The 57,671-nt window shown below is 48.1% G+C and carries 59 protein-coding genes, 2 pseudogenes and 2 other annotated features (2 of these 63 cut by a window edge); of the genes and pseudogenes, 54 read left to right on the top strand and 7 right to left on the bottom strand.

The annotated features are described in order from the left end of the window. A protein-coding gene (locus HPY31_RS25380; RefSeq protein ID WP_172142936.1) for an alpha/beta family hydrolase crosses the window boundary here: on the bottom strand, nt 1–572 show its 5' portion. The gene continues 106 nt to the left of window position 1, outside the view; 572 of the gene's 678 nt are visible here — the first part of the coding sequence; it begins with the start codon at nt 570–572; its stop codon lies beyond the left edge, outside the window. Between the two features lie 110 nt (nt 573–682). Here HPY31_RS25380 and HPY31_RS25375 point away from each other — a divergent pair, with 110 nt between their 5' ends. The 11 genes from HPY31_RS25375 to HPY31_RS25325 all read left to right on the top strand — a co-directional run bounded on the left by HPY31_RS25375 (nt 683) and on the right by HPY31_RS25325 (nt 12,426). Next, nucleotides 683–1,474, top strand: coding sequence for an alpha/beta fold hydrolase (locus tag HPY31_RS25375; protein ID WP_172142935.1), 792 nt, complete (start codon nt 683–685; stop codon nt 1,472–1,474). A gap of 88 nt (nt 1,475–1,562) precedes the next feature. Beyond that, nucleotides 1,563–3,440, top strand: a complete 1,878-nt coding sequence (locus tag HPY31_RS25370; RefSeq protein WP_172142934.1) for a bifunctional metallophosphatase/5'-nucleotidase — start codon at nt 1,563–1,565, stop codon at nt 3,438–3,440. A 107-nt stretch (nt 3,441–3,547) separates the two neighbouring features. After that, entirely contained in the window at nt 3,548–3,877 is a 330-nt protein-coding gene (locus HPY31_RS25365; RefSeq protein WP_012685531.1) for a PadR family transcriptional regulator, read from the top strand. Beyond that, on the top strand, nt 3,864–4,415 hold the full coding sequence (locus tag HPY31_RS25360; RefSeq protein ID WP_012685532.1) for an HAAS signaling domain-containing protein: 552 nt from the start codon (nt 3,864–3,866) through the stop codon (nt 4,413–4,415). Before HPY31_RS25365 ends, HPY31_RS25360 begins: the two co-directional genes overlap by 14 nt. A gap of 1 nt (nt 4,416) precedes the next feature. Then, a complete protein-coding gene (locus HPY31_RS25355) occupies nt 4,417–5,265 on the top strand; it encodes a DUF4097 family beta strand repeat-containing protein (protein ID WP_172142933.1) in 849 nt (282 codons plus the stop codon). A gap of 138 nt (nt 5,266–5,403) precedes the next feature. Continuing rightward, nucleotides 5,404–6,441: a uroporphyrinogen decarboxylase gene (gene hemE / locus HPY31_RS25350; RefSeq protein ID WP_172142932.1), complete on the top strand. Its 1,038-nt coding sequence runs from the start codon at nt 5,404–5,406 to the stop codon at nt 6,439–6,441. 17 nt (nt 6,442–6,458) lie between these two features. Further along, nucleotides 6,459–7,391 carry a ferrochelatase gene (gene hemH / locus HPY31_RS25345; RefSeq protein WP_172142931.1) on the top strand — a complete coding sequence of 311 codons (933 nt, stop codon included), beginning with the start codon at nt 6,459–6,461 and terminating at the stop codon, nt 7,389–7,391. A 12-nt stretch (nt 7,392–7,403) separates the two neighbouring features. After that, nucleotides 7,404–8,813 carry a protoporphyrinogen oxidase gene (gene hemY / locus HPY31_RS25340; protein WP_172142930.1) on the top strand — a complete coding sequence of 470 codons (1,410 nt, stop codon included), beginning with the start codon at nt 7,404–7,406 and terminating at the stop codon, nt 8,811–8,813. A 94-nt stretch (nt 8,814–8,907) separates the two neighbouring features. After that, nucleotides 8,908–10,431 (top strand): LysM peptidoglycan-binding domain-containing protein, encoded by a 1,524-nt coding sequence (locus HPY31_RS25335; RefSeq protein WP_172142929.1) that lies wholly within the window; start codon nt 8,908–8,910, stop codon nt 10,429–10,431. Nucleotides 10,432–10,445: 14 nt separating this feature from the next. Further along, nucleotides 10,446–11,444 (top strand): phosphotransferase, encoded by a 999-nt coding sequence (locus HPY31_RS25330; protein ID WP_172142928.1) that lies wholly within the window; start codon nt 10,446–10,448, stop codon nt 11,442–11,444. Then, nucleotides 11,431–12,426, top strand: coding sequence for a protein kinase family protein (locus HPY31_RS25325; RefSeq protein WP_016739176.1), 996 nt, complete (start codon nt 11,431–11,433; stop codon nt 12,424–12,426). The genes HPY31_RS25330 and HPY31_RS25325 overlap by 14 nt, the downstream gene beginning before the upstream one ends. A gap of 38 nt (nt 12,427–12,464) precedes the next feature. Here the strand turns inward: HPY31_RS25325 and HPY31_RS25320 are convergent, their stop codons facing one another. Next, complete coding sequence (locus HPY31_RS25320) at nt 12,465–12,647, bottom strand: hypothetical protein (RefSeq protein WP_026133903.1); 183 nt, start codon at nt 12,645–12,647, stop codon at nt 12,465–12,467. Nucleotides 12,648–12,897: 250 nt separating this feature from the next. Between HPY31_RS25320 and HPY31_RS25315 the strand changes: the two genes are divergently transcribed. From HPY31_RS25315 to HPY31_RS25210, 22 genes are all read left to right on the top strand, one after another. Continuing rightward, entirely contained in the window at nt 12,898–14,100 is a 1,203-nt protein-coding gene (locus HPY31_RS25315; RefSeq protein ID WP_172142927.1) for a PP2C family protein-serine/threonine phosphatase, read from the top strand. A 27-nt stretch (nt 14,101–14,127) separates the two neighbouring features. Then, the gene (locus HPY31_RS25310) at nt 14,128–15,366 is read left to right on the top strand and encodes an ATP-binding protein (RefSeq protein ID WP_172142926.1); all 1,239 of its coding nucleotides are present in this window, start codon (nt 14,128–14,130) and stop codon (nt 15,364–15,366) included. 107 nt (nt 15,367–15,473) lie between these two features. Further along, nucleotides 15,474–15,800, top strand: a complete 327-nt coding sequence (locus tag HPY31_RS25305; protein ID WP_016739180.1) for an STAS domain-containing protein — start codon at nt 15,474–15,476, stop codon at nt 15,798–15,800. Between the two features lie 58 nt (nt 15,801–15,858). Further along, nucleotides 15,859–16,100, top strand: a binding site (T-box leader). Between the two features lie 57 nt (nt 16,101–16,157). Beyond that, a complete protein-coding gene (locus HPY31_RS25300; RefSeq protein WP_172142925.1) occupies nt 16,158–18,830 on the top strand; it encodes a valine--tRNA ligase in 2,673 nt (890 codons plus the stop codon). Between the two features lie 43 nt (nt 18,831–18,873). After that, on the top strand, nt 18,874–20,247 hold the full coding sequence (locus HPY31_RS25295; RefSeq protein WP_172142924.1) for a bifunctional folylpolyglutamate synthase/dihydrofolate synthase: 1,374 nt from the start codon (nt 18,874–18,876) through the stop codon (nt 20,245–20,247). Between the two features lies 1 nt (nt 20,248). After that, nucleotides 20,249–21,631, top strand: coding sequence for a UDP-N-acetylmuramate--L-alanine ligase (gene murC, locus HPY31_RS25290; protein WP_172142923.1), 1,383 nt, complete (start codon nt 20,249–20,251; stop codon nt 21,629–21,631). Nucleotides 21,632–22,051: 420 nt separating this feature from the next. Then, a complete protein-coding gene (locus HPY31_RS25285) occupies nt 22,052–23,047 on the top strand; it encodes a ketoacyl-ACP synthase III (protein ID WP_172142922.1) in 996 nt (331 codons plus the stop codon). Between the two features lie 114 nt (nt 23,048–23,161). Next, a complete protein-coding gene (locus tag HPY31_RS25280; RefSeq protein ID WP_172142921.1) occupies nt 23,162–23,596 on the top strand; it encodes a prepilin peptidase in 435 nt (144 codons plus the stop codon). 117 nt (nt 23,597–23,713) lie between these two features. Then, a complete protein-coding gene (locus HPY31_RS25275; RefSeq protein ID WP_172142920.1) occupies nt 23,714–25,018 on the top strand; it encodes a hypothetical protein in 1,305 nt (434 codons plus the stop codon). Nucleotides 25,019–25,177: 159 nt separating this feature from the next. Then, nucleotides 25,178–25,417, top strand: coding sequence for a DUF4321 domain-containing protein (locus HPY31_RS25270; RefSeq protein ID WP_026133904.1), 240 nt, complete (start codon nt 25,178–25,180; stop codon nt 25,415–25,417). An 8-nt stretch (nt 25,418–25,425) separates the two neighbouring features. Continuing rightward, a complete protein-coding gene (locus HPY31_RS25265) occupies nt 25,426–26,013 on the top strand; it encodes a Maf family protein (protein WP_172142919.1) in 588 nt (195 codons plus the stop codon). A 101-nt stretch (nt 26,014–26,114) separates the two neighbouring features. Continuing rightward, nucleotides 26,115–26,813 carry a RadC family protein gene (gene radC, locus HPY31_RS25260; RefSeq protein ID WP_137029879.1) on the top strand — a complete coding sequence of 233 codons (699 nt, stop codon included), beginning with the start codon at nt 26,115–26,117 and terminating at the stop codon, nt 26,811–26,813. Between the two features lie 108 nt (nt 26,814–26,921). Next, nucleotides 26,922–27,965, top strand: a complete 1,044-nt coding sequence (locus HPY31_RS25255; RefSeq protein ID WP_016739188.1) for a rod shape-determining protein — start codon at nt 26,922–26,924, stop codon at nt 27,963–27,965. Between the two features lie 14 nt (nt 27,966–27,979). After that, entirely contained in the window at nt 27,980–28,933 is a 954-nt protein-coding gene (gene mreC, locus HPY31_RS25250) for a rod shape-determining protein MreC (RefSeq protein WP_016739189.1), read from the top strand. Continuing rightward, a complete protein-coding gene (gene mreD / locus HPY31_RS25245; RefSeq protein WP_172142918.1) occupies nt 28,933–29,457 on the top strand; it encodes a rod shape-determining protein MreD in 525 nt (174 codons plus the stop codon). The genes mreC and mreD overlap by 1 nt, the downstream gene beginning before the upstream one ends. Before the next feature lie 21 nt (nt 29,458–29,478). Further along, on the top strand, nt 29,479–31,911 hold the full coding sequence (locus HPY31_RS25240; protein ID WP_172142917.1) for a peptidoglycan D,D-transpeptidase FtsI family protein: 2,433 nt from the start codon (nt 29,479–29,481) through the stop codon (nt 31,909–31,911). Nucleotides 31,912–32,037: 126 nt separating this feature from the next. Next, entirely contained in the window at nt 32,038–32,739 is a 702-nt protein-coding gene (gene minC / locus HPY31_RS25235; protein WP_012685556.1) for a septum site-determining protein MinC, read from the top strand. 20 nt (nt 32,740–32,759) lie between these two features. Beyond that, a complete protein-coding gene (minD, locus tag HPY31_RS25230) occupies nt 32,760–33,554 on the top strand; it encodes a septum site-determining protein MinD (protein ID WP_172142916.1) in 795 nt (264 codons plus the stop codon). A gap of 57 nt (nt 33,555–33,611) precedes the next feature. Beyond that, nucleotides 33,612–34,742 carry a rod shape-determining protein RodA gene (gene rodA / locus HPY31_RS25225; protein WP_172142915.1) on the top strand — a complete coding sequence of 377 codons (1,131 nt, stop codon included), beginning with the start codon at nt 33,612–33,614 and terminating at the stop codon, nt 34,740–34,742. A 309-nt stretch (nt 34,743–35,051) separates the two neighbouring features. Then, nucleotides 35,052–35,252 carry a cold-shock protein gene (locus tag HPY31_RS25220; protein ID WP_005832370.1) on the top strand — a complete coding sequence of 67 codons (201 nt, stop codon included), beginning with the start codon at nt 35,052–35,054 and terminating at the stop codon, nt 35,250–35,252. Nucleotides 35,253–35,408: 156 nt separating this feature from the next. Then, nucleotides 35,409–36,194 carry a M23 family metallopeptidase gene (locus tag HPY31_RS25215; protein ID WP_172142914.1) on the top strand — a complete coding sequence of 262 codons (786 nt, stop codon included), beginning with the start codon at nt 35,409–35,411 and terminating at the stop codon, nt 36,192–36,194. Then, complete coding sequence (locus HPY31_RS25210; protein WP_172142913.1) at nt 36,187–37,023, top strand: M50 family metallopeptidase; 837 nt, start codon at nt 36,187–36,189, stop codon at nt 37,021–37,023. Before HPY31_RS25215 ends, HPY31_RS25210 begins: the two co-directional genes overlap by 8 nt. A gap of 10 nt (nt 37,024–37,033) precedes the next feature. Here the strand turns inward: HPY31_RS25210 and HPY31_RS25205 are convergent. Beyond that, nucleotides 37,034–37,236: pseudogene (locus tag HPY31_RS25205) on the bottom strand (GNAT family N-acetyltransferase); the annotation flags it as partial. 171 nt (nt 37,237–37,407) lie between these two features. Here HPY31_RS25205 and HPY31_RS25200 point away from each other — a divergent pair. The 9 genes from HPY31_RS25200 to HPY31_RS25160 all read left to right on the top strand — a co-directional run bounded on the left by HPY31_RS25200 (nt 37,408) and on the right by HPY31_RS25160 (nt 44,630). Further along, on the top strand, nt 37,408–38,883 hold the full coding sequence (locus tag HPY31_RS25200; RefSeq protein WP_172142912.1) for an Rne/Rng family ribonuclease: 1,476 nt from the start codon (nt 37,408–37,410) through the stop codon (nt 38,881–38,883). Between the two features lie 57 nt (nt 38,884–38,940). After that, nucleotides 38,941–39,019, top strand: a sequence feature (ribosomal protein L21 leader region). A 10-nt stretch (nt 39,020–39,029) separates the two neighbouring features. Further along, a complete protein-coding gene (gene rplU, locus HPY31_RS25195; RefSeq protein WP_016739197.1) occupies nt 39,030–39,341 on the top strand; it encodes a 50S ribosomal protein L21 in 312 nt (103 codons plus the stop codon). A 13-nt stretch (nt 39,342–39,354) separates the two neighbouring features. Beyond that, on the top strand, nt 39,355–39,705 hold the full coding sequence (locus HPY31_RS25190; RefSeq protein ID WP_172142911.1) for a ribosomal-processing cysteine protease Prp: 351 nt from the start codon (nt 39,355–39,357) through the stop codon (nt 39,703–39,705). Between the two features lie 7 nt (nt 39,706–39,712). Continuing rightward, entirely contained in the window at nt 39,713–40,006 is a 294-nt protein-coding gene (gene rpmA / locus HPY31_RS25185) for a 50S ribosomal protein L27 (RefSeq protein ID WP_005832382.1), read from the top strand. 108 nt (nt 40,007–40,114) lie between these two features. Further along, nucleotides 40,115–40,699 (top strand): Spo0B C-terminal domain-containing protein, encoded by a 585-nt coding sequence (locus tag HPY31_RS25180; protein WP_016739199.1) that lies wholly within the window; start codon nt 40,115–40,117, stop codon nt 40,697–40,699. A gap of 13 nt (nt 40,700–40,712) precedes the next feature. Further along, nucleotides 40,713–41,990 carry a GTPase ObgE gene (obgE, locus tag HPY31_RS25175; protein ID WP_172142910.1) on the top strand — a complete coding sequence of 426 codons (1,278 nt, stop codon included), beginning with the start codon at nt 40,713–40,715 and terminating at the stop codon, nt 41,988–41,990. Nucleotides 41,991–41,998: 8 nt separating this feature from the next. Continuing rightward, complete coding sequence (locus HPY31_RS25170; RefSeq protein WP_172142909.1) at nt 41,999–42,664, top strand: PilZ domain-containing protein; 666 nt, start codon at nt 41,999–42,001, stop codon at nt 42,662–42,664. A 289-nt stretch (nt 42,665–42,953) separates the two neighbouring features. Continuing rightward, nucleotides 42,954–43,409: a helical membrane plugin domain-containing protein gene (locus HPY31_RS25165; RefSeq protein WP_012685568.1), complete on the top strand. Its 456-nt coding sequence runs from the start codon at nt 42,954–42,956 to the stop codon at nt 43,407–43,409. A gap of 42 nt (nt 43,410–43,451) precedes the next feature. Beyond that, complete coding sequence (locus HPY31_RS25160) at nt 43,452–44,630, top strand: NAD(P)/FAD-dependent oxidoreductase (RefSeq protein ID WP_172142908.1); 1,179 nt, start codon at nt 43,452–43,454, stop codon at nt 44,628–44,630. A 50-nt stretch (nt 44,631–44,680) separates the two neighbouring features. Here HPY31_RS25160 and HPY31_RS25155 read toward each other — a convergent pair whose 3' ends face one another. After that, the gene (locus HPY31_RS25155) at nt 44,681–44,833 is read right to left on the bottom strand and encodes a hypothetical protein (protein WP_007728640.1); all 153 of its coding nucleotides are present in this window, start codon (nt 44,831–44,833) and stop codon (nt 44,681–44,683) included. A gap of 185 nt (nt 44,834–45,018) precedes the next feature. Here HPY31_RS25155 and HPY31_RS25150 point away from each other — a divergent pair, with 185 nt between their 5' ends. The 6 genes and pseudogenes from HPY31_RS25150 to HPY31_RS29260 form a co-directional block, all read left to right on the top strand. Continuing rightward, complete coding sequence (locus HPY31_RS25150; RefSeq protein WP_012685570.1) at nt 45,019–45,462, top strand: ACT domain-containing protein; 444 nt, start codon at nt 45,019–45,021, stop codon at nt 45,460–45,462. 36 nt (nt 45,463–45,498) lie between these two features. Then, complete coding sequence (locus HPY31_RS25145; protein WP_172142907.1) at nt 45,499–46,800, top strand: homoserine dehydrogenase; 1,302 nt, start codon at nt 45,499–45,501, stop codon at nt 46,798–46,800. Beyond that, nucleotides 46,800–47,882 (top strand): threonine synthase, encoded by a 1,083-nt coding sequence (gene thrC, locus HPY31_RS25140; protein ID WP_172142906.1) that lies wholly within the window; start codon nt 46,800–46,802, stop codon nt 47,880–47,882. The genes HPY31_RS25145 and thrC overlap by 1 nt, the downstream gene beginning before the upstream one ends. Beyond that, complete coding sequence (gene thrB, locus HPY31_RS25135; RefSeq protein ID WP_172142905.1) at nt 47,879–48,808, top strand: homoserine kinase; 930 nt, start codon at nt 47,879–47,881, stop codon at nt 48,806–48,808. The genes thrC and thrB overlap by 4 nt, the downstream gene beginning before the upstream one ends. 22 nt (nt 48,809–48,830) lie before the next feature. Further along, on the top strand, nt 48,831–49,694 hold the full coding sequence (gene pheA / locus HPY31_RS25130; protein WP_172142904.1) for a prephenate dehydratase: 864 nt from the start codon (nt 48,831–48,833) through the stop codon (nt 49,692–49,694). A 79-nt stretch (nt 49,695–49,773) separates the two neighbouring features. After that, nucleotides 49,774–49,896 (top strand): annotated as a pseudogene (locus tag HPY31_RS29260) (LysM peptidoglycan-binding domain-containing protein); the annotation flags it as partial. Between the two features lie 125 nt (nt 49,897–50,021). Here HPY31_RS29260 and HPY31_RS28940 read toward each other — a convergent pair. Beyond that, nucleotides 50,022–50,465 (bottom strand): hypothetical protein, encoded by a 444-nt coding sequence (locus HPY31_RS28940; protein WP_253901947.1) that lies wholly within the window; start codon nt 50,463–50,465, stop codon nt 50,022–50,024. 147 nt (nt 50,466–50,612) lie between these two features. On the opposite strand from HPY31_RS28940, the gene HPY31_RS28935 reads away from it, so the two are divergent. Together HPY31_RS28935 and HPY31_RS25120 are read left to right on the top strand one after the other, a co-directional pair. Then, nucleotides 50,613–51,329: a hypothetical protein gene (locus HPY31_RS28935; RefSeq protein ID WP_253901946.1), complete on the top strand. Its 717-nt coding sequence runs from the start codon at nt 50,613–50,615 to the stop codon at nt 51,327–51,329. Nucleotides 51,330–51,512: 183 nt separating this feature from the next. After that, on the top strand, nt 51,513–52,541 hold the full coding sequence (locus tag HPY31_RS25120) for a phosphotransferase (RefSeq protein ID WP_087349671.1): 1,029 nt from the start codon (nt 51,513–51,515) through the stop codon (nt 52,539–52,541). Nucleotides 52,542–52,596: 55 nt separating this feature from the next. Here HPY31_RS25120 and HPY31_RS25115 read toward each other — a convergent pair whose 3' ends face one another. After that, the gene (locus tag HPY31_RS25115; protein WP_016739210.1) at nt 52,597–54,585 is read right to left on the bottom strand and encodes a bifunctional 2',3'-cyclic-nucleotide 2'-phosphodiesterase/3'-nucleotidase; all 1,989 of its coding nucleotides are present in this window, start codon (nt 54,583–54,585) and stop codon (nt 52,597–52,599) included. Nucleotides 54,586–54,821: 236 nt separating this feature from the next. On the opposite strand from HPY31_RS25115, the gene HPY31_RS25110 reads away from it, so the two are divergent. Further along, the gene (locus HPY31_RS25110) at nt 54,822–55,373 is read left to right on the top strand and encodes a BofC C-terminal domain-containing protein (protein ID WP_253901945.1); all 552 of its coding nucleotides are present in this window, start codon (nt 54,822–54,824) and stop codon (nt 55,371–55,373) included. Nucleotides 55,374–55,458: 85 nt separating this feature from the next. Here HPY31_RS25110 and HPY31_RS25105 read toward each other — a convergent pair whose 3' ends face one another. After that, the gene (locus HPY31_RS25105; RefSeq protein ID WP_172142901.1) at nt 55,459–56,544 is read right to left on the bottom strand and encodes a hypothetical protein; all 1,086 of its coding nucleotides are present in this window, start codon (nt 56,542–56,544) and stop codon (nt 55,459–55,461) included. A gap of 132 nt (nt 56,545–56,676) precedes the next feature. Here HPY31_RS25105 and HPY31_RS25100 point away from each other — a divergent pair, with 132 nt between their 5' ends. The 3 genes from HPY31_RS25100 to ruvA all read left to right on the top strand — a co-directional run. Beyond that, on the top strand, nt 56,677–56,868 hold the full coding sequence (locus HPY31_RS25100; protein ID WP_007724527.1) for a hypothetical protein: 192 nt from the start codon (nt 56,677–56,679) through the stop codon (nt 56,866–56,868). Between the two features lie 165 nt (nt 56,869–57,033). Then, on the top strand, nt 57,034–57,534 hold the full coding sequence (gene ruvC, locus HPY31_RS25095) for a crossover junction endodeoxyribonuclease RuvC (RefSeq protein ID WP_012685580.1): 501 nt from the start codon (nt 57,034–57,036) through the stop codon (nt 57,532–57,534). Continuing rightward, nucleotides 57,531–57,671, top strand: the beginning of a protein-coding gene (gene ruvA, locus HPY31_RS25090; RefSeq protein WP_012685581.1) for a Holliday junction branch migration protein RuvA. The gene runs 477 nt beyond the window's last position; 141 of the gene's 618 nt are visible here — the first part of the coding sequence; the start codon lies at nt 57,531–57,533; the stop codon falls past the right edge of the window. Before ruvC ends, ruvA begins: the two co-directional genes overlap by 4 nt.

Raw genomic sequence — 57,671 nt, 5'->3', positions numbered from 1 at the left:
TTTTGCGGGAGATGGAGCTGGATGTTCGGTTTGGATGTGGCAAGCTGATCAACCACACCCTGGTTGTAGTAATGGTCGGCAGTGCCTGAGACGAGAAATACCTGTTGGGTAAGATTCAGCAATTCCGTATGGAACACATCCTCAGTCAGCAATGGAGTCAACAGGATAGCCGATGAACGGGCAAAACGAGATTCCTTGAGCAATCCGCATGTTATCGGCACCGTACCGAGTGACTTCCCGAGGAAGAAAACTCGTTCATACTCGTGAACATCCAGCGCACGTGAAACAACGGTTTGCATCTCCTCGCTGATCCAAGCACTTCGCTCACCGAATGAGCGATTCCACAAATCCGTATTTTCTCGTCCGTAATTTGCATGTACATGGACCAGATCGATCTGTTTGTTTAAAAAAAGCATGGTAGAATAATACAGATACGGCCTGTCGAACGAATAGCTGGCTCCGGGAAAGAAAAAACAGACGGAGCGAGATGGCGTCTGATTTGCCTGAATGTGCGTGTACGTCATTTCTCTGCCGTCTCTGACGATCACGGAACCTGTTTTTGGGTATACCATCTACTAGCTGCACCTCTTTCATGTTCTTTGGAACAAGGGTTATTTTCCAATCCTAAGGGTCAGTAGCACTTCTTGACAAGAAGTAAACAAACAATAAAGGAGTATGATCGATGAAAAAGGAAGTCCAACTAAGTAACGGCATCAAAATAGCCTATGTAGAAGAAGGAACGGGGGAATCGCTTGTTTTGATCCACGGTTTTTGCGGGAGCTCAGCTTACTGGCATAAGCTCGTGCCGCTCCTGTCTAAAACGTATCGTGTCATTGCAATCGATCTGCGTGGTCATGGAGACAGCTCGGCGCCTGATGAGCCGTATTCGATCGAGCGCTTTGCAGACGATCTGGCTTTGCTTGTAGAGGAGCTTGGTTTAACGAAGATTCATCTGTTTGGACATTCACTCGGTGGCTATGTGACCTTGGCATTTGCAAATCAATACGCGGACAAGCTGGCGAGCTTTGGTTTGGTCCATTCGACGCCTTATCCGGATGACGACGCTGCCAAAGCCAATCGGGATAAAGGCGCAGACAACATCCGCCAAAATGGAATGGAGCCGTTTATCAAAGCCCTCGTACCGAAGCTGTTCGCACCTTCGCATATCGACACGATGAGAGAAGAAGTCCAGCTGGCAAAAGAAATTGGCTTTGCAACGAGCCCGGTTGGAGCCGTCCAAACATTAATCGCTATGCGTGATCGAGTGGATCGCAATCATGTGCTGCAAGAAACGACATTACCTGTACTATTAGTCGCAGGAACAGAGGACCAGATCATTCCTGCTGAAAAAACTTTTACAGTAGATAAAAATAACGTCAAACAAGTGCTGTTGCCTGATGCTGGGCATATGGGCATGGTTGAATCGCCAGAGAAAATGGCGGAAGCCTTCAAGAGCTTTCTAAACAGAAACTAAACAAATATCACACCATCGTCCTAGCAGAATTTGCTATAATGAAAACGTTATCCTATTTATTTATACATAGACGAGAGGGGAAATTATCATGAAAAAGGCACGTCGGATTACGATGACGGCGTTTGCATCTATCGTATTTGCATCGCTGATGTCTTCCTCAGCATTTGCAGCACCCTTGCATCCCGTACAACACGTTGACTGGATGGTGAAAAAGGCAATTGTATCAGCGGGTCAAAATGGCGATCTTGCTTTAGATCGTGCTGTGACTCTCGCAGAAGCTACTGTTGTTTTCTCCAAATTGAAAGAGGCAAAAGTGGGAGCTGCCACTAAAGGTGCTCACTGGTCTACTCCTTACTTCGACTGGGCAAAGAGCAAAGGTGCTCTCTCACAAGACGACTATAAAAACCATGCGCAAGCGGTAACAGCTGCGAAGCTTACACAAATGGCTGACAAACTGGGCTACAAAGTGAAGCTCGACAACAAGGCGACTGTTACGCGCGGTGAATTTTTCCAAGCATTGGGTGATGCGGCTACCACACACGTAACGATTGCCCATACCAACGATACACACGGTCATATTCAAGAAGACAAGAACCAAAAAGAATTCGGCTTTGCTAAAATCGCAACCTTGCTCAAGGAATGGCGTGCAGAGAACGAAAACTTCTTGCTCTTGGACGCTGGTGATACCTTCCAAGGTACCGTTTTCGTGAACCAATTCAAAGGCGAATCTGTTGTTCCGATCCTCAACAGCCTTGACTACAACGTAATGGCTGCCGGTAACCACGAGTTTGACTTCGGTTATGAGCAATTGCTCAAGCTGCGTGACATGCTCGAGCATCCAGTTATCTCTGCTAACGTATTCAAGTCAGATGGAAAAGAACTGCTGCCACCTGTTTTCAAAGCAGAGATTGGCGGGAAGAAATTCGCCTTTGTTGGTTTCGTAGCGGAAGACACACCTGTATTGACTCACCCTGACAACGTAAAAGGGCTGACATTCAAAAACCCAGTGGAAGTGGCAAAAGCACTTGTACCTGAGCTGAAAAAAGAAGCAGATCACGTGATTGTTGTTTCCCATATCGGCGTGAACGTAGACCGTGAAATCGCGAAAAACGTTCCTGGCATTGACCTGATCGTTGGTGGCCACTCCCATACTCCGCTGAAAGAACCTGAACTCGTAAACGGCACGTACATCGTACAAGACTGGGAGTACGGCAAGTCGCTCGGACGCGCTGACCTCTACTACCTCGGAAAAGAACTGGTAGCATTCAGCGGCGGTTTGAAAGAGTACGATGAAGCAGTTGTGGCTGATCCAGATGTAGATAAGATGGTTAAAGAAATCGTGAGCAAGATCGATACGGTCATGAATGTTGTCATTGCGAAATCCGAAGTGCCACTCGATGGTGACCGTGCACTGGTACGTACGAAAGAAACAAACGTTGGTAACCTGATCACAGATATCATGCTGGAGCGCACGAAGTCCATCAAAGGCTATGAGGCAGATGTAGCACTGGCGAACGGCGGTGGAATCCGTACACAGCTGCCAGCAGGCGATATCACGAAAAAAGGTCTGTACACGCTCCTGCCATTCGAGAACAATACACTGGCAGTCGTAGAAGTAACAGGCGAAGAGCTGAAGCAAGCCCTCGAAAACGGCGTGAGCAAGGTAGAAGAGGGTGCAGGACGCTTCCCGCAAGTGAGCGGTATGAGCTTCACGTACAACCCATCCAAGCCAGCTGGCGAGCGCGTAGTAGAAGTAAAAGTTGGCGACAAACCGCTTGACCTGACGAAAACGTATAAATTGGCAACGATCGACTTCCTGGCAGCAGGTGGAGATGGTTACGAATCGTTGAAAAAGCCATTCTTCAACACAGGCTTGTCCATGTACAGCATTGTGGAGGAAGGTCTGGTCAAGCGTAAAACTGTGAATCCAAAAGTAGAAGACCGCATTGTTGAAGTAAAAAAATAAGGTTTGGCCGGACAGGGGTGGAGAAAAACCTCCCTGTCCGTCTTTTATTATGAAGTACCTTGCAATATAGAGTAGCTATTTGGTAAGCTTTTACATGGGTGATGTTGATGAACGTACAGTTTAAAAAAGGGGTTCTGGAGCTGTGTGTTCTCGTCTTGACAGCTAAGCAGGACAGATACGGCTACGAGCTGGTCGCGAGCATCTCGGAAAAATTCCATATCTCTGAAGGAACGGTTTACCCCTTACTTCGCCGATTGACCCAGGAAGGATTTTTTACGACCTATTTGGCGGAATCACAAGAGGGACCCCCACGGAAATATTACCAGCTGACAAATCGTGGACGTCAATACATGAATGACCTTATCTTGGAGTGGCGAATATTTAACCGCGGGGTAAATGAGATCATAGAGGAGGGACTCGGATATGACAAGGCGTGAGTTTATGGATGAGTTAAATGCATTGCTTAGCGCTTTGCCCGATAAAGAACGCTTAGACATCCTTGCCGATTATACAGAGCATTTTCTCTCGGGTATGAATCAAGGGAAGACGGAGCACGAAATTGCGGAAGGATTGGGAAGTCCGAAGCTAGTGGCACGCGAGCTTTTGGCTGGCTACCGAATTGATCAAGCTCAGTCCACCGCATCGGTAGGGAATATGACGAGAGCGATTGTCGCGACGATCAGCTTGGGATTTTTCAATCTCGTCTTTGTTTTGGGGCCATTTCTTGGCCTGATCGGCATACTGATGGGATTGTATGCGATGACTGCGGCGCTGTTGGTCGCGCCAGTCGGAATATTCCTGGATTACGGGATTCCTGCTCCCTCTCAAGAGCGACTTTTCTTGTTGTTCTCCAGCATGGTTTCCGTAGGCTTGGGCGGTATGCTTGCCATCGGCTTGCTGCGATTGACAAAATGGCTGTATCGCCAGTTCTTGCGTTATCTCCAGTTCAACGTGAAGATGATCAGGGGGAAATAAGATGCGAAACTTAGGGAAAAGACTCTTTGGCATAAGTCTTCTTTTATTCATCATCGGTGTATGTGGAATCATCTGGCTCTTTACGAAGCAAGAAAATTTCTCCTTTTCGTTAAAACAAGTGAATGAAGAGCACGTGATCGAACAAGAGGTCAAAGCGATTGAGGTGCTGACGGAAGCGTCTGATGTGGAAATCATGGCAAGTAAGCAACCAAAAGCAAGCGTACGGATGGTCGGGGAAGTATCCGAACAACAACAGGAGCGATTGGAGTTTCGGAGTGTAATCTCACCAGATGGTACGCTGCTCGTAGAACTGCGTGAACGCCCTCACGTCAATATGTTTTATCCTCGCAATGGGAAGGTAAAGCTGGAGCTCTTCCTGCCAGAAAAGGTGTACGAAAAGGTCCAGCTTGAAACGATGACAGGGGATATCAAGAGTGGAATGCTGCGTGCAAAGAACACGAAAATCACCACCGCCAATGGAGATGTGAACGTGTCGGGTTATGAAGGAGAAGCGCTTGACGTCCAGACAGCTACAGGAGATATCAATCTGGCGAATGTTCGCTCGGCCGTTGCCATTGATAGCTCTACTGGCGAGATTGATAAACTGACAATGCCAGAGCTGACCCATGACGTTTCCATTCGAACGGATACGGGGGATATTCGAGTGACAGTAGCCAAGGAGCCTACTGCAGCACAGCTGGAAGTTACGACAGATACAGGTTCCATCGAAACCACCTGGTCGAACCTTACCTATGAAAAAGACGAGGAATACAGAGTGAAGGCATCGATTGGATCAGGTGGACCCAAAATGACTGTACGAAGTTCTACTGGGGACGTTCGCATTCAATAGGAGAAGTTTGGAAACACTGATGGATAGGATTGGAAACGGAAGAAACGAAAAGATTTTGACACAAAAGAGACATTCCTTGTCGAATGACGAATGGTATCATATTGAAGGAAACATAATTGTGCAAAGCGAGGTTTATTCATGACCGCAAAAACTTTTAACGATACGTTTTTGAAAGCATGTCGCGGTGAAGCGACAGAGCATGTTCCGGTTTGGTACATGCGTCAGGCAGGGCGTTATCAGCCAGAATACCGTGCCATCCGCGCGAAGCATAGCTTTTTTGAAATGAATTACATACCGGAAGTTTGTGCGGAAGTGACACGTCTGCCCGTTGAGCAACTGGGTGTTGACGCTGCAATCTTGTTTGCAGACATCATGACGCCACTAAAACCGATTGGCGTAGATGTGAATATCGAATCGGGGATTGGTCCTGTAATCGCAAACCCAATCGAATCCTTGAAGGATGTTGAGCGTCTGCTTGAGCTCGATCCAGAAACACATGTGCCGTACATACTTGAATCCATTAAGATCTTGCGTCAGCAATTATCTGTTCCATTGATCGGTTTCGCGGGTGCACCGTTTACACTGGCTAGCTATTTGATCGAAGGCGGCCCTTCCAAGCACTATCATAAGACCAAAGCATTCATGTATACCGAGCCAGCTGCTTGGCAGGCGCTGATGGAAAAATTGGGTGATATGACGATTACCTACCTCAAAGCGCAAATTAAAGCAGGTGCGCAAGCTGTTCAAGTATTTGATTCATGGGTCGGTGCATTGAATGACGAAGATTACCGCGAGTACATTACACCGGTCATGACCCGTATCTTCAACGCACTAAAAGATACTGGTGTGCCAACGATCTATTTTGGTATCGGCGCTGGTCATCTTTTGATGGATTGGAACCGCTTGCCTGTTGATGTGGTTGGTCTGGACTGGCGTACTTCGATTACAACTGCTCGTGAAATGGGTGTGACGAAGACGCTGCAAGGCAATTTGGACCCAACACTGCTACTGGCCCCGTGGGAGAAACTCGAAGCAAAGGCGAAGGAAATTTTGGATGAAGGCACAAAACAGCCAGGCTTCATTTTCAATCTGGGGCACGGTGTATTCCCGGACGCTAAAGTAGAAACGCTGCAACAGCTCACGAAGTTCATCCATCGTTACAAAAGGGACATCTAATCAGGAGGGGCGCTTACATGTCAAAGCTGAAGATCGGACTCTTGTTAATGGCGTATGGAACGCCACGCAGTCCTGAACAGATTGAACCATACTATACGCACATTCGCCGTGGTCGTAAGCCACCACAAGAACTGCTCGATGATTTAATGGCGCGTTACGAGGCTGTAGATGGATTGAATCGATTTGCAGACATTACGGATGAGCAAGTGCGCGCGCTCGAGCAGGAAATGAACAAACGCTACCCAGACCGTGAATTTGTTGGGTACCTTGGTTTGAAGCATATCGCTCCGTTTGTCGAAGACGCAGTAGAGCAAATGAAACGCGATGGAATTACGGAAGCGATCAGTCTTGTTCTGGCGCCTCATTATTCCAGCTACAGCGTCAAAGAATACAATGGACGAGCACAAGAGCATTCCGCTGCAATTGGCGGACCTGTCATCCACAGCATTGAGAGCTGGTATCTGGAGCCAGGCTTCATCGGATATTGGGCAGATGCTATTCAAGCGACGTTTGCTGCGATGACGGATGAAGAGCGTGGACAAGCAGTCGTGATCTTCTCCGCTCACAGCCTGCCGGAAAAAATCTTGAAGTCAGGTGATCCGTACCCAATGCAACTGGAAGAGACAGCAAAGCTCATTGCCGAGCAAGCAGGGGTCACTTCCTATGCAATCGGATGGCAAAGCGCAGGAAATACACCTGATCCGTGGTTGGGACCAGATGTACAGGATTTGACCAGAGAGCTGTACGAAGCAAAAGGCTACCAAGCATTTGTTTACTGTCCGGTCGGATTTGTTGCGGAGCATTTGGAAGTTCTGTTTGATAATGATGTGGAATGCAAAGCGGTCACAGATGAGCTAGGGGTACATTACTATCGTCCAGCGATGCCTAACGCCAGACCTGCGTTCATTTCCTGTCTGGCTGATGCAGTCGGAAAGAAGCTGGCGAATTAGGGGATCGATCATATGAGCGATAATACCTATCATATTACAATTATAGGCGGCGGCATAACAGGGTTGGCCGCTGCTTTTTACTTACAAAAGGAAATCGAAGCAAAAGGCTTGCCCATCCGTTTTCGACTGCTTGAAGAGCAGGGACGACTTGGTGGGAAAATCAAGACATGGCGTCACGAAGGATTTGTCATTGAACAAGGTCCCGATTCGTTTCTCGAGCGGAAAATAAGCGCGGCTGAGCTGGCTATAGACTTGGGGCTTGGGGATGATCTCGTTCGCAACAGTACAGGCCAAGCTTATATTTGGCATCAGGATCGCCTAAAGGCTATACCAGAAGGAGCGGTCATGGGTGTACCGACAAAGGTCATGCCTTTTGTCACGACCGATCTCATTTCTTGGCCGGGCAAGCTTCGAGCTGCTTTGGATCTCGTTCTTCCTGCCTCAAAAGGAGACGGCGATATCTCTGTGGGTGACTTTTTTCGGCGTAGGCTAGGTAATGAAGTTATTGATAATCTTATAGCGCCCTTATTGTCCGGTGTCTACTCTGGGGATCTCGACAATCTCAGCTTGCTTGCGAGTTTTCCTCAATTCGCTAAAATGGAAGAGCAGCATCGCAGCTTGATTGTAGCGATGAAGCATTCGCGCCCGCAAGCAAAAACGCAGGGAAAGCCAAAAGGCATCTTCCTGACGTTGAAAAACGGCTTGCAGTCTTTAGTTGAGGCAATCGAGAAGAGCTTGCCTGAAGAAGTCATCTCGAAGAATACCGGTGTCAAAGAACTGGTGAAACGGCCAGACGGGAAGTACACCTTGGTATTGAAAAATGGAGAAACGCTTGAGACGGATACGGTGCTGTTTACCGTACCACATGCTGTGGTAGAGCCATTGTTCCGTCCGTATGTACAAGTGCCTACCCTGCCACAAGCGAAGCCGCATATGGTGGCAACCATCGCGATGGCGTTTCCAGAGTCAGCCATTGATTTAGGGATGGAAGGGACAGGATTTATTGTACCGCGGAATTCTGGCGCAAAAATTACGGCGTGTACGTGGGCGCATCGCAAATGGCCGCATACGACGCCGAAAAACAAAGCCTTGCTGCGTAGCTTTGTGGGGAGAGCAGGAGAGCAATCCTTCATGGAGCAGACGGACGAGGAAATTCTGGAGGTTGTCCTCCGCGATCTGCGCAAGATCATGACGATTCGAGCAGAGCCGGATTTTTATAACGTATCACGCTTGCAAAATGCCATTCCATATGTTGTGGGACATCAGGCTTGGGTGCAAGATGTGAACAATCAATTAAAAGAAAAACTCCCTGGTGTTATCGTGGCAGGTGCGTCATACAGTGGAGTAGGTGTACCAGATTGTATTGATCAGGGGAAAAAAGCAATAGCAGAATGGATAGCGTCAGTAAAACCGGGGAGATAGATAACCCCGGTTTTTCCTTTTTTTTCGGTGCTAAACGGCTCGTCCTGTCCATATAGTATAGGGAAATGTCCTGCACTTGAAAGGAGGAGCACGAATGGCATTACAGGATGGGCAACTCTCTTTTGCCATCAAGGAGACCATTTTCCTCTCATCCGATAGAGCTGGAATAGGTGAATTGCAAGAGCTGGAATTGGTTCCAGATGTGGAGGTGCTGGAAAACGATTCCTACATCTCGATCACGGGCTGCTTGCAATTAGTAGGGAAGTACGAGCCAATCAGAGAAGCCGCAGAAGCGACAGGCGGCGAAGGAGAATCGCTGGTTGAGGCCATGACTTTTACTCCCTTTCGCCAGGAAGCATCGGATCAAGCCTTTTATGGCTGGGAGGAACAGATCGGTCATCGCATTCCGTTGAATATCACCATTCCATTGGATCGGATTACGGAGATCGGAGACATCTACGCGATTGTGGACAGCTTTGACTACAAACTGGAATCACCACATCAAATGCTAATTGATGCCGATCTGAAGATTTTAGGGATAGTCCTTGGGAATCGAAATGAACAAGCAGAGCAGATCGAAACGCAGGCTGCCGGCCCAGACGAAGAAGCATGGGAATACACCTTCGCTGCTGGGGATGATGGGCAGGAATATACGGAGCAGACGTCCCTCGATGACATTGATCAAAAGCTGAGTGCGCTGGAGAAAGAATTGGAGCGGCAGGCATTGCCAGCATCCTATGAATCAACCGAATCTCCTTCCATGTTCGATACCCCGGCTATTGCTCAATCCAATGAAGATGAATACTACGAGCAATATGGGGATGTATTGGAAGTGGCACAGCCCGATCCACCAGAATCTTGGGAGACTGCTCCGATTTCGTATGACTTCGATTCCCAACAAACTGCTTCGTACGATTCTTCTGACTCCTATTCCGAGCAGCCAGTATTGGCAGATGAGCAAGAACAGATGAGAGAAATAGCCGAAAAAGAACAAGGATATGAGGAGCCAATACTGGCTCTACACGATCAACAGGCAATCGGATATCAACCAGTTTCTAATGAATCTACTGGCTCATCAGTCGAGGCGGAGTCACAGGCAGTTGTGCAAGAAGCTGTGCAAGAAGCTGTGCAAGAAGCGGTGGAAGTTAGTGTAGTATCTGAGCCAGAACCTGAGCAAGAAGCAGAACCAGTCGTTGCTGAAGCAGTCGTTGCAGAACCAGAGGCTGCCGCGGAAGATGTAGAAGTACGAGTGGCGATATCAGGGAAACCCTCCAAGGAAGAAAAAAGTAGCGTGAACATTACTTCCATCTTCTCTCAAGCGAGTCGTGCCAAGCAGGAAGCGATGGCACAGGAGGCGGAATCTTCATCTAGCTCTTCACGATATGGGTCTACGGCGAATGCCAGCCCTTCTACGGTGGAGGCCATGCAAAATCTCACATCGTTTGTCCGGAAAAAAGAAGAGCGCTCCAGTCAGCTGAAAATGTGCATTATTCAGCGCGATGAGACGTTAGAGCATATTTCACAGCGATACTCCTTGCCAGTTTCTAAAATCGTGGAAGTAAACCGATTAACTTCTGAGCAGCTCGTAGCAGGGCAGATTCTGTACATCCCACAATAGAGGAGTGGGGGACCGTGGATAAAATAGATCTCTCCGAGGTTTGCCAGCAATATCGAGCTCGCGTAATCCGAATTACGCCCCTTGATGATTGCTATTTATTGGAGACAAACCGGGGCCCCAAAGAACTCCACGTTTGGCCGCGTGTAGATGTGATGCGCTGGTCGTTTGCTTGGCGCGAACGACTGGCTCGTCAGGGGTTTCGAGAAGTGGAGCGGTTTATTCGGACGAGAGACACCAAGCCATTTTTGATTCTGGGCAAACGCGGTGTTACCATGACGGACCACCACAGACAAATCGAAGACTATCAGCCCGGCCAGGACACTGCGAGGCAATGCGGACGGGTGATCGCGATGATGCATCAGTCTCAGCAGGAAAGTCCTTTACTGTCCGGAAGTGATTTGCTCAAGCAGGAAAAGCAGCAAGTGGGGGAAAAAGTTAGACGTGCCAAAGAGCTGGTCGAATCATTTCGAGCCAAATATGAGAGGAATTCTAAGGAAAATCGTTGGGTATCGGAACTCATGACCCCTATGCTGCAAAGAATGGACCGTTCCGCTACGATGCTGGCCCATGATCGAATTACCACGGAGGCAGTCGCTGTATCCCATCGGGACCTTTTGCGTAACAACTGGGGATTGATAAACGGGAAGCTGTACTTGAGAGGCTTTTTCAGGCCGGTCATTTCAGTCCAGCAACGCGACGTTGCCACCTTTTTGCGCGATCATTTTTTAACCCATAAGGATTTGAAGCAGATAGACGCTTTTTTTGACGGCTATGAAGAAATCAAGCCCCTTACCTATGGAAACTATTCGTTGATACTTGCCTTTATGGCTCGTCCCCGTGAACTGTACAGGAGTATCGAATCCTACGTGAAACGTGTATCACTGAATCAAGAAGCGTCGATCGCTGGTATTGAGCACGCCTTGCAGAGCCAACAATCTGTTGATTTGCTACTTCGACATATTGCAGAGCGGGCCGAGCGTTCGAGGAGGGAGGGAGTCTATGAGTCGGTATGATGACATTGCTCCTTTGTTCAAAGAGTATGACATGTATGCCCAGAGCATCGACGTTTTAAAGGAGCCAAATGTATTTAAGGCGACGACTCCCTACGGCTCCTTCGTATGCAAACGAGCGCAAGTACCCGCGCAACGTCTTGTTTTCGTCAGCGATATGCTGCGCCAATTGCAGCACCGCGGATGGGATGGGGCTGTTCCTTTTACGTACACGAAATACGATGATCCTTTTGTTCAACAGGGTAGCACTGCCTATTATGTAACCCCCTGGCAGCCAGGGAGTGAGGAATGGGCCGAGCAGCCCTTGTCTTGGGCGCCCCCCGCCTTGGAACGTTTGGCGGAGCTTCATCATTTGACACAAAACTATCGCTACGATGACCCGCGACAGGTAGAGCCGCTTGTTGACTCCTTGCTGAACCGCTGGCAATATTGGCAAGAACAAATGAATAAGGCGGCAACTCTTGCGCAGGAACGCAAATACCCTTCTCCTTTTGATCTGGTGTTTTTGGCAAATAAGGAGTTTATTGAGGAAATGGCTCAAACAGCGACAGACTTATTGACCGATTGGCGAGAACGTCATGAGACACATGCTCATTTTCGCTTATCGTTGATCCATGGTAACCCGAATCCAGAGCATGTTGTACCAGATCGATCGGGAAAAGGACGGCTGCTTAATTTTGATCGTGCCAGTTTTGATACACCAGTACGCGATTTGACGCTATTTTATCGTACTTATTTTCAAATGGCGGGGGATGAGGTTGGGGCTTCTCAACTATTCCATCGCTACGCCGAGATATTTCCGCTGCAACCGGAAGAAATTGAGCTGATGGCTTCGTTTCTGTCTTATCCGGAGAGGATCATGAGGGACCTGGATATTTATTATCATCATCCCCGCGAGTGGAGCGAGCTTTACGCTGTCCAACGTTTTGAAAAAGATATGGACCGCCTGATGCGCCTGCATCGTTGGGTCCAGCAAGCCTTTTAATGAGCAACGTCTCACCGCGTGGGGCGTTGTTTTTCTTTTTATAACCATTCAAGAGAGATGGCAACATAGAGCATGGCCAGCAAACCAAGAAGGATGACATCAAAAGAGGTAGGAAACACAACCGTTCGGACAAACTGAAAAACCAACAGCGGAAAGAGCACCTGTTTGCATCCGTATTTGATCCGTAAATACGTGGGGTTATACTTCCAACGAAAATTCATCACAATCACCTCATTCCAGCATATGCGCGGTGACTTTGGACAGTGTCTACAACCTTGAACAAACACCAGAAACATTTTCATGGAAAGTAGATAGTGGTTTGAATGGCGCCTGAAAAGGGAAGGTGTAGGGCAGGAAGGCTAGGACGAAACGAATAAAGGTGATCATAATGTTTTTGAAAATTGCCAAAACCCTTTGCGCAATTCCCGAAAGAAAGAATTATGCTAAAGTGTGTATGGGAGTGGCCCGGGGATGAATCATCAATTGGTCAAACTAATGGAATTGAAACAGAATTACGAGTATCTGGTGATGACCAGCAATGAGCAAAGTAAACGCCAGGTCAATTACGAGAGCCTCATGCCATTTATAGAAGAGTTAGTCGATACGTGGTTCGTGAAAATGGACAAGCCGTGCTTCCTGTCGATCTCGTTTGAATCGGCTTTAGGTGTTGTCTATTTTCGAATCGAGCGTGGCAACAAAGAGAGCGCAAAAGTGCAGCGCGAGGTAGAGGAGCGCATTGTTGTCTCGGAACAGTGTGATACCGCTCAAACACCGCGTTATGTCCGTTTGTTCGCCCAGAGTAACGTCAACGACCGTGAGCTAAAGGAACTGGAGAAATCTTTTTATGGGCTGCTTCTCGTAAACATCCGGGCGTTGATTCTCAGATGTCAACAGGACCAGTCATCAGGACAGCGAGAAATTGAGATGGAGATGAAGCTGGCTAGACGCATGCAGTCGATGCTCATTCCCACAGAAGAATTGCAGTTGACCAGTTTGCGAACAAGAACAGTTTACGTACCAGTCGATTATGTCGGCGGAGATTACATTGATTATCGACAAATTAATGATCGCTACACTTGTTTTATCATTGCGGATGTGTCTGGTCACGGTTTTTTGGCCAGTATTTGGGCAACGGGGATTAGGATAGCTGTACGGCAGGTGTTGCAGTCCAGCTATTTGCCAGATGAGATTTTGGAAAGACTCAATCAGTTGCTTTATGCAGATTTGGTGAAAACCCGGTCTTACATTACGATGCTGGTTGCTGTCTATGATGAGGTGGAACACAAAATTCGATTTAGCAGGGCAGGACATCCACAGCCTTTTTATTTGTCCAAATCGAATCCAACCGTATTAGCCTGCAAGGGTGGGGTAGGCCTAGGGCTTTCGCCCGATAGCACGTACCAAATGGAGGAGGTACCCTTAGAAGAAGAGGGGATGCTATTACTCTACACAGATGGTTTGATCGATACAGGGAGAAAAGATGTGTTTCGAGGAAGCAGGCATTGGCTAGAAGAACTAACTTCCTTATTACATATGCCTGGTGACAGTAAGCAGGAGCCGATGGATCGAGTTGAGTCCTACTTAATGGAGATAACACAGCAGCGACAACAAACGGATGATATTTCTGTGTTGATTCTTCAATTTGAGCCTGAAGAGAGTATAGCCCTCGTGTAGTTGCGTCAGTGAATAGGAGGATGAACTGTGATTTTGTGTGAGCGTTGTCCGGACAATCCCACTTGTGATAATTGCCTTGTCGCGCTACGTTCTGGCGGTGCAGCGAATAAAGTCGTTCCGCCCCGCACTGTTAAGGTGACGAACCTAGCAACGATGGAATCGTTCCAGGCGAAGCTGGTAGCAGTGAGTCGGACGACCATTGGGTTAAGCAGTTCTGATCATGATTTGCACGGACGCATAGAAATAGAGCTCGCCTATGATTTCCGAATTATCGGTAGCGGATTGCGTGGTATAGCTGGTGATCCTTACCATATTATCGATATCGAAAAGGTTTTGCGACGGGAAGATGTCCTGGAGCGATTGCTTCTGGAAGAATTTCACACGTGGCACATGAGTGGCGAATTGGACCCTACAGACGTCTTGTTACATTGGAAGGATCGAGACGACGAGCGGGGGCGATTAATCAAACAAGAGATTCAAAAGCTATCGATACTGCGTCAGATCGAGACCATTTTCCTCTATCTTTACGATGAAGGGGAAGTGCGTCCGCTGGGTGACGCTCGTGCAAGTGTGGAAGTAGAGCGAGAAATGCAACGACTGGTCGAAGAGGCGGCTGGAACGGGCGGAGCTGTGAGGGAGCAAATTGTCACCTCGGATGGTACAAAGGTGTTTGATTTATACACATCTGTATTGCCAGATCGGACCTGTGGAATTGCCTTGATTGATGTCACCGCCGTCATTGCAGAAGAACGAAAACGCAAAAGACGGGAATGGGAGATCTACAAAGATATTCTGGGTGTGGTCACTGAAGGTAAGCTGTTGTTGCTTAGTGATGAAGAATTATTTTTCTTGCTTCGGGAAGGGCATAAGCTCTTGGCGATTGATATCCGTTTACCGGAGCAGCTTGCAGAACTGCGTAAATTGTTCAAGCAGGCCTTGGAACCACAAGGCATTTCTGATAAACGATTATTGCAGTTTCTCGTTGCAGTCAACGAAGCTGCTTCGAATACGTTGAAGCACGGAAATGGCGGTGTGGTCACGTTATACTTATCGAATGACAGGCAGATGTGCCGGGCTGTGATCCATGATGAAGGCCAAGGAATTTTGCTCGAGGATATTCCGCGCGCTACCTTACAGCAAGGATTTTCTACACGCCACTCGCTTGGGGCCGGCTTTCACGTGATCCTGCAATACTGTGATCGTGTATATTTGAGCAGCTCGCTGGCGGGAACAAAGCTTATTTTAGAATGTATCCTTTCGCGTTAAGAAACGATTTCCAAAAAGCCAAATGTTTGCAAGTGAATGAAAATGGGTAATATAGTAAAAGGACGAGCAGATTGGGTGTACCGATACCTATTGAGAGGAGTTTGAGCATGGACTACCGCGCAACAGAGGCGAACGGACAAGCTACATTGTTTTTCGTCGGAGAGTTGGACATGGCTGTAGGAGATCGAGTGGGTGAATTGCTCCAGCAGTATGGAGGGCGAAATCAATCCGTTACCGTCGATTTTCAAGGTGTCTCCTTTGTAGATTCTTCCGGTATTGGAAGCCTGTTTTTTACCACGAAAGAATTGTTGGCCTTGGGCAAGCAGGTAGAAATCGTCAATGTCCGAGAAGAAATTCTCGATATTTTGGGCGTTCTCGGTTTTACCGAAGCACTGGGCATTGCAGTTGGAAAAGTGGGCGAAACCCGGGTTTGACGCCAAACAGCGTGATTGTATATAATAGTGAAAGCTAACAATAAGACAACTACATACGATATGAACGATGAGTGGGAAGAGTAAGTCAGGACGCCTTGGCAGAGAGGAGAATCAGTAGCTGCGAGATTCTCTAAGGTCATGAATGGCTGAAGGTCGCCCAGGAGTTTTTTCGGTGAAAGCATGTGCCTAGCCGAGACCGGTTCGCAACCGTTATCTTGTCAGAGTGAACACGCCATAAGCATGACGTTTATCGTGTGTTAACAAAGGTGGTACCGCGAAAATAATCCTTTCGTCCTTTGCGATGAAGGGTTTTTTTATTTTTTGCAAAGCAAGCCATGCTAATAGGAGGAGTCGTACATGTCTACACAGCCAACAACCGACATCGACCAATTGCTGCCGAAAAACTATGATCCAAAAGCAGCAGAGAACAAATGGTATCCGTATTGGATCGAAAAACAATTTTTCAAGGCAGAACGTGACCCGAACAAACGTCCGTTTACGATTGTTATTCCACCGCCGAACGTTACAGGTAAATTGCATTTGGGCCACGCTCTGGATACGACTTTGCAAGATATCATTACGCGTACCAAACGTATGCAAGGCTACAGCGCCTTGTTCTTGCCAGGTATGGACCACGCCGGTATCGCAACCCAAGCGCGGGTAGAGGCTACCTTGCGAGAAGAAGGCATCTCTCGTCATGACCTAGGCCGCGAAAAATTCGTGGAAAAGGTATGGGAATGGAAGCACATTTACGCTTCGCATATTCGTGAGCAGTGGGAAAAACTCGGTCTTGCCCTGGATTACTCCCGCGAGCGTTTTACCATGGATGAGGGCCTGTCCCAAGCTGTACGCGAAGTATTTGTTCGCTTGTACGAAAAAGGCTTGATCTATCGCGGCAATCGCATCATTAACTGGGACCCTGCTGCTCGCACGGCTTTGTCCGATATTGAAGTAATCTACAAGGAAGTAAAAGGTGCGCTGCATCACATGCGTTACCCATTGGCGGATGGCACTGGTTATATTGAAGTAGCTACAACCCGTCCTGAAACGATGTTAGGTGATACGGCTGTAGCGGTACATCCGGAAGATGAGCGTTACAAAGACATGATCGGCAAAACCGTGATTTTGCCAATCGTAGGACGCGAAATTCCAATCGTAGCAGATGACTACGTTGATCCTGAGTTTGGGTCTGGTGCTGTGAAAATTACGCCAGCACACGATCCGAATGACTTTGAATTGGGTCTTCGTCATCAGTTGCCACAAATCGTTGTCATGGATGAGACGGGCACGATGAACGAGCTGGCTGGTATCTACAAAGGCTTGGATCGCTTTGCATGCCGTAAGCAAATCATCAAAGACTTGACGGAGCAAGGCGTTATGTTCAAGGTTGAGGAGCATATTCATCAGGTTGGACATAGTGAGCGCAGCGATGCAGTCGTAGAACCATACCTTTCTACCCAATGGTTCGTAAAAATGCAGCCATTGGCTGACGAAGCACTGGCTAATGCAAATAGCCCTGAGAGTGTGAAATTCGTCCCAGAGCGCTTCAAGACGAACTACCTGCGTTGGATTGAAAACATCCGCGACTGGTGCATCTCCCGTCAGCTTTGGTGGGGTCACCGGATTCCTGCATGGTATTGCGGAGATTGTAACGAAACGATTGTATCTCGCGCGGATGTGACTGAGTGCCCAAGCTGCCACAGCCACAAGCTGGAGCAGGATAACGACGTTCTCGATACATGGTTCTCCTCTGGTCTGTGGCCGTTTTCGACGCTGGGCTGGCCAGAAGAATCCGAGGACATGAAGTACTTCTATCCAACAAATGTCCTGGTAACAGGCTACGATATCATTTTCTTCTGGGTAGCTCGCATGATGTTCTCAGGTCTTGAATTTACCGGGAAAAGTCCGTTTGAATCCGTTTTGATCCACGGCATTATTCGCGACTCCGAAGGCCGCAAAATGTCCAAATCACTCGGCAACGGTGTCGATCCGATGGAAGTAATCGAGAAGTACGGAGCGGACGCGCTGAGATACACACTGGCGACCGGGAACTCTCCAGGGAATGACCAGCGCTTCTATTGGGAAAAGGTAGAGGCAAACCGCAACTTTGCAAACAAGATTTGGAACGCGTCCCGTTTTGCCTTGATGAACCTGACTGACTTCAAATACGAGGAGATCGATTTGAGCGGTGAGCTGTCTACACCAGACAAATGGATTCTCTCCCGCCTGCAAGCAACCATTGCAGATGTAACCCGTCTCTCTGATGCATTTGAATTCGGTGAATCTGGCCGTGTGCTTTATAACTTCATTTGGGATGACCTGTGTGACTGGTATATCGAGATGGCGAAGCTGCCATTGTACGGTACCGATGAAGCGGCGAAGAAAACCACCCAATCCGTTCTGGTAACGGTTCTGGATCAAACGCTCAAGCTGTTGCATCCGTTCATGCCGTTCATCACGGAGGAAATTTGGCAGGCATTGCCGCACCAAGGCGAGAGCATCACAGTAGCACCTTGGCCAACCGTTAACGAGCAATGGATGTTTGCTGAAGCAGAAAGCGAAATGAACCAGTTGATGGATATCATCCGCAGCGTCCGCAACATCCGCGCTGAAGTAAACGTACCGATGTCCAAGAAAATTGAACTCTTGATCAAGCCAAGCGATGCACTGTCTGCTGAGCGACTGGCACGCGGTGAGCAGTATCTCACTCGTTTCTGCAACCCTGAGCGTCTGGAAATCAGCCTGGATCTGGCTACGCCTGATAAAGCGATGTCTTCTGTGATCACGGGAGCAGAACTGTTCCTTCCACTGGCGGGCTTGATTGACATCGAGCAAGAGCTGAAGCGCCTGGAAAAAGAAGTGGCGACCCTCAACGGCGAAGTGGAGCGCATTGAGAAAAAGCTTAACAATGCTGGATTTATGGCCAAGGCACCTGAAAAAGTAGTCGAAGAGGAAAAAGCGAAGATGACAGACTACATGGATAAGCGGGATAAGGTGATTGCACGACTTGCTGAATTGAAGGGCGAATGATCCGCCATACCATCGCATATTTTTGAGAATGGAGCATTGTGGTATGCATGCAGAAGAAGGGTTTGTAGAATACACCCAAGCGCTCGACTGGCTGCATGGACTCCTCAGGTTCGGTCAACGGCCGGGGCTTGAGAGAATGCAGTGGGTTTTGGAGCAGGTAGGACATCCTGAGCGGAGAATCCCGTTTATTCATGTGGCTGGCACCAATGGAAAAGGTTCAACCTGCGCATTCCTGACGCAAATGCTGATGGAAGCCGGATATAGTGTAGGTACATTTACCTCCCCCTATTTGGTGGATTTCCGTGAACGCATCCGTTACAACGGCAGCATGATCGCGGAAGAAGATCTATTGCAGCTGGTAAATGAAGTCAAGGTGTGGGTGCACCGATGCGAACAAGAAACAGAGTATGGTTCCCCTACCGAATTTGAAGTGATTACGCTGATCGCCATTCTTTATTTTTCAAGAGTGGCGAGACCAGCTGTAGTCGTTTGGGAAACAGGACTAGGCGGGCGATTGGATTCGACGAACGTCGTCCTTCCGCTTGTTTCAGTCATCACGAATATCGGCATGGACCATACACAAGTGCTGGGAGAAAGCTTGGAAGATATTGCCCGGGAAAAAGCGGGGATTATCAAGCCGGGTGTTCCTGTAGTCACAGGTGAGGTTAGGCCGGAACTTCTCGCGGTTTTTGAGGAGCGCGCGAGACAAATGAAGAGTACGCTATATCATATAGGTGAACATTTCTGGGCAGAGCAGGTAGAAGAGCAGCTGGGTGATCAACAGTTTCGTTACAAAAGCATTCACCGTCGTGCGGAAGCATCCTACCGTCTTACCATGAATGGCATTCACCAAACAACCAATGCAGCCGTTGCTTTAATGACTATCGATGTCCTGCGAAATTACTTCTCTTTCTTGCTGGAGGAAGAAGAAATATCTCGTGGTTTGCAACAAACGCGTTGGCCTGGTCGTCTAGAAGTCATCTCTCCAAGACCAATGGTTATCTTGGATGGGGCACACAATCAGGAAGGAATGGAGGCGCTTGTAAGCAGTCTGGATCGGTTGTTGCCGGACGGAGTACAGTTGCATTTGCTCTTTTCTGGATTGGCGGATAAGCCGCTCGCCAAAATGGCAGAGTCGCTCGCACCAGTTAAGTCAAAAATCAAAAAGCTGCATGTGACAACCTTTGACTTCCCGCGTGCAGCCGAAGCCAATAGCTTACAAGAGTCGTTTTTAGCCGGGGGCTGGGAGCAAGAGTTTCTCGATGCAGTCCCAGACTGGCGGGCGTTTCTCCTTTCTTGGATGCGGGAGAAGCAATTAGCGAAGGCGGATGACTGGCTGGTCGTCTGCGGTTCGCTCTACTTCATCGCCCAAGTACGCGCATTCTTTCCCACTATAGTAGAAGAGGCAGGTGAATAGGGTGGATCAGGCCCAACACGTCCACTTTGTGGGCATCGGCGGTTATGGCATGAGTGCCATTGCCCGCGTCTTGATCGACCTTGGATACAAGGTAACCGGCTCCGATGTCGCCATGAACGATTTGGCGAAAAAGCTGGAAGCAAGAGGGGCGGTCATTCATATTGGCCATAATGCTGCCCACGTGGAGGGAGCAGACAGCATCGTATACTCCACCAGTATTTCTAAAGACAATCCTGAGGTGATCGCAGGCCAAGCGCTTGGAATTCCGGTCATGCACCGGTCCCAAATGCTTGCTCGCATATTGAATGAACGCACAGGAGTAGCAGTAGCCGGAGCACACGGCAAGACGACCACGACATCGATGATCTCTCACGTGCTGGAAGAGTGCGGTGTAGACCCGACCTTCATCATTGGCGGTGAATTGATGAGTGCTGGTACCAACGCAAAGGCAGGTACCAGTGATTATGTTATTGCCGAAGCAGATGAGAGCGACGGTTCCTTTTTGGAATACAGACCGATGTATGAAATAGTGACGAGCATCGAACCAGATCATCTCGAGCATTTCGATGGCGATTTCAACAATTTGAAACAGGCATATGTCCAGTTCTTGAGCCATCTCAAACCGGATGGAAAAGCGATCCTGTGTATCGATGATTCACATGTGCGCGAAGTCATGCCGTCCGTCGAAAAAACGGTTGTGACGTATGCAGTCGATCCGAGTTTTGTGGCGCAAGCACAGTTTTCAGCCACTTCCATTGAATGTGGAGATCGTTGCAGTACGTGCCAGATTTATCACAAGGATGAGCGGTTGGGTGAATTGTGTCTCGTAGTCCCAGGCAAGCATAATATTGCAAATGCACTAGCTGCGATCATTGTATGTCTGGATATTGGCCTTTCCTTTGATAAAATTGCACAGGCGCTGTCTACCTTTAGCGGTGCCAAACGCAGATTTCAAATCATCGGGGATGCACGAGGTGTCCTGGTCGTAGACGACTACGCGCATCATCCGACAGAAATTATCGCGACACTTAGCGGGGCAAGGGCATCGGGCAGACGTGTAATCGCTGTGTTTCAGCCACAACGCTACACACGCACGTATTTCCTTATGGATGAATTCAGCCGTGCCTTCGCAGAAGCAGACGAAGTGATCATCACGGACATCTACTCCCCGGCGGGCGAAGAAAAAATCGAAGGAGTTACCTCCGAGGTGCTGGTTCAAAAAATCCGCACCAACAGCCACCCGCGTGCACAGTACATTCCTACAAAGGAACAAATGCAGGAGCATGTCTTCAAAGAATTGCAAGAGGGCGACCTCGTGTTGACAATGGGTGCAGGAGACATTTGGAAATCCGCCTATTGGCTGGCTGAAAAGCTTGAGAAATAACAGATAGAGCTGTATGAAGACTTGGAACCTACGGGTTTCAAGTCTTTTTATTTTGATCTACCTATTTATAAAAAGGTATCGAGCTACCAACAAAGCTAGTGAGAAGAAAAAGCACAGGGCTCGTAGACCTTGACAACGCCTACCCAGTCGGAACTTAAAAAAGGAGACCACGCTTGTCGAACACTTCTTCCTTGAGAAACTTCCGCCCGTAGGGTGGCTTTGGCTCGACGGTCCCCTTTTTTAAGTGGAGACGTCCAGTGAATCCCCCTAGCGGGCGTGTCAGAGTCGAAGAGAACTGTGCTTTTTCTTCTCCTCCCCTATGACGATTCAACACAGACTTTTATTTTTTAAAAAAATTAGTACCAGATACTAATATCTAGTGTTATAATCAGATCATAAAAAACGAAAGGTGATGTTCGTATGATGACAAATACAAGCCCCTTCAAATCGCGAATTACCGCCATCGGTACGTATGTGCCGAGTCGCGTTCTTACTAATACAGATATGGAAAAGCTAGTAGATACATCGAATGAGTGGATTTTGCAACGAACGGGTATACATGAGCGCCGTATGGCAAGGGAAGATGAATTTACCAGTGATCTGGCCATCGCGGCTATCCACGATATGATTGCAAATTATGGGAAGGATGTCCGCGATGTCGATATGATTTTGGTCGCAACTAGTACGCCAGACTATCCATTTCCAAGCGTCGCGAGTCAAATCCAAGCGCATTTTCAAGTCGAGCAGGCGGGAGCCATGGACCTCTCTGCTACCTGTGCAGGATTTACCTATGCGCTCCATACAGCAAATGCGCTCATCAGCTCTGGATTGCATCGCAAAGTGTTGGTGGTAGGTGCAGAAACGCTAACAAAAGTAACCGACTATACGGATCGTACCACGTGCATCTTGTTCGGGGACGGAGCGGGAGTGGTGCTGGTTGAGCAGGATTCGACAGCTCCTGGTTTTTTGGCCGCCCATCTAGGCTCAAAGGGAGACGGAGGGATTCATGTATACCGATCGGGCTTGTCCACGCGTATGGACGGACGAGAATTGAGCGGGAATGGATGCATGGTCCAAAACGGAAGAGAAGTGTACAAGTGGGCAGTAACAACTGTTCCAAAGGGGATGCAGGAAGTAGTGAACCGGGCGGGTAAAACGCTCGAAGATGTGGACTGGTTTATCCCGCACAGTGCCAATTTGCGCATGATCGAATCCATTTGTGAGAAGAGTCAGTTCCCTCTCGATAAGACATTGTACAGTCTGACACATTACGGGAACACATCAGCGGCAACCATCCCATTGTCGCTCGCCTTGGGGATCAAGGAAGGAAAAGTAAAGGCAGGGGATACGATCCTGATGTATGGTTTTGGCGGTGGTCTTGTCCACGGTGGTCTTTTGTTCACTTGGAATCCGTAAAAGTGGCTATATCGAAAATGGAGAGGCTGTCCAGAATTGTTCTGGGCAGTTTTTTTGTCTCAGGAATGGTTGATATCCTGTAAGGAGGACAGGTTTTGACTGGAGGAACAAAAAATGGCGAACACTATGATATTATTCGTACTCTGCCTTTACCTTTCGTGGGTTGATTTTCATCATAGACGAATACCCAATCGCGCATTACTTGCAGGGTTTGTCCTAATTTCTTTTCTTGAGCTCGTTCTCTCTTCGCCACTGGAATGGCTGATGGCTGGACTCTTTGCGATTCTCTGTTTACTGGTGTTTGGATGGATTAGCTATTACAAGCCTCTTGCGCTTGGGATGGGGGATGTGAAGCTATTCGCTCTAGTCTGCTATGGGCTCGGGATTCGCGATTTTGTAGTCGTTCTTACGGTTGCGAGCTTGGCAGCCTTGCTCGTCTCTCTCGTTTTGTTGCTGATACGAAAAGCAAATATAAATTGCGAAGTGCCGTTTGCGCCTTTTGTGACGATGGGGTTAGCCGTCCTTTTATTTATGAGTGAAGCCTCTTGAAATGGCTTGTGGAACCGTAGTAGAAACAAATTCGATAGAATCACTAGATAGAAGTCATAACCCGTCCGAGCAAAACGTATGCTAGTACAAAGAGCCTGTGACTAGGAGGGCAAGCGTATGAGCGGACATAATAAAAATCGTGTGACGGTCAAAATGAACGGAAGGTTCTGGGATGAAAAGCGGGACGACAGCGCTAAGGAAGCAAGTAGAAAGCGCACGCCAAAGGACGATACGCCACGCGTTCGTTTTCAAGCTCCCCCCTTACCGTTTACTGAACCGTTTAAGGAGAAGGGCAACGAAGCGTGGGAACGGATGATGCAGCTACGAGGAGCTGCCGCGAAAGAAACGAAGCCGAGTATTGAACTCGATCAGACGCCAAACGACTCCAGCGAATCCGATTTTTCCTTCGAGGATACCGAAGAAAAGGGATACAGGAGTCGACCGATGAGTCGGCTCGCAGCGTTATGGCCAGAGGGGCCCTTTTGGCGCACGACTTTAACAACAGGTGGGGCTGTAGCCATTGGCCTCTTGTTCGGATTTCTTGTATTGACGGTCTTTTCCCAAAAGGAGTTTTCCGAGTCGTACGGAAATGTTCTGAGTGAAACGGTTCAGACACTGACCGCGCCGGGTGCAGGCACTGAACAAACGGCTGGGAAAAATGGCGTGGCAGGCCCCGCTTTTCCAGATGAAAGTCAGCAAGCGCAGGGGAAGGCGAAGAATGGTAACGCAGTGGGTCAAACAGCCGGTCAAACAACGGTAGCTCTACAACTACCAGCCGTAAACATGTACGTCGCACAGGCGGGAGTATTCCAGCCGGATGCATCGCCGCAAACAGCTGTAGAACCACTGGAGAAGGCAGGTATTCCTCATCTGCTTTATAAAGACGCAAGCAAGCAGTACATGTTCGCAGCCGCTGCTCCCACAAGAGATGCTGTGCTAGGCTTTGCCGCCAGCTTGAAAAACAAAGGCATGGATATATACGTCAAAGAATTCTCCTTTCCCGCTTTTGAAGGGTCTGTCCCTGTCGGAAAAGCCGCCAACGCATCTGGTGACCCTAACGTGAATGCCTTTTTCACCCACGGAGTCAAACTCGTCCAAACACTTTCTGCACAATCGGGGCTGATTATTACGACGGGTCAACTTTCGCCAACCGCAAAAGAAACGACAGAAATAAAGGAAATTCACCGCCAATTTCTGGAGGAAAGCCGTAAAATGGAAGCCAAGGAGGCCTGGAAGCCATTGCTTGATGGGATGGTAAATGGGGTGAATCAAGCGCTGGCAGCCAGGGACAAAATGGCGGAAGCAAGCGCTGGCAAAAAGGTGGAAAGCGCGGAATCCTATGCGTGGCAAGTACAGGCAGGTGTCCTTGCCTTTTTCGAGAGCTACGCGAGTTGGATTCAAAAGGCGCATTCATCCACATAAATACAAGTTTATATGGTCTTCCGCAAGGTTTTCTTGCAGGAGGCCTTTTCTTTCTATACAGTAATTACCAGGAGCAATCAGGGATTGTTTCGCTTCTCCCCATTTGCTAAACTTATGTTTGGCAAAAAGAGAATCCCTTATAAAAAGGGAGTTGGGAAAATGGGGAAAGAAACGCTTACTCTCGTGTTTCTGTTGGTGAGTGGACTTTTGTTTGGTAGCATTATCGGGGAGATTTTAAGTCCCTGGCTACCTTTTTTGGCCAAGAGTAAAGAGATTACTTGGTCGCCTGCGGCAGATTTAGAAATTTTGAAGTACGAACTGAACTTTCAGGTAAAACTAAATCTAGCCAGTATCGGAGGCTTAGCCCTCGCGTTTTGGATACATCGACGAATAAAGTAGGTTGAAAAATGACGAAAAAAAATGTTCCTCTCATTCTGGCTTCATCTTCGCCGCGTCGAAGGGAGCTTCTGCAAACTTTAGGCTTATCATTTACCGTCATCACCAGTGATGTAGATGAGACGACCGCAGAGCATTTATCTGCGAGCGAAGTAGTAGAAGAATTGTCTTTGCGCAAGGCCAAGGAAGTGGCTTCTCGCTTGACGGAAGGCGTCGTTTTAGGATCTGATACGGTAGTCGTTCTTGATGACCAAATACTGGGCAAGCCTATTGATGAAATGGACGCATATCGTATGTTGTCCACGCTCCAGGGGCAAGAGCACACCGTTTATAGTGGAGTCGCCTTGATAGATGTGGAGACAGGTCGTACTGAAGTCTCACATAGTCTAACGCACGTAAGAATTCGAGCTTTATCAAAGCAAGAAATCAAGTCGTACATCGCGACAGGTGAGCCGATGGATAAGGCGGGCTCTTACGCCATTCAGGGTATTGGAGCCACGATCGTGGAAGGAATAAACGGAGACTATTTCACTGTTGTTGGTCTTCCGTTAGGCCTGACGTCTACTCTTTTGACACGTTTTGGGATGCCAATTTTGTAAAGTTGTCATGCTTGAAGCAAGCGACGACGGCCATACGCCTCATGAACATCTCCATGACAGCCGTTTTCGATAATGTGAATATGGCTGGAGGCGGATATAAAATGGCAACAAATACCTGTAACAAAATGCTGTTGAAAAACGTCCCTTACTATGACCGTCCACGTGAACGACTGCTTCGCGAAGGAGCGGTCCATCTGTCTGATACTGAACTTCTTGCCATTTTACTGCGGACAGGCAGGGAACAAGAGACGGCTCATCAGCTGGCTCAGCGCTTGTTAGCCAGGTTTGGAGACCTGCGTGGTTTAGCCCAAGCCTCTCATGCTGAGTTAACAGAGCTAAAAGGAATTGGTCCAGTCAAAGCGATTGAATTGCATGCTGCGTTTGAGCTTGGGCGTAGATTGATGGGAGTGCCTCGAGAGTATAGGGCTTCTATCCGTTTACCACGGGACGTAGCTGATTTGATGTCGCCAGAGCTTGCTCATTTGACACAGGAACATTTTGTCTGTCTCTTTCTGAATACCAAGAACCATGTGATTGGCAAGCAGACGATTTTCGTAGGCAGTCTGGACGCTTCCATCGTACACCCGAGAGAAGTCTTTAAAGAAGCGATCCGTCGTAGCAGCGCATCGGTGATATGCCTACATAACCATCCGAGCGGTGATCCGACACCTAGCAGGGAAGACATTGCGATTACGCAGACACTGCGTGACGCTGGTGAACTGGTAGGGATTTCATTGTTGGATCATGTTATTATCGGGGAAGGCAAGTACGTTAGTCTCAAAGAGCAAGGGTACTTGTAGCATGTTTGAAAACCTTCCCCAAAAACGCGGTCGCTCTACCTTGAAGAGGCCTCGAAAGAGGTTCTCTTATGCTTGTCATTTGGATTAATATTTGGAAGGAGTTTTTTTATGTTTGGTGGATTTACACGTGACTTGGGGATTGACCTCGGCACTGCCAATACACTTGTTTTTGTGAAGGGGAAAGGAATTGTGGTGCGGGAGCCTTCTGTTGTAGCGATCCGCACGAATAACAATTCCATTGAAGCTGTAGGGAATGCAGCAAAAAGTATGATCGGTCGTACGCCAGGTAATATCGTAGCGGTTCGCCCAATGAAAGATGGGGTTATCGCTGACTTTGATACAACTGCGACAATGATGCGCTATTTCATCAATCAAGCACAAAAAAATCAAGGGCTGTTTACACGTCGTCCAAACGTAATGGTCTGTGTACCTTCGGGAATTACTGCGGTGGAAAAGCGCGCAGTCGAAGATGCTACGAAGCAGGCTGGGGCGAAGGAAGCATATACGATTGAAGAGCCGTTTGCAGCAGCGATCGGTGCAGACCTGCCAGTGTGGGAGCCGACTGGTAGTATGGTCGTTGACATTGGCGGCGGTACGACAGAAGTTGCAATCATTTCTCTCGGGGGGATTGTTACATCCCGCTCCATTCGTGTGGCCGGGGATGAGATGGACGAGGCGATCATTCAGTACATCAAGCGCCGTTACAACTTGATGATCGGGGAACGGACTGCAGAAACACTCAAGTTGGAGATCGGCTCTGCGATTGCTCCTGATGAGGTCGAAAACGTTGACATTCGCGGTCGTGACCTTGTAACCGGATTGCCAAAAACGCTCTCGGTAAGCAGCACAGAGATTGCGGAAGCATTGGCGGAAACCATTTCTGCTATCGTGGAATCGGTGAAGGTAACACTCGAAAAAAGCCCGCCTGAGCTCGCGGCGGACATCATGGATCGTGGAATTGTACTCACAGGTGGCGGTGCGCTCTTGCGCAACATGGATCGCCTGTTAAGTAAGGAAACGGGTATGCCCGTGCATGTCGCGGAAAACGCACTGGATTGCGTAGCGATTGGAACAGGTCGTGCATTGGAGAACATTCACCTGTTCAAATCCAAGCAAGGCATCACCTCTTCCCGACTAAAACGGGGTAAATAAACGGAGGGTAGGGCATGTCGTTTTTCGGGAATAAGCGGCTTATTATTGTACTTGTAGGCTTGGTCCTGCTTATCTCCGTCGTGGGCTTCACTTCTCGTGAACGGGTTAGCCTGACCTGGCCAGAAATGTTCTTCAAAGATACCTTCAGCGTGGTGCAGGGCTTTTTCTATCGTCCTGCCCAGGCTGTTTCTGGCTTTTTTCAGGAAATAGAAGAAGCGTACGGCGTGTATGAAGAAAACAAGGCACTTAAGGCAAGCTTGGATCAATACGCACGTCTAAGTGCCGAATTGCACACACTCAAGGCAGATAATGATCGCCTTCGAGAAATGGTGGGGGCAAAAGATTCACTTAAATCTTACAACCTTCACTTTGCGGAAGTTGTGGCGAGAAACCCTGATACATGGAACAACGTCGTTACCATCGATCAAGGATTAAAAAGTGGCATCAAAAAGGATATGGCTGTCATTACAGCCAAAGGAATGGTCGGGCGCATACAAAGTGTTGCCAACTTTTCAGCTACGGTTGAATTGTTGACGAGCTACGAGCGACGTGACCACATCTCAGCGGATATTTTGACGGAGCAGATCGTTGACGGCAAGCCTGTGTACCGTCAGGTTAGTGGTGTCATTGAAGAGTACGACGCGCAAAAGAGATTGCTCGTCATGCGCAAAATCCCTTGGGGACAGGCAATTAAAAAAGATCAGCAAGTTATTTCATCCGGCTTGGGAGGAGTTGTCCCTCGCAATTTGCCGATCGGCTATATTGTTCGCGTAGAGCCAGATGATTATGGCTTGACTCAAACCGCCTACATCCAGCCAAGCGCTGATTTTTCACAATTGAATGAAGTCATGGTTGTGGAACGAGACTTCACAATTGGCCCCAATGGTGAATTGATCCCGCAACAGCCAGCTGGTCAGACACAAAAAACTGTGCCTCCAGCTCCACCTGCTAGCGGGGGTGGTCAGTAATGGCTCGGTTTTTATTGACGTTGGGCGTCGTGGTTGTGTTTGTTTTGGAAGGAACTGTGATGCAAGTATTTTCACCTGATGCATGGGGTCTGTCTTGGATGACGGTACCCCGGTTTGCGCTTGTCTGCTGCATCTTTATTTCGATGTATCTCGGCAGGCGCGAAGGTTTGTATTACGGGATCGCTTTCGGGTTTTTACAAGATGTCCTATTTGGGCAACTAATTGGAATCTATACCATGTCCATGATGGTGGCCAGCTACTTTGCAGGGATGATCGTTCTTTTGTTCCAGAGAGGATTCGGGATGGTTTTCATTACTAGCTTCCTGATTTTGTTCGGACATGAGTGGCTTTTGTATTCGTTGTTCCGCTTGTTTTCCGCCGCCCCCTTCGATGTTCGATGGATTTTGACGCATCAAATTTTGCCTAGTGTGCTGTTTAATCTCGCTTTTGGCTTACTGGTATACTTTCCGATCAAGAATGTATGCAACAAGATTCTGGCGAAAAAGGAAATGCACATGCAGTAAGGACAAAGGAGAGGAGAGTTCGTGGAAGAAGTCAAAGAACCGAAATCAGACATACCTATTCGGCTCAATATATTGTTTGTGATTGTATTTTTGTTCTTCGCCGCCATTATTTTGCGGCTATCCATCGTGCAGCTGGTGGAAGGCGAACAGTACAAGCATGAATTGGAAAAGTTCAGTATTCGGGAACTGCCGATTTCCGCTCCTCGTGGCCGTATCTTGGATAAAAATGGCGAGGTACTCGTTTCGAATAAGCCTGTGTACACTGTGCAATACGTTGAAGAACAAGGACAGGACATTGATGAAGAGAAAGTCGCGGATCGTCTGGCAAAAATCCTCATCCCCGATGGCGGCAAAATTGGTACGGATAAGGAATTGTTAAAGAAGACGATTGAATTGAGATCAACCTTGCCTGTTGCTTTCAATGGGCAAGAAACGAACGATCTCAAGGCAAAGGTCGCGACGAAGTTAAAAGCCGTTCCGAAAGTCGAGACCGTTGATCAGATGTCTGACTTCCAGTTGGTAAAAACCGCTGTATATCTGGGAATGCGCGTTCGTTCTCCTTTTGATGACAGGGAGAGAGCAGATCTTATTAAGAAACTGAATGCTACCAAACCAGGTACACCCGCTATTACGGAAGCGAACACCACGGACTTCGAGCTGTTAAAAATGGCGATAAACGCCAATATGACCCTCGCTCTGAAATTCGACAAGGAAGATCGCAATGACCTCGCCAAAAAAGTGAAGGAACAGATTTCAGCTTTGCCAACCCCGGAAGGCTTAGCAGATAAGTCTGACATGGATTTGCTGCGCTATGCCTCGTTGTTCGACATGGATGTCAAACTGCCGTTGACAGAGCAGCAACGCCAATTTCAGTGGCACAAGCTCTCTTTGCTGCAGGAAATGCGTTCACCGCAGATGGCCAGCTACATTCCAAGACGTGTCAAGGTCAACATTACAGATCAGGAAATGTTCCAAATCGAAGAACGACGCACCGAACTGCCGGGAATTAGTGTGGAGCTGGAGCCAGTGCGCCAAATTTTCGAAGATCCGGATGGTTCGGCATTTGGTACTCACTTTCTCGGGTACATCAATGCGATTCGTCCTGAGAGCTTGAAAGAATATCAGGCACAAGGCTACAACGCTATCGACCGTGTCGGTGTAACTGGGCTGGAGAGCTCCTATGAACGTTATTTGCGTGGCAAAAACGGGATTATGGAAGTTCACGTGAACAAAAATTCGGAGACGGTAGAGAAGCAGATGCGCCAAGCCCCTGAACCAGGAAACGATCTTGTTTTGGCTTTGGACTGGCGTTATCAAAGCAAGGTAGAGGCCATCTTGAAAGAAGAGGTTGAAGCATTCAAGAAGCGCCCGTCTACACCAAAAGCATTTAAAGACGCACACGTATTGGTGATGAATCCGAATACGGGCGAAATATTGGCGATGGCGAGTTATCCAGATTACAATTTGAATCTGTATTACGACCGTAAGAAATTCAACGAGAATTACGCCTCGCTTATTTTGCCGAACGAATCAAACAGATTCATTTATACGCCGTATCCACCTGCTTCTACCTATAAGCCACTGTCTGTCATGATTGCGCTTCAGGAGGGGCTAACTACACCGAACGAAGTCATCTATGACCGAGGCGGATTGTATGTCGGAAACACGTATAAACGCAACTGGAAGGCGGGTGGCCATGGAGCTGTTAACGCTCGTCGTGCCTTGCAGGTGTCGAACAATACGTATATGTATGAAATGGCGCTTCGCTTAGCAAGAAAAGGAAAAGATGGCTGGGAGAAGCAGTTCTCTGTCTATGATTACTACAACGCCCAGTTTGGTCTTGGTGTGAAAACAGGTGTGGATCTACCGAATGAACATACTGGTTGGGAAAACCAGAACATGTACTTCGGGAACTTGGCGGACGTGATGATTGGGCAATATGATTTGTTCACGCCGATGCAGTTGGGTCAATACGTTTCGACCATTGCCAATGGAGGATATCGAATACGCCCCCATCTTGTAAAAGAAATTCGCAAAGGAACCACCGATCCGAAGAAACCAGGTCAAACGCTCTCCGTTATCGAACCAGAAGTGCTCAACCGGGTTGATATCGATCCGAAGTATATACAGGTGGTAAGAGAAGGGATGCGGCTGGTTACTCAACCAGGTGGTACCGTTCAACGCTTTAAGGGGTTGCCGTTCACGGTTGCAGCCAAGTCTGGTACGGCACAAACGTCGCAGCCAGCGGAAAACGCACTGGTTGTCGGCTTTGCGCCTTATGAAAATCCTCAACTGGTTTTCGTCGTCGTTGCGCCGAACAGTTTGAGAGATGGTACATCCAGTTCTGATGCTACTGGTCCGATCTCGCGTCGATTGCTCGAAGCTTACAATGAACTGAATCCAGGTGTCCTTACTGGTGGGGTTCCGAAGCCGAATCCAACGTCCTCGAAGTAACCAGAAGGTTGTCCAGGGCAATTAAGCCCAAGAGAATAATTGAGTCAAGCTCTTGTAAAACGCCACTATCTGACCTGTTTCGGCAATTTTTTTACGCAGAGCAGGAAAAATCTTTCTGCATGGCGAATGGTATCGGTCGAGGTGAAACCGGTGACGACTGTGAAAAGCAAGGTCACGATCAAAGGGACTAAAGAGGGTCTCGTCTTCTTTATGGATGATACCTGTTCCTTCGACGAACTGCTGGCCGATATGCGTGAAAAAATAGAGCATAGCCACCAACAGATTTTGTCGGGGCCACTCATTCGGGTATCTATAAAATTGGGAAAACGATACTGCTCACCAGAGCAACAAGAGCAGTTGACTCAAATTATTCGAACTAAGGGCAACCTGGTGATCCATACAATCGAATCTGATTTGATCACGCGGGAAGAAGCGATGGCTGAACGCCTGAAAACCCATTTTTCCATACAGGTAAATACGGTACGCTCTGGGCAAGTTCTGGAGTTTGACGGTGATTTGCTCTTATTGGGAGATGTCAATCCCGGGGGGACGGTTCGCAGCACAGGAAGCATTTACGTGCTAGGGCATCTTAGAGGGTACGCGCACGCAGGTATTTCCGGTGACTCACAGGTAATTATTGCGGCTGCAGTCATGAGTCCTACCCAGTTGCGGATTGCAGAAGTGATTAGCAAGCCGGGTGAGGAATGGACGAATAATTCTGGAGGCACAGAATTCGCCTATCTGGAAAATGAGATCATGCTGGTAGCGAAAATGAACTACTTGTCGCGAATCCGCCCTGAATTGGGTGAGAAAAAGCGTGAGGGTTGAGGGAAAGAGGAGGAACGGACGTGGGGATAGGAATTGTCATAACTTCCGGTAAAGGCGGCGTGGGTAAGACGACCACTTCCGCCAATTTGGGAACGGCGCTCGCATTGTTGGGACAAAAAGTGTGCATGGTAGATACCGATATTGGCTTGCGCAATCTGGATGTAGTCATGGGGCTTGAGAACCGAATTATTTATGATCTGGTAGACGTTGCCGAAGGCGCATGCCGACTGCCACAAGCTCTGATCAAAGACAAGCGGTTTGAAAATCTGGCATTGCTCCCGGCTGCTCAGACCAAGGACAAATCCGCTGTAACTCCTGAGCAGATGGAAGAAATCATTACGCAACTGAAGCGGGAATATGATTATGTCATCATCGATTGCCCTGCGGGTATTGAGCAAGGCTTCCGCAATGCGGTGGCAGGGGCTGATCAAGCAATCGTCGTGACTACACCTGAAAAAGCCGCTGTGCGTGATGCTGATAGGATTATTGGCCTATTAGAGCGAGAAAAAATCGGAATGCCGAAGCTGGTGATCAACCGTGTTCGCTCCCATATGGTGAAAAATGGCGACATGCTGGATGTAGAAGACATTTTGGATTTGTTAGCCATTGACTTAATTGGTGTAGTGCCGGATGATGATCATATCATTAAATCCGCGAACCAAGGTGAGCCTGCTGTGATGAACCATGAATCGCGTGGTTCCATCGCCTATCGGAACGTTGCCCGACGACTTTTGGGTGAAGCTGTTCCATTGCAACCATTGGAAGAAAAAGCGGGCGTTCTCCACAAAATGCGTAAATTCTTTGGATTAAAATAGGTAATACTTGGCTCCCTTCTTTTATAGAGGGGAGTCACGTTTTCTAGGAGGAAACGGATGGACCTGGAAAAACGTCATTTAAAAACAATTGACTGGACCATCATTTTGATTTTGGCAGGGCTAGGTGTCTTCAGCTATCTGGGGATTTCCGGTTCTGCGGCAGGTGTAGATAAGGCGCATCAGCAGGTCCTTTGGTATGTCATCGGTTTTATTGTGCTAGGTGTGACATTGCTATTTGACTACCGGCTCTTTCACAACATGGCCTATGTCTTGTATGCGATCGGTGTGATTCTTTTGATCGGGGTATTTCAGACGAGGGCGATTAATAATGCCACGAGTTGGTACGACCTTGGCCCTGTGTTGTTTCAGCCTTCCGAACCAATGAAGCTGTTCACGATATTGACCGTTGCACGCTTCTTGTCGAAGAGGGCAAACGATCAAGACCGCTTTTACTACTTTTACAAACTGATTCCGGTAATGTCCTTGGTTGGCTTTCCGTTGCTATTGATTTTGATGCAGCCCGATTTGGGTACCGCAATGGTCTATACGGGTATGCTTGCCACTATGCTAATCGTTGGTGGTATACGGATGAAGCATGTATTGTATATGGGCGGGCTGGTCGGCAGCTTTTTTGCCGCCATGACACTGTTGTATCAATACAAGCAGGATATCTTTTTCAAGATTATCAAGCCGTATCAATGGGATCGGATCGTCTTTTGGATGAACCCGGATCTTGAACCGATGGGACGAGGGTTCCAGCTCAAGCAAGCATTGATTGCTATCGGCTCAGGGCAACTGTTCGGAAAAGGGCTTGATACGCCGACACAAGCGAGCTTTGGATGGGTGCCGGTAGGAGAAAGTGATTTTATTTTTACCGTCATTGCAGAAAAGCTGGGCTTTGTCGGAGCGGGCTTGCTGATGATTTTGTTTTTCGTCTTGATTTACAGAATGATCCGTATCGCGATGGAGGCAAAAGATCCGTTCGGCTCCTACGTTGTTGCGGGTGTCGTAGGGATGCTTACTTTTCAGATCTTTGAGAACATCGGCATGACGATTCAGTTGATGCCGATTACGGGTATTCCGCTTCCGTTCATTAGCTACGGAGGGAGCTCGCTCGTAACCAACTTCCTGATTATTGGTGTGGTGCTCAACATTGGGATGCGTAAGGACAAGTTGCGTTTTGATTAAATAGTTGTTCAAAAAAGTCTTCAGGTTCACCCGCTTTCTCGGTGCGGAATTGAAGACTTTTTGAATACTCATGAAATGCGTGACAAATGCAAATACTTATGCTAAAATCATCCTAAGTTAACCATTTTTACAAGTTATAGTGTTTGATTGATTGGTATGGAGTCGTACGTATTGTGAGTGACGTCACCAATTGTCAATCGCAATTCGTATGACTTTTTTTCCTTGACGCAAAAGGCTTATCTGTAAAAAAGAGGTTAACGCTACACTCTTTCGCCTCGTGGGGCGTAATGTTCAGGGAGGTTTTGTTTCATGCAACAAGGTATCGTAAAATGGTTTAACGCAGAAAAAGGATACGGTTTCATCCAAGTTGAGGGTGGCGACGACGTATTCGTACACTACAGCGCAATCCAGTCAGAAGGTTTCAAATCTCTTGACGAAGGTCAAAAGGTTGAGTTCGAAATCGTTCAAGGTAGCCGTGGACCACAAGCTGCTAGCGTAACTAAACTGTAAAATTGACAGATTCAAAGGCAGTCTCTCTATGGGGAGACTGTCTTTTTTGCATGTTTCCCCGATAAGCTGGGGAGTTGGAGAGGGGCGACGGTCGTCATAAAGCAGGTAGACAAGTCATAGGATGATACTAAAGGCTTGGCCTGCGGAGGGATGGACATGTTTGAAAGAGTAGATCGCGTAAAAGAAAGACGGAGGGAGCGTTTGGAACGAATTCGAACACAGTCACGAGACGGCTATACTCCCTACGTCGATGATTGGAAAGATCCGATCGAAGAAACGCCAAACCCATTCAGTTACTCGCCGCCCGAGAACGATATGATGGACCAGCCACCGTCTCATGAAAAATGGGGCGTGCAAATTTTAGCATCTGTCTTATTGATTGGTGCTGCTTATGTATTGTTTCAAACAACGCTGATCCCTGCCTCTTGGAAAAGCTCCGCGAGGGAAGTCATGACACGGGACTTTAATTTTTCGGGGGTTGCGGACTGGTATGAAGCGAGATTTGGACCGATTCCAACAATGCTTCCTTCGATGCCTACTAGTCCCCCTGCCGTGCCAGCTACGAGTACAACAAAGGGTGTAGCTGCTGTGTGGAAGCTCCCCAGTAGCTGGAAAATCGTCAAATCCTATGATCCAGAGAGTGCAAATGTGATCCTGCATACGGGAATGAACGATCAAATCACGATCGGAGAAGCTGGCTGGGTCGCTTTTGTCGGTGAAAAGCCTGATTATGGGACGACAGTGATTGTTCGTCTAACCAAAGGGCGGGAGATATGGCTCGGCAATCTCGATAGTATAGGGGTGACGAAGGACGAGGTCCTTGCACCTGGTAAGGTCATCGGAACCGCTCGGGTAATGGATCAGACATCACGTCAACTGTATCTAGGGGCGAAAGTGAATGAGCAATTTGTCAATCCCTTGGAAGTGATTCCATTTGAATAGGGGAGGCTGGCTCGACATTCGCTTTCGCATTCACCTGCTATTTTGGGCGGTGATTGGCTTGTCCGTGGTGACAGGCCATTTTTTGGAGGTCATTACCTTGTTTGTCATCGTGCTGATCCATGAATTAGGGCATGTAGCGATGGCGCGTGAGCTCGGATGGACCGTAAAAGAAGTGCAGCTTCTGCCTTTTGGTGGAGTAGCGACGATGGAAGACTCATACGCCACGGACCCATTGGATGAGATTGTCGTGGCACTGGCAGGGCCCTTCTTAAATATGGTGATGATGGCTGCCTCCTACTTGTTTTGGTTTATGGGGATATGGACGGAAGAGTGGGCCCGCTTTTTCTTGGTAAGCAATTTGACGATTGCGCTGTTTAACCTGTTGCCAATCTGGCCATTGGATGGCGGGAGAATCTTGTTGGCGGTACTATGCTGGTTTATGTCATATAGGCAGGCGACGATGATATCGATGACTGGGAGTACGCTGTTTGCGGGGATCATGGTTGGGATGTCCAGCTTGGAGTTGAAGTACAACTTAGCAGTGATCGGGATTTATTTATTGACGTTGAACATTCAGGCATTTTTACGATTTCCTTATCAATTTTTTCGTTTCCTGGTCGAAAAATACGACCGGCAGCGAGACGAGGCTGCCGTTCAAGCGATACAGGTGCATCCCGAGGAAACGGTACTAGCTGTCTCGCATAAGCTGCGACGGGGATGCTCCCATCTTTTCTACGTCCAGGGTGCGGGTCTCTTGGCTGAGGAACAGCTTTTGTATGCCCTTTTGTTTGAACAAAAGCACGATGCCGCCGTGGGCAAGCTCCTTTAGTCTGTAGACCTTAATCAGCTGGAGCAATCCATTCCATCAGCCAGCAATCACGTAAGCTTCCTTCGTGCCATTCGTGCAACGGAGGACTCGTTCATTCCAGGCTTGCGGGTCAATCGCTACTTTTTGCGCTCGTTTTTTCGTTTGGAGATAGTGGAGGATGGCTGTAACGAGCTGAGTGCCAATACCGCGATTCCAGTAAGCAGGCGCTCCCATTTGACTAAGTGAGCGGTATCATTGGGGGTTAATACTCTAATGGTAAAATCACCAGCATAATCATGGTTTATCTCCTTTACCTTGACTTGGTAGCTATGTTAGATTACTTCCTATGAGCCCGGTTATCCTTCTTTTGGGCAACGTTTGTACGGGGAATAAGGAGTGAAGGCAGTGAAGCAAGTAGCGATCAGTACACAAGGTGGCAGTATCCGCATCGCATTTATGGAAAACGGGAAATTGCAGGAATGGCGTACACAGGATGTGGGGTCACACGCAAGTGTTGGTGACATTTATCAAGGACGGATCGCAGATGTGAAGCCTGGCATCCAATCCGCTTTTGTTGATATTGGTACAGGTCAAAATGCTTATTTGTATATAGATGACACGCTCGGCGTCGAGTCGGGTGGAACGGCGAAAGCAAATATTGCAGAACGCGTTCACGTTGGGCAAAAGGTATTGGTTCAAGTGAGTAAAGAGGCGATGGAAATGAAGGCGCCCAAAATCACAATGCGGATCAGCTTGCAGGGGCGTTACCTGGTGTACCTTCCGACTGAAGAGAGCATTTCACTTTCGCGTAAAATATCTGATGATACCAAACGAAAACGACTGCAACAGGTGATCTCTTCGACAGTAGAGCAAGGGGAAGGCTGTATTCTGCGTACAGAAGCAGCGGAAGCAGAGGAGCAGACACTCATTCGTGAACTAACCTATTTGCGCAATCGTTGGCAGGACATGCGGCGAACAGCGGAAGGACTGCGCTCGACTGGGCGGATTTTTCAGGATGCCGAGTTGATCGAAGTGGCGCTCCGAGATGGCTTGGCGAACGGAATAGATGAGTTGTTGGTAGAAGGTGCGGCGACTCATCAGCAGGTAAAAGCGGCGTTGGCAGCTTTTGCTCCGGAAGTACAAGAGAAGCTTCGCTGGTATCAGGGGAAACAGCCGCTCTTTGACTACTTGGGTGTCGAGGCGGAGTTGATTCGTGCTCGTGATCGACAGGTGCCGCTTAAGAGTGGAGGGTCCTTGGTCATCGACAGGACAGAAGCCATGACGGTCATCGATGTAAACACCGGTTCATTCACTGGTGCGGGAGGGCAACAGCGAGAGCAGGCAGTGACGGCGACCAATTTGGAGGCGGTAGCTGAAATTGCCCGGCAGCTTCGCTTGCGGGACATCGGTGGCATCGTGATCATTGATTTCATTGACATGAAAGAGCAGGGCAATAAGGAGCGAGTGATCTCGCGATTGAAGCAAGAGCTGGCGAAGGACTCTGTGCCTTCGACTGTTCTCGGGATGACTTCGCTTGGATTAGTCGAGATGACGCGAAAAAGAGTTCGTGCGAGCCTGATGGAGCGGTTGACGGAGCCGTGTGAGGCATGCGAGGGTCAAGGGAGAGTTTGGCGAGTAGACGAGCTGTTCCGGCGCATGCACGCCGAAGTCACTGCATTGGCAAAGAGCCAAGATGTGGAGGCTATTCTCGTGGACATGCCGCAACGATTGTTGGACATGATAGAGGAGTGGGAAAAAGCAGAAGCAGTTACATGGCCTGTCCATGTCTTTAAGCGGCTTGTCCCTTCTATGAGCCCAGACGAGTTTCGAATTGGATACGTCGGAAATCGGGCAGAGGCGGAGCGTTTACAATCGAAATAACTTGACTGGGCTATTGTAGCTATGATAACCTAATGGTTGTCATGCAGATATGCCTCGTGCATACTGTAACCGCACGAATCAGGTACATAAGCCGTCGCTTGTCGACGCACCTGTAAAGGCGAGTCTGAGTATAGGAGGTGCACACAGTGTACGCAATTATCGAAACCGGTGGAAAGCAATACAAAGTTGAAGAGGGAGCAGTTCTCTTCATCGAGAAATTGGCTGGCAACGAAGGAGACGTTGTTACTTTTGACAAAGTTCTCTTCGTAAGCAAAGACGGCAAAGTTACTGCAGGAGCTCCTACAGTAGCTGGTGCAACGGTAACTGGTAAAGTAGAAAAACACGGTAAATCTGCAAAGATTATCGTGTACAAATACAAAGCCAAGAAAAACTACCGTCGCAAGCAAGGTCACCGTCAACCATTCACCAAAGTTGTGATCGAGAAGATCAACGCTTAATTGGTGACTTGTTATGATTGAAGTGATCGTGAGCCGTGCGCAGCACGGTATCCATGAAATTAGTATTTCCGGACATGCCAATGCGGGTGCCTATGGGGCAGACATCGTTTGTTCTGCTGTATCAGGCATCAGCTTTGGTATATTAAACGCCATCCAACCTTTGACCGGCATCACTCCTGATGTCGCTGTCGCACAAGAAGGCGGTGGGTTCTTGAAGTGGAATCTTTCTTCTTCGGATGATGAGACTGCACGCGAGAAACAACAGCTTTTGGCAGAGAGCATGGTCATTGCTCTTTTGTCAGTTGAGGCGAATTACGGTAAATACGTAAAAGTAAATGATCGTAAATGGCAGGGAGGTGTCTGATATGAACATGCTGTTTAACTTGGACCTTCAGTTTTTCGCATCGAAAAAAGGGGTAGGTTCCACAAAGAACGGTCGCGATTCCATTTCCAAACGTCTGGGCGTGAAACGTGGCGACGGGCAATTCGTTACTGCTGGTAACATTCTCGTTCGTCAACGCGGAACTAAGATTTACCCAGGTGCGAACGTAATGAAAGGCGGAGACGACACTCTGTTTGCAACTGCAGATGGTGTTGTTCGTTTCAAGCGTCTGGGCCGTGATCGCAAACAAGTTGTGATCGAGCCAGTTGCTTCCGAAGCGTAAATATTTATAAAGAAAAACCCAGCGATATAGCTGGGTTTTCTTTTTGTTCGGTCTTTTTTTATGGTACAATAGATGGGAAAGATATTCTTATCGACTTGGGTGAATGTGATGGGGGACGAGCGGAGGCTGTTTACGCATCAGACAGACCAACTGCTGACCGTTCTGAACAGGCAGCGGCATGACTGGTTGAACCATGTTCAGGTTCTGCTCGGCTATTTGCATTTGAACCGTACTGAACAAGGAGAGGCCCATTTGAAGCGCATTGCACAGATGGCGATGCAGGAATCGATGGTGGCCCGATTGAATAGCTCCTTGTTGTCCGTCTTCTTCTTGACATTTAACGCACTGAACAATGAATTGCTTTTAGAAGTAGACGTGTGCAATCATGTGGATCTCACGCGAGTAGTTTTGAACGAGCAAGACTTGTTTCAGTTGGTGTCAGAGATATTATGCACAGTGAACGATCATGTAGACCAGAGCGGGTACGAAGCGGCCAGCATGCAAGTAAGCTTGCAGATGGATGAGTGTGGCGTTCATTTTCGTTTTGACCTGGCCGGTGTACTTCGTGCATCCGGAATGGAAGAATTGGAAAAGCTGATACGTAAAAGCGAACAGAGTACGGTGGAAGTCACCGAGTGGATACATACGGAAGAGGAATGGGTCCTGAAATTGGTGGTTCCATTCGCGGAATGAAAGAGGTGACACCATGTTTGTCGATCAGGTAAAAGTATATGTAAAAGGCGGGGACGGTGGTAACGGAGCCGTCTCCTTTCGCCGGGAGAAGTACGTACCGCTGGGTGGTCCAGCGGGTGGAGATGGCGGTCAAGGTGGAGATGTCGTATTTGTCGTGGATGAAGGTCTGCGTACACTGGTAGATTTCCGTTATCAACGACATTTCAAAGCACCACGCGGAGAGCATGGCCGCAACAAATCTCAGCACGGAGCAGGCGCGGAAGACATGGTCGTGCGCGTGCCACCGGGAACAACTGTCATTGATGATGATACCAAAGAAGTGATTGCCGATCTTGTGGAGCAAGGTCAACGTGCTGTGATCGCAAAAGGCGGACGTGGTGGACGAGGCAATAATCGTTTTGCCAACTCTTCGAATCCAGCCCCACACATCTCAGAGAACGGAGAGCCAGGTCAAGAGCGTTACATTGTCATGGAGCTCAAGCTGATTGCAGATGTGGGCTTGGTTGGTTATCCGAGTGTAGGGAAATCCACGTTGCTGTCCAGTGTAACAGCGGCGAAGCCAAAAATTGCTGCGTACCACTTTACGACGCTGACACCGAATCTGGGTGTTGTGGACTTGGGGGAGCGGAGCTTTGTAATGGCCGACTTGCCAGGATTGATTGAAGGCGCGCATGAAGGTGTGGGTCTTGGTCACCAATTCCTGCGTCACGTAGAGCGTACACGCTTGATTGTCCATGTGATTGACATGGCAGCAGTAGATGGACGCGACCCTTACGAGGACTATTTGCAGATCAACCGAGAGCTGACGCTGTATAACCTGAAGCTCGAAGATCGTCCGCAAATTGTAGTCGCGAACAAAATGGAACTGCCAGAAGCAGAGGAAAACCTGCGTATTTTCAAGGAAAAGGCTCCAGATGTCAAGGTGTATGAGATCTCCGCTGCAACCAGTAAAGGCGTACAAGAATTGATGTATGCGATCGGGGATACCTTGGCGACGATTCCGGACAAGCCTGCTGTCGAAGAAGTTGCGGAAGTGGAAGAGCGCGTAGTGTTTCGAGCAGAAAAAGAACCAGATGCATTCGAGATTACGCGTGATAACGACGTATTTGTCGTCAGCGGGGAGAAGATCGAGAAGCTCGTGCGCATGACGAATCTGAACAGCTATGATGCAGCCCAGCGTTTTGCGAGACAAATGCGTAGCATGGGTGTAGATGATGCTCTGCGCAAGCTGGGAGCAAAAGACGGGGATACCGTTCGGATCGGCAAATTAGAGTTTGACTTTGTGGAGTGACAAAAACCATGATTGATATCCCATCACTGAACCCATTTATGGGGGATAAACGACTCCAACGCGGTTCATCGCTACCGCTAATCATCTCCAAGCAGGTGCAGACACCTGTCCAAGTTTTGGTTGAACATGCAAAGGGCAATTATCTCGTAGTTTCCTATGAGATGAAGCCTGAAACGAAAGCAGAGCTGCTCGGAACAACTGTACGCATTCGTTGGGAAACAGATGCGGCAGTAAACACCATTGATTTGGAAGTAGTTTCGGAGCAAACGATTTGGCCGATCAAGCTTTTAGGGATGATTCCGATTAGTGTAGGGGTAGAAATTACCCAAAAGCGCAAGCAGGATCCTATTTCCCCAGATCTCGGTATTTCTGTCCCTTACAAGGTGATGGGAGCTAGACCGATCGAAGAAAAAGGCGAGGCAGTGTTGCTGAAATTCTCTCCTACCCGTCTCGTTTTGGGAACAGACGGTTATGTGTCAAAGGGCGATTTTCTCCATTTGTCTTTCAAGATACCGAAGCAAGCGCAGGAGATCGTCATGATGGCGAAAATCGTGGAAAAAACGTTCCAAGACAACCAAACAATCATTGAATTAATCTTTACGGATATCAATGAAAAGCACCATGATCTCATCAAAGATTACTATAAAAAGCTCTCAACTACCGCTTCTTCCTAAGGAAGCGGTTTTTTTCCTTTGATGTTCCCGTGAAGAAGGTATATAGTAGAGTACATAGAGTTCTCAATCGAGCCTGTTCACTCCATGATTTGTTGTGTGCGCTTTCCTGAATGAATATTTGTGAAATCATTCACTTTTTATTATAAGAATCCGTTGTTTGCTTTACTTTGTGAAAAATGTTACATGCAATTTTTTACCGGATTTTCAGGGAGAATAGCGGCCGTTACTCGTATGAACAGGCATCGAGAATGGAAGGCCTCTATTCCAAAGCAAAGGAGGACGTTTTTTTATGTCTCAAACAACTACGCAACAAGCTCAAGCTGCTGCTGAAGTAGCAAGCACTGCTACTCTGGCACCAGCGCAGCAACAAGATGTACTCGATCAGTTGATGAAACCAGAAATTCAAGAGTCACTGAACATATTGGTGGCGAACCTGCCTAAATTGGCAGAACTGACAACTCTTTTGACCAAAACCTATGATTTGGTACAAACGGTAGCAAATGATCATGTATTGATCGACGATATCAAAGGCGGAATGGAAGAGTTCGTAAAACCGATCTCTGATAAAGCAAAAGGTATTGCGCAAGCAGCCATTGAAGCCAATGACCGTGTTCATGTAGAAGAGTCTACGATCGGTTTGTTCGGTATTCTCAAAATGCTCAAGGATCCGCAAGTACAAAAAACATTGCGTTTCGCACAAGCATTCCTGGAAGTAACTGCAGAACGTCAACAACAAAAACGATAGTTTTTTTATTATGGAATGGAAGACAAGGACGGAGGATTGGGCATGGCGAAGCATATTCTGATTCTAGGCGGCGGTTATGGCGGTTTGCTCAGCGCATTGACTGCACGTAAATACATGACGGCTGAAGAAGCGTCGATCACGGTAGTAAACCGTTTTCCTACTCACCAAATCATTACGGAACTGCACCGCTTGGCAGTAGGAAACCTGTCTGAACAAAACGTGGCGCTCCCTCTGGAAAGACTGCTGCGTGGCAAAGAAATTAACCTTGTAGTAGACACGGTAGAAAACATTGGTCTCGAGTCCCAACGCGTAACATTGGCGAGCGGCGAGTCCATCAAATACGATGTTTTGGTCATTGCGCTGGGAAGTGAAACCGCATTCTTTGGAATCCCAGGGCTGCAAGAGTACAGCTTTACACTGAAGTCTGTAGAAGAAGCAAATCGTCTGCGTGCACACCTCGAAGAGCGCGTGATTGAATACAAGACGAGCAAAAATAAAGCAGATGCTACCTTCGTTGTAGGCGGTGGCGGTCTGACAGGTATCGAGCTGGTTGGGGAATTCGCTGATATGTTGCCAAATCTGTGCCATAAGCACGGCGTAGACTTTGCAGACGTTTCCATCTACTGCGTAGAAGCAGGACCATCCATTTTGGCTGGTTTTGCTCCTGACCTGGTTGAGCGTGCGAAAACAAGCTTGGAAAAACGCGGCGTTCAGTTCCTGACAGGGGTACCTGTAACGGAAATGAAAGAAACCACTGTGTGCCTGAAGGATGGCGGTACCATTGAAACAAAAACAATGGTATGGACAGGTGGCGTACAAGGAAATCGCGTAGTAGCGGAGTGCGGCGTGGAAGTAAACCGCGGACGTGCTACTGTTACAGAATTCCTGCAATCCACTTCTCACCCTGATGTATTCCTCGCAGGTGACAGTGCGGTCGTAATGGGGCCAGAAGGTCGTCCATTCCCTCCAACTGCTCAACTGGCATGGCAAATGGGCGAAGTAGTAGGTTACAACCTCTTCGCACACTTCAACGGCACCAAAATGGATACCTTCAAGCCGGTATTCTCCGGAACATTGGGTAGCCTGGGCCGTAAAGACGCGATCGGTACAATTGGTGCAAGCCAACTGAAGCTGAAAGGTCTGCCTGCAACCTTGATGAAAGAAGCGAGTAACGTTCGCTACTTGACTCATATCAACGGTTTGTCGTCTTTGGCATACTAATCGAATCAGGAAAACCCGGGATCATGATGTCCCGGGTTTTTTGTGCTTGTTTATCCGTTTCCGCTCGGATCTTCAATCACGTTTGGGGATTGTGCCATCTTTTTGCCCCGCATGTCATTGCCAAACTGTTCGAGACTGCTTGGCTTACCCGCTGGGTGATTGTTACGGCGCTCCGATTTATCTGACTTTCCACGTCCGGCCATTTGCCTTTCACCTCCTCCATACGATACGCATTATTGTGCGCGAAGAAGCTCCCCCTCATGTAATCAAAGTAAACCAAATAGGGTCGGATGAAAAAAAGTGACGGATAAGGATTGTCACATTCCATGCTTTCCGTTATAATGTCCTCTATGAAGAAACAACTGTTTTTCTCAGGAGGACACAACGCATGAAGAAGGAAGAAAAATTCTACTTGATTCGATCTGACATCCTGCCAGAATCGATTGCCAAAACGATTGAAGCCAAGAAGATGCTGGAATCCGGCGAAGTGGATACCGTGAATGAAGCGGTTGAACGGGTGGGATTGAGTCGTAGTGCTTTTTATAAGTACAAAGATGGCATTTTTCCGTTCAATGCGATGATGAGCGAAAAAATTATGACGTTTACTTTCTCTTTGGATCACATGTCAGGTTACTTGTCCAAAGTGCTCACATATGTAGCAGATCAAGGTGGAAACGTATTGACCATCAATCAGACGATTCCACTTCAAGGGATTGCTACCATATCCATGTCAGTCGATATGGCTAATCTTCGCGTATCTAGCACGGAGTTTTTGGATGGCTTGCAGCTGATTCCAGGCGTTCGCAAAGCGATGATCGTCGGTAGGGGCTAAGAAAAAACAATCAAAGAAAAGGCAGGGGAGAGAGACATGGAGAAGCAGAGCATTAAATTGGGATTAATGGGGTTTGGAACAGTCGGGACTGGTGTCGTACGCATTATTCAAGCGCATCAGGAGGATTTGCAAAAGCAAACCGGTCTCAGCATTGAGATTTCCCGTATTCTTGTTCAGGATGCGGAAAAATCCCGCAATATTTCATCCATGGAGGGCACGCTGACCACTGACCCTGCGAGTCTTTTGGATGACCCGGAAATTGAAGTCATTGTGGAAGTAATTGGTGGCATTCACCCTGCAAAGGAATACATTTTGGGTGCACTCGAACGAGGCAAGCACGTAGTAACAGCCAACAAAGATCTGATGGCGTTGCACGGAGCCGAAATTTTAGAGAAAGCGCAAGAAAAAGGCTGTGACGTTTTCTACGAGGCAAGCGTGGCAGGTGGGATACCGATTTTACGTGCATTGGTAGAAGGGTTCTCCTCAGACCGTATTGCGAAAATGATGGGGATCGTCAACGGAACGACCAATTACATCATGACCAAAATGAGTCAAGAGGGCGCAGAATACAGCGAGGTATTGAAAGAAGCGCAAGCACTGGGCTATGCGGAGCAAGACCCAACCTCTGATGTGGAAGGGTTTGATGCCGCCCGCAAAATGGCAATTTTGGCAACGCTGGGCTTCCGTGTGCCGATGAAGCTCGAAGATGTGGACGTAAAAGGGATCAGTTCTGTGAGCAAGGAAGATATCGCCTACGGCAAGCAGCTGGGCTATGAAATCAAGCTGCTCGGACTGGCTCGTCGTGACGAAGAGGCGATCGAGGTAAGTGTGCAGCCGACTCTGGTTCCGAAATCTCATCCACTCGCTTCCGTAAATGGTGTCTTTAATGCCGTGTACGTTCATGGGGAAGCGGTAGGAGAAACCATGTTTTACGGGCCGGGCGCAGGTGAATTACCAACTGCTACCGCCGTTGTGTCTGACCTGGTCACTGTCGTAAAAAACAGAAAGCTAGGAGTAAATGGACGCGGAATGGTTGCTCCTTACAAAGAAAAAGTACTGAAGGAAGACAGTGAAAAATTCTCGAAATACTTCCTTCGTATCGTCGTTGCAGATAAACGCGGTGTTCTTGCTCAAATTACGCAGCTGTTGGCTGACAAAAATATTTCCCTTGAGCAGGTGATCCAGCAACCGTTCAACAACGGACGTGAAGCGGAGATTATCATGGTTACACACCTGTCCTCAAAAAGTGACATGGATGCGGTACTGGCATACATGGAGCAGATGGATATCGTATCAACTGTGCAGAGCTGCTACCGTGTAGAAGGGGGAGACAAATAATGGGTTTTGATCGACAGTCTGGCATTCTGGCACGTTACCGGGAATTTCTCCCGATCACAGAAAAAACTCCGCTGGTCAGCCTGCATGAAGGAAACACTCCGCTGATCCATGCCCCGAACCTATCGAAACAATTGGGGGTGGAGCTGTACGTGAAGTACGAGGGGCTCAATCCGACCGGCTCTTTCAAAGATAGAGGCATGGTCATGGCTGTAGCCAAAGCGGTTGAAGAGGGAAGCAACACAATCATGTGCGCTTCGACGGGGAATACTTCAGCAGCAGCAGCGGCGTATGCGGCACGTTCAGGGTTGCGTTGCATCGTCCTGATCCCGAGCGGCAATATCGCACTGGGCAAGCTGGCACAGGCCATCGCCTATGGTGCAGAAGTCATCGCGATTGACGGTAATTTTGATGAAGCACTGAATATTGTTCGCGAAATCACAGCGAAAGAGCCAATTACACTGGTGAATTCCGTGAACCCTTACCGGATCGAAGGACAAAAGACTGCGGCATTTGAAGTATGCGATGCGTTGACAGACGCACCTGACATTTTGGCTATTCCAGTTGGTAACGCAGGTAACATTACGGCATACTGGAAGGGCTTCGAGGAATATTTCGCAGCCAAAAAATCGACTCGCTTGCCTAAGATGTACGGATTCCAGGCAGCCGGAGCAGCTCCGTTGGTTCACGGTGAACCCGTATCCAACCCTGAAACGATTGCGACAGCGATTCGAATTGGCAACCCAGCGAGCAAAGATGGCGCTTTGAATGCCATTTCGAAATCAAACGGTCTTGTCGATAGTGTAACAGACGAAGAAATTTTACATGCTTATCATTTGCTGGCGAAGAGTGAAGGCGTGTTTTGTGAGCCTGCCTCGGCAGCATCACTGGCGGGGATTATCAAGGTGCATGAGGCTGGAAGGCTCCAACCTGGCAGCCAGATCGTTTGCGTACTGACTGGAAACGGACTAAAAGATCCAAATATCGCTTTGAAGCTGGTAGGTGAAGAGCCGCGTTCTGTTCCGGCGACACATGAAGCTGTAATGGAGCTGGTTCGTCAAAGTGGGAGAGAATTTGTATCATGAATGGACGTCGTGTAAAAGTAACCATACCGGCAACGACAGCGAATCTGGGACCGGGATTCGATGCGCTGGGAATGGCTTTCCAGTTGTATTCTGTCGTAGAAATGGAAATCAGTGATCATACGACAGTGGAGATGATGGGCAAGGAGCTACAAGGAACACCGACGGATAAAAACAATCTTCTGTACAAGGTTGCAGCGGGATTGTTTCAAGAAGCAGGTCTCGCCATTCCTGAGCTCACGATCCGTGCCTCCAGTGAGGCACCCCTGACGAGAGGATTGGGAAGTAGTGCCGCTGCGATTGTAGGTGCTCTCGTAGCGGCTAATCATCTCGCTGGCGAACCATTTACGCGTGAGCAGTTGTTTGAAAAGGCAACGCGCCTGGAAGGGCATCCAGATAATGCAGGTGCTTCGATGTTTGGTGGTGTCATTGTTGCGACGATGCCTGAAGTGCCAGGAGACCCCGTTCCTTATGTGAGGTTTTCTGCTCCGGCTGGCTTGCAAACCCTCGTTGTGATCCCGGAATTCATGCTCTCGACAGAAAAAGCGCGGAACGTCTTGCCACAGGTGTACAGCAGAGAGGATGTTGTATATAATGTGGGTCATAGTAGTTTGCTAGTTGCTGCACTAGCACAAGGCAGACTCGACCTGATGGGACGGGCAATGTCGGATCGGCTGCATCAGCCGTATCGAGCAAAGCTTGTACCTGGCTTGAACGAAATCCTGGACAAAGCGACTGAACACGGGGCACTGGGAGCTGCTTTAAGCGGCGCTGGACCGACGATCCTCTGCTTCTTCTCCTCAGATGAAGAATTAGAGAAGCTGCGTGCATTTGTGGACAGAGTGATGAAAGGGCACGACATCTCGTACCGCGTGATGATCTTGCAACCGGACGAAAATGGCGTACAGGTAGAAATCCATCAGAGATAGACCATAGTGGATAGGAGTAGCCATGGAGAAGAAACTTGCTTTTCTAGGACCGCGTGGAACGTTTACCGAAGAAGCAGCACGAATACTGTCGCTCGGACAAAATCTATCTTTCGTTCCGTACCCAGGTATTATTGAAGTACTAGACGCTGTTTCCAAAGAGGAAGTGGCATACGGTGTCGTACCGATGGAAAACTCCATTGAAGGAACGGTCAATTCTACACTGGATTGGCTCATTCACGAAGTAGAGTTGCCTATTTTGGCAGAGCTCGCTTTGCCGATTACGCAAAATTTGCTTGTGGCAAAACGGGAGCACCCACTTCCTTTGTCCGCGATTACGAGAGTGCTGTCACATCCTCAAGCGATTGCACAAAGCCACAACTTTTTGCGTGAGAATTTGCCGGAAGCAGCGATTGAAACAGTAAACAGTACGGCATTGGCTGCAAAAATGGTGAGTGAGCATCCAGAAGAGCCATGGGCTGCTGTTGGTACTCGATTAAATGTAGAGATCTATCCATTGGCGTTTGCACGAGAACAAATTCAAGATTATTCGAATAACTATACGCGCTTTGTTCTCGTCGGTCGGGAAAGTCTTGATCTACCGGTTTCCCGCAAGGAAAAGACGACGATACTGGTCACGCTGCCAGAGGATTTCCCGGGAGCATTGTATCAAGTACTTGCTGCTTTTGCTTGGAGAAAGGTCAACTTGTCTCGCATCGAATCACGTCCGACGAAGAGAGCACTCGGAAGCTATTATTTTGTCATCGACATTGAGCAGAAAATGGACGATGTCTTGTTGCCAGGAGCGTTTGCTGAGATTGAAGCCATTGGTTGTCAAGTTCGTCAGCTCGGGACGTATCCGTTTTATATGCATCAGACCAATTCCTAGAGGGATTGGTTTTTTCTTTTTCTACTCCCTCCCAACAAAGGAATGACGTCAAGGAGCAAAACGCCCATAACTGCATACGATGTTAGGGAGTTTGGTGCAAGGGAGGAGAAAAACATTGAGAATACACATCGTCCAAAAAGGCGATACGATGTGGAAGATCGCCAAAAGATACGGCGTCGATTACAAAGAACTGTTACGCCTTAATAGTCAATTAAAAACTCCCGATACAATTTATCCTGGAGCGAGAATCAAGATTCCGGCGAAACAAGTTCCTGTCCGACCACCACAAAGAACGACGCCTCCGCATCCAATGAGTGAGGCGGCCCCTTATGTGAAAGAAAGACCGATTACGGAAGAGGAAGAGATGGAGGTTCCGCAACAAATTGAAAGGCGGCCCATTGAGCCGGAAGAATCAGGAGAGGTGGAAATCGAATCCAGAGAGGAGACCAGACCTACTCTACCACCGGCTCCCATTCCTACAAGGCCACCCAAGGAGATGCCAAGACCTCCCAAAGAAATGCCAAGACCACCAGTCCCTTCTGTTTCACCAGAAATAGTCAGGCCAACGGAACCACCAACATTACCACCTCCACCACCAACGGAGCCGATCGAAAAACCAATCGAGAAGCCAAGTGAAAAACCGATTGAAAAACCGATTGAAAAACCGATCGAAAAACCGATTGAGAAGCCAACACCGTATAAACCACCGAACATTTCAGGTAATCCAAATGTGCTGCCTCCTGTTCCGCCTGTTCCTATACGTCCACTCATACCGACTCCACCTCCAACCGGAGTGAGTCCGTATATTTATCCACCAGCGATTCCACCGAATCAAAATGTGCCCTACATCCCATATAGACCACCGACTCAGGTCTTGCCCTTACAGCCTATACGACCGCCAGCAAATGTATGCCCCCCTTGCACGCAGCCACAGGTAAGCCCATTGCAACCGATGCAGCCAAACTACCTACCGCCACGGGTAAGCCCATTGCAACCGATGCAGCCAAACTATCCACCGCCACGGGTAAGCCCATTGCAACCGATGCAGCCAAACTTCCCACCGCAGGTAAGCCCATTGCAACCGATGCAGCCAAACTTCCCACCGCGGGTAAGTCCATTGCAACCGATGCAGCCAAACTTCCCACCGCGGGTAAGTCCATTGCAACCGACGCAGCCTACCAACCCACCACGAGTAAGTCCGTTGCGGCCGCAGAAGCCGACTTCAAAGGTGAGCCCACAACAACAGCTCAAGCCACCTTCAAAAGTGAGCCCGCAACAGAAGCAGAAACCAACAACGAGGGTAAGTCCAGAGCAAGAGCGCAGGCCGATGCCACAGGTGCGCCCATTCCCGCCATTCCGACAGCCGTTCATGCCACCATTTCCACCACCATGCCCGCCATTTCCGCCCTGCCCACCGTTCGTGAACCCGTGGAATGGCCCATTTTATCCAAGTCGCCGACCGATTGTGAGTCCCGAACAATTTCGACCAATCAATCCATTTCCAATGGTCCCACCACCGATCAGACCGATGCCGTTTCCTTATCCATGCCCACCACCATTTCCACCCATGCCATTAAAGCGGCCACGAGCGAAGAAGCCTGTGTGCCCGGAACCAGTGGAGTCATCATCATGTGAGTGTTCTTCTGAAGTCATGGAGTACAGAGGCCGAAAAGGCAAGTACAATCGTTCTCCACAGGGGATTCACAATAACATGATGTTCCCGCCTTCCCCGTGTATGGCTTCCATGCCTGAACAAGGGGTTTGGCCGAACTGGGGAGATGGGCATGAAGAATCCTCTTCTTACTGAGAGGGTATGGGATGAACAAAGGAATCTTATCTACCATTGAAAAGGCTTTTCGCTGTCAAATCTACGGGGTAAAGCCGAAGCGAAACGTCAACCTGTTAAAAACAGACCGGGGCCATTGGATACTCAAAGGATATAAGCAGGTCGAAAAAGCTGTGTGGGTGACAGAGCTAGCAGATGCCCTATATCAAAAGGGCTTTCATCATACGGTGCAGTATGTGGCGAGTCAGGAAGGGGCAAAAATTTTTACATTTGAAGACCGCCATTACACCATCATGAAAATGATTGATGGGCATGAAGCAGATAACGGTTCTCTTTTCGATGTGAAAAAAACAGCAGAGACATTGGCGCGTTTTCATGTTGCAGCTCAGGGTTTTCCTATTGCTCATTCCTATGCGTATGAAGGAAAACCTGCTCTTTTAGATAAATGGGAGAGCCGCTTGGAATACTTTGAGCGATTGATGTGGTCGCTTGAACAGAAGGGACCTCAGACAAAACTGGAGCAACTCATTTCCCAACAGGCAGATCACGTCCTTCGGGATGGCAAGGAGCTGCTGCAATCTGCCTACAAGCTGCCTTTGACGCCAGAAATGTTTTTAGCCATGGAGAGGGGGACACTCGCTCACAGAGACGTGGCGAGTCATAACTTTTTGCTTACGGAGCGAGGCAATTGCTATTTGATCGACCTTGATACCGTAGGTCATGATCTTCAGCTTGTTGACCTTGTCCAATTGATGTCGAGGATGCTACTGATGCAAGAGTACCGCATGGATTCCTTTGTAGAAGCCATGGAAGCCTATAGCAACGTCAACTATTTGTCTGATACGCAGATTTGGGCTGTTCATCAACTTCTTCGCTATCCGGATAATTTCTTGCGGGAGGTAACGGGCTTGTATAGTCAGCGCCCAGGCTACCACATGAAGGGCGTCATGCAGCTGATCCAAATGGAAGGCAAAGTGATGGCAAATCGCCAACGCTTTTTAAACGACGGAGAACGAATCTTCCAGCGCTCTCCGTGGGGGCATTACCATTTTGTTGGATAGTCGGATAAAATAAAACATCCCTCTTTCAAGAGGGATGTTTGTGTTGTCGATAAGCTTACTTGGAAGCAGGCTTGGACAGATCAATAGAGAATTTCGCAAACCCAGATTCCAATACGTTGATGAACTTGATATTGGACATTTTTTCAGCGAATGGTTTCGCGTCAGGAGAAGAAGTGAAGGTAACGTTCAGCTTCGCATCTACTGGAGCAAAAGACCAGTTATTGTCTGCTGCTGGATCGATATTTTTTTGGTTCAGGATGTAGTCGATTACGATTTGACGGTTTTCATCTGGAGAATCGATGACGATGTTTTTGCCATCCAGACCTGGGAACGCACCACCGCCGCTTGCACGGTAGTTGTTAGTTACGACGATGAACTTGTCTTCAGGTTTTACTGGTTTGCCGTTATAAGACAGGTTTTTGATGCGGTTTGCATCTTTGTTTGCTACTTTTCCATCTACAGCGTATTTGGATGGCTGTGTAACATCGATTTGATAAGTAACACCGTCGATTACATCATAGTTGTACGTTGGGAAAGACTCGTTGATGAGTGGTTGCTCATCTGTTTTCTTCGCATCGATTTGGTTGAACTGACCAGCGGAGCGCTCCAACCATTCTTTCACTGTAGCACCATCGACCAGAACCGCTTTCAATGTGTTCGGGTAGATGTACAGGTCAGATACGTTTTTGATGGCGATTGTACCAGCTGGGATATTGGAGTAGTAGCTCACTCCGTTACGGCCGCCCGCTTTAAATGGTGCACCAGCAGACAGAACTGGAATGCCGTCGTATTCTGTACCCTTCACGTTTTTCTCAACGAACCATTTTTGTGCATTGGTTACGATTTGGATAGATGGGTCATCTTGCACGAGTGCAAAGTAGCTGAAGATCGGGGAAGATGTTTTCCCTACAGCGGAGCGAACCCAGTCAACTGTTTTATCGTGATCTTCTTTTACTGCTTCTACGATAGCTTTGTCTGCATCAGCCAAGGATGCTTTGTTTGCTTTGTCATAAATCGGAACAACTTTTGTAGCGGACTCAGCTACTTTCCATTTTCCGTTTTCTTGTTTCAGCGTCAGGTCGATCACGCCGAGGTGGTTACCCCAGAAGCCAGGCATAACAGCTGGTTTACCGTTGAGCGTTCCTTTTTCTGCATCAATGCCTGGAATTTTATCGAATCCAGGACCAGGGAATACGGAGTGGGAGTGTCCGAACAAGATCGCGTCGATACCATCTACTTTGCTCAGCTGGTAGCTAGCGTTCTCCAATTGAGGACCACCCTCGATAGGGCCAATTCCGGAGTGAGGAACTGCGATAATGATGTCCGCACCTTTTTTCTTCATTTCAGGTACGAATTTGTTGGCAGTTTCCACGATGTCCTTCGCGATCACTTTTCCTTCCAGGTTAGCCTTGTCCCACTGCATAATTTGTGGAGGAACAAAACCGATTACGCCTACTTTGAGTTTTACATCTTTGCCGTTCTCATCTTTAAAAGTGCGCTCCAGAATTTCGTAAGGAGTGAACATGTTTTTGTCATTGTTAGGGTTTTTGTCCTTGTCGTCTACATAGACATTGGCGTTAATATAAGGGAATTTCGCACCTTTCAAGCTGGTACCCAAGAAGTCCAAACCGAAGTTGAACTCGTGGTTACCAATATTGGCAACATCATAGTCCATCAGGTTCATTGCTTTGTAAGCAGGGTGAGTATCTCCAGCTTTCAACGGGTCAATTTTTGCCACGTAGTCGCCCAACGGGTTTCCTTGCAACAAGTCACCGTTGTCGATCAGGATGCTGTTTTTCGCTTCTTCTCTTGCTTTTTTGACCAATGTGGCTGTTTTTGCGAGGCCAAACTCGTCTGTGTTTTTGTCTTGATAGTAGTCATAGTTCACGATGTTGGTGTGGATATCTGTCGTTTCCAAAAGGCGGAGCTTGAGGACAGAACCTGTTTGCGCGCTTACAGGAGTAAGAGGAAAAGAGAGTGCGCCAACAACCAAAGAAGTGCTGAGGAGAAAAGCAGTCAGCATTTTTTTGTTCGTTTTTTTCATGTTTGAAATGACCTCCATAAGTTTACAATAATGCCAAGCAAAAATAGTTTATCATTAGATTCAAAGGCTGGATAGATAGCTAGATGAAATAGTATATTAATTTTTTGTATTGACAAAAATAAAAAAACATGACGTCAATCCCACTTTAGTCGCGTATGCCCCTGTTTCTTTGTGGTAATGATAGGAAGAAAAGCCTATAAAAGAAGGGGTTCTATTTGACTGAGAAGAAAAAATGGATGGTTTACGCGACGTGGGGTGTAGCTTTCGTTACAGGCGTCGTAGGCGGTATCCTGTTTGTGGGTAAAGACGGAAACGATTCAGGTCTTGCACGCTTACTGAACCAAACTGGCAAAGCAGATGTAGTCGCAGGTAATTCGTACGAACTGGTTTTAACTCGCCATTATTTGTGTGGAATGCGAGATGAAGAACTTGTTTCGGTTCGTCCGAATCAACTGGCAGACGCCATGGGCAACTATAATGGCTGGGAAATTGTACAAGCTGAGCCCGTCAAGATGATCTTAATGAAACGCGAACAGGATATAGCGCCAGCGTGCAAGGAAAATGGACATATCGGAATAGCTGCGGACGGCATGCTTGCCCTGTTTCATGGTCTGCCCGTTGAACAAGATGTCGTGCAAACCTTTTATCGAATCGATACGGCAAAAATGGAAGCGAGTCTGCCAAAAGAGGAATGGGAGAATCTGAAACGGGGGATTCGCATTCGGAATTTGGCAGAGTATAACAGTGTATTGTCTACCTATGGCGAATACCAATGGAGCGGACAATGAATACGGGTAAACCGAAAAGAAATCCCTTTCGAGCCTTTCGTGTAACAAGCACGTGTGGACTGGAAAGGGATTTTTGTTTCCATGGCTACGGATTTAGTTCAACCGCAATGATTCGCCAGCGTTCCCCCGGGACTTCACGGCGCAAAAGAAACTTCCATGTTCGTCGAAAATTCCCGCCTTCCTCTGCGATGTACGCAAGCCGAACAGGCACCTCTATCAAGAGGGGACCACGTTCGTCTGATGGTATGACGATTTCTGACGTTCGCACAGATTCGATCGCGGACAGTTCTTCTGGAAGTGTGAAGCCGTCTGTTGTCATTCGCATCGAATGGGTGTCGTGCTCATGCAGAGCGGTGAGGAAATAGCCGACCAATTCTTCAGGTGACGCCCCTTTTAGTGTAGTTGCAAGTGCCCCGGAGGCTTTGAGAATCATCATGCTGTGACTGGGATCGGGCTCAGAGCGTCGATGGGTGGAGCTGCCAAAAAAGTGGATGCAAAAATGCCCCGGGAATTCATTACCTTTAATCGCACCAGCACCATGAGGCATTCCGTGCATGGATGCAGCAAAATAAGTACCGTCTACCTCTACCAGAATGGCCCTGCGCTTCCACGACCATTTTCCCTGATAAATGCTCTTCATGATCTGTGTATCCTTGCGCGTCAACGGTTGAACATCGGCATGGCGACTACCTGCTCTGCGCTGGACATCAAAACGTTGTCCTGTCTCTAAATCAATTACCGTACCGAACTCCATCCGTTTTAACGTTTTTTTCACCTGTTCCCAGGGAATGGCTTGTGCAAAATGGACTGCCTCTACGGACTTGACCATTTCTTCGATCTGCTGTCGAAGATCGTTTGCCAACACATAACGACGTGGCATTTCTTTTTCATAAAGCTGGCCATCGTGATCATATACATACATTCGTTTTTTTACGGTCAATGTAGCGCGTACCCAATGCGGGTTATAGGAGGCGATTTCGATAGTAGAGCCCAATATCCGCTTCGTAAATTGCTTTTGGTCAAGGAAGGACATAGTTGTTTGGAAGGAGGAATCGGGTGACACCGATACGGTGACCGTGATGTCGTTCTTGATCTTGGCAAGCGCAGAGTACGGCATGGACAGTGCGATTGCGAAAAAATAGATACAAATAATAAGGACTTTGCTGCGCAATAACCAACACCTCCACAGCTTATCGTTTCAATAAGATGTATGGCTTATGTGGCGTAAATCTTGGTATCATAACGCCATTGCACTTACGCCATACTGATTTCATACGGTGATCGAAGGAGGAGTCTTTAGACCATGTCTACCATGCCTAGAGGTAGCTACAAAGACCAGTTCCATCAGCGTTTGTACGTTCAGTTGAACCAGGGGCACAACAAGCTCAATTACCAACAGATCAACAAGATCAAAGAGCACATGCAAAGTGGCGTAGACGACTATGCCCACATGCAGCATGATGTGTCGGATTCATTCGGAATGAACAAACACTAACAGACGCCGTATAACCCGTTCCTTTTATAGGGAGCGGGTTTTTTATATGGCTGTTCAAAAAAAATCGACTTTTTGTACTTGGATATCAAATGGAAATACACGTTCGCTTTTTGGGTGCTTTGTGTTACAGTAGAGAGTAGAATCTTTGCTCACGGAGAGTGGACTATGCGCATTTTAGGAATTGACCCTGGCATTGCGATTGTTGGCTTCGGGGTTGTGGATAAAGAGGGCAGCCAATTGCGTCCCGTCCAATATGGAAGCATTCAAACAGAAGCTGGATTGCCAGTACCGCTTAGATTGAAACAGATTTTTGAGGCAATGCAGAGCCTTCTGGAAACCTATCGTCCCGATGAAATGTCCGTCGAAAAGCTTTTCTTTAATAAAAACGTGACGACGGCCTTTACAGTTGGTCAAGCGCGAGGAGTTATTATCCTTGCAGCAGAGCTAGCTGGTGTGCCGGTTTATGAATATACCCCAATGCAGGTCAAGCAAGCTGTGACTGGATACGGGGGAGCAGAGAAGAAGCAAATACAGGAAATGACGAAGCTCCTATTGCGGTTAAAGGAAGTACCAAAGCCTGACGACGTGGCGGACGCATTGGGCATTGCGATTACGCACGCACAGTTTCGAGCGTTCATTTCCATTTCGGAAGGGGTCAAGAAATGATTGATTTTGTAGAAGGTACACTTAGTTATCTCGATTCGGAATACATAGTTATCGAAACAGGTGGAATTGGTTATCGACTGTTTTGCCCAAACCCGTACCAATTCGTTCGGTATGAGGGCAACAAAACCAAATTGTTT

This window comes from Brevibacillus sp. HB1.3 (assembly GCF_013186635.1).
GTDB classification, from domain to species: Bacteria; Bacillota; Bacilli; order Brevibacillales; family Brevibacillaceae; genus Brevibacillus; species Brevibacillus brevis_D.
The sequence above is the reverse complement of the archived record's forward strand: the minus strand, read 5'-3'. Positions and strand labels throughout refer to the sequence as shown.

Bases quoted from the DNA above. Each gene is read 5' to 3' on its own strand.
- HPY31_RS25375 (WP_172142935.1), top strand. From the start codon at position 683: ATGAAAAAGGAAGTCCAACTAAGTAACGGCATCAAAATAGCCTATGTA.
- HPY31_RS25370 (WP_172142934.1), top strand. From the start codon at position 1,563: ATGAAAAAGGCACGTCGGATTACGATGACGGCGTTTGCATCTATCGTA.
- HPY31_RS25365 (WP_012685531.1), top strand. From the start codon at position 3,548: ATGAACGTACAGTTTAAAAAAGGGGTTCTGGAGCTGTGTGTTCTCGTC.
- HPY31_RS25360 (WP_012685532.1), top strand. From the start codon at position 3,864: ATGACAAGGCGTGAGTTTATGGATGAGTTAAATGCATTGCTTAGCGCT.
- HPY31_RS25355 (WP_172142933.1), top strand. From the start codon at position 4,417: ATGCGAAACTTAGGGAAAAGACTCTTTGGCATAAGTCTTCTTTTATTC.
- hemE (WP_172142932.1), top strand. From the start codon at position 5,404: ATGACCGCAAAAACTTTTAACGATACGTTTTTGAAAGCATGTCGCGGT.
- hemH (WP_172142931.1), top strand. From the start codon at position 6,459: ATGTCAAAGCTGAAGATCGGACTCTTGTTAATGGCGTATGGAACGCCA.
- hemY (WP_172142930.1), top strand. From the start codon at position 7,404: ATGAGCGATAATACCTATCATATTACAATTATAGGCGGCGGCATAACA.
- HPY31_RS25335 (WP_172142929.1), top strand. From the start codon at position 8,908: ATGGCATTACAGGATGGGCAACTCTCTTTTGCCATCAAGGAGACCATT.
- HPY31_RS25325 (WP_016739176.1), top strand. From the start codon at position 11,431: ATGAGTCGGTATGATGACATTGCTCCTTTGTTCAAAGAGTATGACATG.
- HPY31_RS25320 (WP_026133903.1), bottom strand. From the start codon at position 12,647: ATGAATTTTCGTTGGAAGTATAACCCCACGTATTTACGGATCAAATAC.
- HPY31_RS25315 (WP_172142927.1), top strand. From the start codon at position 12,898: ATGAATCATCAATTGGTCAAACTAATGGAATTGAAACAGAATTACGAG.
- HPY31_RS25305 (WP_016739180.1), top strand. From the start codon at position 15,474: ATGGACTACCGCGCAACAGAGGCGAACGGACAAGCTACATTGTTTTTC.
- HPY31_RS25300 (WP_172142925.1), top strand. From the start codon at position 16,158: ATGTCTACACAGCCAACAACCGACATCGACCAATTGCTGCCGAAAAAC.
- HPY31_RS25295 (WP_172142924.1), top strand. From the start codon at position 18,874: ATGCATGCAGAAGAAGGGTTTGTAGAATACACCCAAGCGCTCGACTGG.
- HPY31_RS25285 (WP_172142922.1), top strand. From the start codon at position 22,052: ATGATGACAAATACAAGCCCCTTCAAATCGCGAATTACCGCCATCGGT.
- HPY31_RS25280 (WP_172142921.1), top strand. From the start codon at position 23,162: ATGGCGAACACTATGATATTATTCGTACTCTGCCTTTACCTTTCGTGG.
- HPY31_RS25275 (WP_172142920.1), top strand. From the start codon at position 23,714: ATGAGCGGACATAATAAAAATCGTGTGACGGTCAAAATGAACGGAAGG.
- HPY31_RS25270 (WP_026133904.1), top strand. From the start codon at position 25,178: ATGGGGAAAGAAACGCTTACTCTCGTGTTTCTGTTGGTGAGTGGACTT.
- HPY31_RS25265 (WP_172142919.1), top strand. From the start codon at position 25,426: ATGACGAAAAAAAATGTTCCTCTCATTCTGGCTTCATCTTCGCCGCGT.
- radC (WP_137029879.1), top strand. From the start codon at position 26,115: ATGGCAACAAATACCTGTAACAAAATGCTGTTGAAAAACGTCCCTTAC.
- HPY31_RS25255 (WP_016739188.1), top strand. From the start codon at position 26,922: ATGTTTGGTGGATTTACACGTGACTTGGGGATTGACCTCGGCACTGCC.
- mreC (WP_016739189.1), top strand. From the start codon at position 27,980: ATGTCGTTTTTCGGGAATAAGCGGCTTATTATTGTACTTGTAGGCTTG.
- mreD (WP_172142918.1), top strand. From the start codon at position 28,933: ATGGCTCGGTTTTTATTGACGTTGGGCGTCGTGGTTGTGTTTGTTTTG.
- minC (WP_012685556.1), top strand. From the start codon at position 32,038: ATGGTATCGGTCGAGGTGAAACCGGTGACGACTGTGAAAAGCAAGGTC.
- rodA (WP_172142915.1), top strand. From the start codon at position 33,612: ATGGACCTGGAAAAACGTCATTTAAAAACAATTGACTGGACCATCATT.
- HPY31_RS25220 (WP_005832370.1), top strand. From the start codon at position 35,052: ATGCAACAAGGTATCGTAAAATGGTTTAACGCAGAAAAAGGATACGGT.
- HPY31_RS25215 (WP_172142914.1), top strand. From the start codon at position 35,409: ATGTTTGAAAGAGTAGATCGCGTAAAAGAAAGACGGAGGGAGCGTTTG.
- HPY31_RS25190 (WP_172142911.1), top strand. From the start codon at position 39,355: ATGATTGAAGTGATCGTGAGCCGTGCGCAGCACGGTATCCATGAAATT.
- rpmA (WP_005832382.1), top strand. From the start codon at position 39,713: ATGCTGTTTAACTTGGACCTTCAGTTTTTCGCATCGAAAAAAGGGGTA.
- HPY31_RS25180 (WP_016739199.1), top strand. From the start codon at position 40,115: ATGGGGGACGAGCGGAGGCTGTTTACGCATCAGACAGACCAACTGCTG.
- obgE (WP_172142910.1), top strand. From the start codon at position 40,713: ATGTTTGTCGATCAGGTAAAAGTATATGTAAAAGGCGGGGACGGTGGT.
- HPY31_RS25170 (WP_172142909.1), top strand. From the start codon at position 41,999: ATGATTGATATCCCATCACTGAACCCATTTATGGGGGATAAACGACTC.
- HPY31_RS25165 (WP_012685568.1), top strand. From the start codon at position 42,954: ATGTCTCAAACAACTACGCAACAAGCTCAAGCTGCTGCTGAAGTAGCA.
- HPY31_RS25160 (WP_172142908.1), top strand. From the start codon at position 43,452: ATGGCGAAGCATATTCTGATTCTAGGCGGCGGTTATGGCGGTTTGCTC.
- HPY31_RS25155 (WP_007728640.1), bottom strand. From the start codon at position 44,833: ATGGCCGGACGTGGAAAGTCAGATAAATCGGAGCGCCGTAACAATCAC.
- HPY31_RS25150 (WP_012685570.1), top strand. From the start codon at position 45,019: ATGAAGAAGGAAGAAAAATTCTACTTGATTCGATCTGACATCCTGCCA.
- HPY31_RS25145 (WP_172142907.1), top strand. From the start codon at position 45,499: ATGGAGAAGCAGAGCATTAAATTGGGATTAATGGGGTTTGGAACAGTC.
- thrC (WP_172142906.1), top strand. From the start codon at position 46,800: ATGGGTTTTGATCGACAGTCTGGCATTCTGGCACGTTACCGGGAATTT.
- thrB (WP_172142905.1), top strand. From the start codon at position 47,879: ATGAATGGACGTCGTGTAAAAGTAACCATACCGGCAACGACAGCGAAT.
- pheA (WP_172142904.1), top strand. From the start codon at position 48,831: ATGGAGAAGAAACTTGCTTTTCTAGGACCGCGTGGAACGTTTACCGAA.
- HPY31_RS28940 (WP_253901947.1), bottom strand. From the start codon at position 50,465: ATGAGTGGACGTATAGGAACAGGCGGAACAGGAGGCAGCACATTTGGA.
- HPY31_RS25120 (WP_087349671.1), top strand. From the start codon at position 51,513: ATGAACAAAGGAATCTTATCTACCATTGAAAAGGCTTTTCGCTGTCAA.
- HPY31_RS25115 (WP_016739210.1), bottom strand. From the start codon at position 54,585: ATGAAAAAAACGAACAAAAAAATGCTGACTGCTTTTCTCCTCAGCACT.
- HPY31_RS25110 (WP_253901945.1), top strand. From the start codon at position 54,822: ATGGTTTACGCGACGTGGGGTGTAGCTTTCGTTACAGGCGTCGTAGGC.
- HPY31_RS25100 (WP_007724527.1), top strand. From the start codon at position 56,677: ATGTCTACCATGCCTAGAGGTAGCTACAAAGACCAGTTCCATCAGCGT.
- ruvC (WP_012685580.1), top strand. From the start codon at position 57,034: ATGCGCATTTTAGGAATTGACCCTGGCATTGCGATTGTTGGCTTCGGG.